Below are 56,720 nucleotides of genomic sequence, written 5' to 3'. Positions count from 1 at the left end.
CCGCAGCGGTACCATTGCAGCCCGCCCTGGAATCCAATGCGACCATATTCGGCACTATAGTAGGCAAGCTCCTGATCCGGCAGCCACTGGTTGGCGGCGATCTCGGAAGGCGAGGGCATTTCCTTCGCGACCGTCTGCGGCATGGTCTCGCCGAGATCCATCACGTAATAGGTCGGCAGCTTTGCGAGCTCGCCGGCGGACCAGGATTTCAGCGGATAGGGCTTGTTGTCTTTCCAGTCCGCGCTCTTGTGATGATAATAGGCGCGCAGGAAATCGTGCACGCCCTGTGGCGCGCGATGCATGTCGGCATTCGCTTCGCGCGTCGAATAGTACCATTGGTAATGCTTGCGCGGCCGCGGCAGCACGGCGAGCTCGCGATGCACGGGATCATCGGCTGGCGGCGCCGCCGGCTTGTCGGCTGTGTTGAACGGCAGGGACGGCGGTCCGCCGAACGGCGCGCTCATCATCACCACCGAGCGGAACACGTCGGGCCGCAGCAGCGCACACCAGGATGCAACCGGGCTGCCGAAATCATGTCCGATCACGTCGACGCGCCGATAGCCGAGCGCCGACACCAGCCCGAGTGCGTCACGCACGAGGTTGAAGAGCCGGAAGGGCGTGAGATCGCCGTCGTAGTCTGCCTGCCATCCGGTGGTGCGCCCATAGCCGCGCTGGTCCGGGGCGATCACGTGATAGCCGGCAGCGGCGAGCGCCGGCATGACCTTGCGCCAGGAGAAGGCGAGCTCCGGAAAGCCGTGCAGCAGCAGCACGCAGGGCCGCCCCCGCGTCTCGAAGCCGGCTTCGAGCACGTGCATGCGCAGGCTGTTGATACCATCGACGTAACGCGAGCGGATGCCGGAGGGCAGGGGGATGTCGGGGAGATCGGTCATGGCATTTCCTCGTCGTGTCGCGGACGCAGCGAGCTTTCTCGTGCCCCGGACGCAGCGCGGCATGCAATGACGCGCTGCGTCCGGGGCCCAGCTTTTCGACACTATACAGAAAATCGCCATGGGTCCCGGCTCTGCGCCGCACCGCTTGCGCGGTGCGGCGCGTCCGGGACACGAGGCTCACTTAGATCTTCACCGCCGCCTTCGGCCAATACCGGTCGCGCAAATGGCGCTTGACCAGCTTGCCGGTGGGCGTGCGTGGCAGCTCGGCCTCGAAATCGATCGAGCGCGGGCACTTGAGGGCGGAGAGGCGGCTTTTGCAGTAGGCGATCAGGTCGGCTTCGAGTTCCTTGCCGGCGCGGCCCATGTCGTGCGGCTGCACCACCGCCTTCACCTCCTCGCCCATCTCCTCGTTCGGCACGCCGAACACGGCGACGTCGGCAACCTCGGGGTGGCTGATCAGCACGTCCTCGGTCTCCTGCGGGTAGATGTTCACGCCGCCCGAGATGATCATGTAGGACTTGCGGTCGGTGAGATAGAGGAAGCCGTCCTTGTCGAGATAACCGACGTCGCCGAGCGTCGACCAGCCCTTGGCGTTATAGGCCTTTTTCGTCTTGTCGGGATCGTTGTGATAGGTGAAGGCCGGCGCGTCGGCGAAATAGACCGTGCCGATCTCGCCAACCGGTTGCTCCTCGTCGTTCTCGTCCAAAATCTTGATCTTGCCGACCACCGCGCGGCCCACGCTGCCGCGATGTTCGAGCCATTGCGCGGAGTTGCAGACGGTGACGCCGTTGCCTTCCGAGCCCGCATAATACTCGATCAGGATCGGCCCCCACCATTCGATCATTTTCGCTTTCACGTCGACCGGGCAGGGCGCGGCAGCATGGATCGCGCCCTTGAGGGTGGAGACATTGTACTTCGCGCGGGTCTCGTCCGGCAGCTTCAGCATGCGCACGAACATGGTCGGGACGAGCTGCGACTGCGTCACCTTGTACTTCTCGACCAGCTTCAAGAACTCCTCGGCGTCGAAATGCTCCATGATGATCGAGGTGCCGCCGAGCACGATCGCCATCATGTTGAAGCGCAAGGGAGCTGCGTGATAGAGCGGGGCGGGTGACAGATAGATGGTCCCGGCGTTCATGCCGCACATGTCGGCGCAGAGCACGCGCAGAAATGCGTTCGGCTCGTCGATGGGCTTGCCCTCGAAGGCCTTCTTGATGCCCTTGGGGCGGCCCGTGGTGCCCGACGAATACAGCATGTCATAGCCGGCGACCTCGTCCGCGATCGGCGTAACCGGCTGCGCCGCGGCTTCCTTGTCGTAGGAGCGGAAGCCGGGCAGCGGCTCGTCCATCATGTAGAAGATGGGCTCGCCCGTTGCGCCCTTGATCAACCCCTTGATCTGGTCGGCGCATGTCGGCGTGGTGATGACGATCTTGGCGCCGCAATCGCCGATGATGTAGTCGATCTCGTCCTGCTTCAGGTAGCGGCTGATCGCGGTGTAATAGAGCCCGCTGCGCTGCGCGGCCCAGCAGATCTCCATGAATGCAAGACGGTTCTCCATCAACAGCGCGATGTGATCGCCGGCCTTCAGTCCGAGCGAGCGGAACAGGTTTGCACCCTGGTTCGAGAGTTCGTCGAGCTCGCGATAAGTGATCGCCTTGCCGGTTCCGGCCATCTGGTAGGCGATCTTGTCGGGTGTGGTGCGGGCGTAGACGGAGGGGTGGGTCATTGACGCAGATCCCAAGGCAAACGAGATGTCGTCCCCGCGAAGGCGGGGACCCATAACTCAAGGGAGAGGTTGTAGCGTGAGATAGTGGTTACCACTCTTCGCCAAACCACGTCCTGTGGTTATGGTCCCGGATCTGCACTCGCTGACGCTCGCTGGTCCGGACGACACTTCTGATTGTGGCAGCAGCTTACAGTCTTTCAACGATCGTCACATTCGCCATGCCACCGCCTTCGCACATGGTCTGGAGGCCATAGCGCTTGCCACGCTGCTTCAGCGCATGCAGCAACGTCGTCATCAGCTTGGTGCCGGAGCCGCCGAGGGGATGGCCGAGCGCGATCGCGCCGCCGTTGACGTTGAGGCGGGCGGGATCGGCGCCGGTGGCCTTCAGCCACGCCGTCGGAACCGAGGCGAAGGCCTCGTTGACCTCGAACAGGTCGATGTCGCCGATTGCCATGCCGGCCTTTTCCAGCGCGCGCTTGGTGGCGTGCAGCGGCGCATCCAGCATGATCACGGGATCGCCGCCCGTCATGGTCATGTGATGCACGCGCGCGAGCGGCTTGACGCCGAGCGACTTGAGGCCGCGCTCGTTCACCACCATCACGCCGGAGGCGCCGTCGCAGATCTGGCTGGCGCTCGCAGCCGTCAGCTTGCCGTTCTCGGCGATCAGCTTGACGCTCTTGATGCCGTCGAGGCTGGCGTCGAACCGGATGCCTTCGTCGATGTGATGGGTGTCCTTCGAGCCGTCGGCGCGGGTGATCTCGAGCGGTACGATCTCGTCCTTGAAGTGGCCTGCTTGCGTCGCGGCAATCGCGCGCTGATGGCTGTTGTAGGAATACTCGTCGAGTTCGTCCTTGGAGAGGCCGTACTTCTCGGCCATCATCTCCGCGCCGGTGAACTGGCTGAACACGATGTTCGGATAGCGCTGCTCGATGCCCGGGCTCTTATAGTGGCCAAAGCCGTTCTTCGCCGCGAGCTGCGAGGACAGGCCCATCGGCACGCGGGTCATCGATTCCACGCCGGCCGCGATCACGACGTCCATCGCGCCGGACATCACGGCTTGCGCAGCGAAATGCAGCGCCTGCTGCGAGGAGCCGCACTGCCGGTCGATCGAGGTGCCCGGCACGCTCTCCGGCAGTTTCGAGGCCATGATCGCGTTGCGTGCGACGTTGTTGGACTGCTCGCCGACCTGCATCACGCAGCCCATGATGACGTCCTCGACCTGGGCCGGATCGACCTTGCTGCGGTCGACCAGCTCGTCCAGCACCTTTGCGGCGAGATCGGCCGGATGCCAGCCGGCGAGGCGGCCCCCCTTGCGCCCGCCAGCGGTTCGCGCGGCGGCGACGATGTAAGCCTCGGCCATATCGGTTTCTCCCTGAATTCTTCTGAACGGTTGGTTGTCGGGGGCGGATTAAAGGGGTCGATGATGATTTAGTCAATCGATCAATTAACTCTTGTGGGGAGGCGCTGCATGCGCTTATCTGCGGCCCTTCACACGGCGGGACAGGGATCTCCGTGACTACCAGCGTACCGAACAGGCTTCCGGGCGGCAAAAATTCCACGGCAGAGAAACTGCTGGTGGCCGCGAGCGAGCTGATGATCGAACGCTCGTCGATCGAGATTTCGCTCAGCGACATTGCGCAGAAGTCCGGCGCCAACGCCGCGCTGGTCAAATATCATTTCGGCAACAAGGACGGCCTCTTGCTCGCGCTGCTCGCACGTGATGCCGCGACCGAGCTATCCAACCTCGAATATCTCCTTGTGCAGCCGATCACGCCGACCGCGAAGCTGAGGCTGCATATCGGCGGGATCATCCGCGCCTATCACCGGTTCCCCTACATGAACCGGCTGATCCACTATCTCCTGCATGAGAGCACGGCGGAGTCCGCCGACGAGGTCTCAAAGTTCTTCGTCGCGCCGCTGCTCGATTTCCATCGCCGCCTGCTCGCCGAGGGCATCAGCCGCGGCGAGTTCCGTATCACCGATCCCGTGCTGTTCTACACCAGCCTGATCGGCGCCTGCGATCACCTGTTCTTCGGCCGGCACGCGATGTCTCGCGCGACCGGCGTCGGCCCGGTCACCGACGAAGTCTGCCGGCAATACATCAAGCACATGGAAACGCTGATCTGCGGCGGCATCCTCACGCAAGCCGAGGAAGCTGCCGCGGCCGGATAATCCGGCCCAAGACGTTCAAATCCAGAGACGTTCAAGTCCAGAGACGTTCAAGTCCAGAGAAGAAACGCCCAAGGAGAGGTACTAGCGATGCAGTTGAAAGACGTAGCCGTTCTCATCACCGGTGGTGGTTCGGGCCTTGGTGCCGCGACCGCCCGCGCCATGGCCGCCAAGGGCGCCAGGATCGGCGTGATCGACCAGAGCAAGGAGAACGCCGAGAAGGTCGCGGCGGAAGTAAAGGGCGTCGCGCTGCACGCCGACGTCACCGACGAGGACGGCATCAAGGCCGCGATCGCGAAGGCGGAAAGCGCGCATGGCATCGCGCGTGTGCTGATGAACTGCGCCGGCATCGGCGGCTCGCAGCGCATCGTCGGCAGGGACGGCGTCTATCCGCTGGCGAAGTTCGCGCGCATCATCAACGTCAACCTGATCGGCACCTTCAACTGCCTGCGCCTGTTCGCCGAGCGCCTAGTCACGGCAGAGCCGATCGGCGAGGAGCGTGGCGTCATCATCAACACCGCGTCCGCTGCGGCCTATGAAGGCCAGATCGGCCAGATCGCCTACTCGGCCTCGAAAGGCGGCGTCGTCGGTCTCACGCTGCCCGCAGCGCGCGATCTGGCGAGCCAGAAGATCCGCGTCAATACCATCGCGCCCGGCCTGTTCTTCACGCCGCTGCTGATGGGCCTGAGCGAAGAGGCACTGAAGAGCCTTGGCTCGCAGGTGCCGCATCCCTCGCGCCTCGGCGATGCAGCCGAGTACGGCGCGCTCGCCGTGCACATCGTCGAGAACGCCATGCTCAACGGCGAGACCATCCGCCTCGACGGCGCCATCCGCATGGCGCCGCGGTAAGTGATGCGTTTCTTCCTTCTCCCCTTGCGGGAGAAGGTGGCATAGGCGGCCTTTGGCCGCCGTTCTTAAAAGGACGCCGATGCTTCGCATCGGCTATGGCGCCGGATGAGGGGTCTCTATCCGTGGAGACAAACCCCTCACCCAAGCGAACTCTTGGCTCACAGCGATCCATGCCCTCTCCCACAAGGGGAGAGGGCGCAGCAATCGGCACCTCATGCCGCGGATGCAGGAAGTTCACTTCCTCGACGAGCGAAAGCCTGTCTATATCAAGCGCTGAACCAGAATGATCCGCAAAGGACGATAATTCCGGGAGACGCAAAATGAGTGGGAATGCGGCAGCGGTGATGACGAAGCCCGCTTTTCGCAAGATCGAATGGCTGCCGCGCGACATCGACGTCGAGCGGCGCGACGACGGCACGGTGGTGCTGAAGTCGCGCATTCCGCTGCAGCCTTACGAGACGCACATTCCCGCCTCGCTGGCGAAATGGGCGAGGGAAGCGCCCGAGCGCATCTGGCTCGCGCAGCGCGGCGGCCCGGATCGCGCATGGCGCAAGGTGTCCTACGGTGAAGCCAAGCGAACGGTGGATGCGCTGACGCAAGGGCTGCTCAATCTCGGTCTCGACGGCCGGCCCGTTGCGATCCTCTCCGGCAATTCGATCGAGCACGCGCTGATGACGCAGGCTGCGATGCAGGCGCGTTCGCCGGCCGCGCCGGTGTCGCCGGCTTACTCGTTGATGAGCCATGATCACGTCAAGCTGAAATATTTGTTCGACCTGATCAAGCCGGCCGTCGTGATGGTGCAGGACGGTCCGACTTTCGAGAAGGCGCTGAAAGCGCTCGACCTCAACGGCGTTACCGTCGTTCACGTCGTGCGACCCTGTGAAGGCATCAACAGCGTCAGTTTCGCTGAGTTTGCGACACCGCCGGTAACGGCTGACGTCGATGCCTCGATCGCGCAGATCACACCGCAGACGGTCGGCAAGCTCCTGTTTACGTCGGGTTCGACCGGCATGCCCAAGGCCGTCATCAACACGCAGGCGATGATGTGTGCCAACGCGGCGATGATGATGCAGGTGCGGCCGCGCGACCCGAATGGTCCGATCTCGACCATGCTCGACTGGATGCCCTGGAATCACACCATGGGCGGCAATGCCGCGTTTCATCCGATCCTGGTCGATGGCGGCACGCTCTATATCGACGACGGACGGCCGATGCCGGGCCAGTTCGAGGAGACGCTGCGCAATTTGCACGAGATCTCGCCGACCTACTACGCCAACGTGCCGGCAGGTTACGCCGCGCTCGCTGCCGCGATGGAGAAGGACGATGCGCTCTGCCGCTCCTTCTTCAAGAACCTCTCCATCATGGCCTATGGCGGGGCGCGCCTACCGGACGACCTCTACGACCGCATGCAGGCCCTCGCGGTGAAAACCACCGGCGAACGCATCGTGTTCTACACCGGCTGGGGCTCGACCGAGACCGCGCCGACCTCGACCGGCACCTATTGGGACACCGAGCGCGTCGGCCTGATCGGCCTGCCGTTCCCTGGCGTCGAATTGAAGATGGTGCCATGCGGCTCGAAGTACGAGCTGCGTCTGCGCGGCGTCAACGTCACGCCCGGTTATTTCGGTCAGGCTGAGCTGACCAGGAAGATGTTCGACGAGGAGGGTTTTTACTGCATCGGCGATGCCGGCATCTTCGTCGACGATGCCGATCCGGTACAGGGCATCATCTTCGCGGGGCGCGTCGTCGAGGATTTCAAGCTCACGACTGGCACCTTCGTGCATGTCGGCTCGCTCCGCACCGACGCGATCGCGGCCGCGACGCCGGTCTTGCATGACGCGCTGGTCGCCGGACAGGATCGCGCCTGCATTGGTTTGCTTGCTTGGCCGAACCTGCATGCATGCCGCCAGCTCGTCGGCAATTCGGAGCTGAGTTTTGAGGACGCAGTGAAGCACCCCGAGGTGATCGCCTGCTTCAGGCGTGGGCTGGAGACACACAACAGGGAATGCGAGGGCGCGAGCAGCCGCATCATTGCCCGCGCCATGCTGATGATCGAACCGCCATCGATCGATGGCAATGAGCTGACAGACAAAGGCTACATCAACCAGCGCGCTGGCCTCGAGCGCCGCGCCGCGCTGGTGGAGCGGCTTTATGCCGAGAACCCTGATGACGACGTGATCGTGCTGCGATGAAATCAACACTCTCACCACTCGTCATTCCGGGGCGCGACGAAGTCGCGAGCCCGGAATCCATAACCACCAGTCGGGGGTATGGATTCCGGGCCTGGCCCTTCGGGCCATCCCGGAATGACGGCACAAACTAATGACAAAATAAAAAAGGTAAGCCGCCATGAACTTCGATTTCTCTGATGACCAAAAGCAGCTCCGCGACCAGGCGCGCAAATTCCTCAGTGAAAAATGCTCGCCCAAGGCGGTGCGCGTCGTGCTCGATGGCAAGGTGCCCTATGACAAGGAGCTGTGGAAGGGCCTCGCCGAGATGGGCTTCCTCGGTGTCGCCATTCCCGAGGAGTTCGGCGGCGCGGGCGCCGGCCATCTCGAACTCTGCGTGATCGCCGAGGAGATGGGCCGGGCGAACGCGCCAGTGCCGTTCTCCTCCACGGTCTATCTCGCGGCCGAAACGTTGCTGATCGCCGGGAGCGACGCGCAGAAGACAAAATGGTTGCCAGCGATCGCCTCCGGTGAGGCCATCGGTACGCTGGCGCTTTTCGAGGGCACGGGTAATCCGTCGCCGAAGAACATCAAGCTTGCCGCTTCCAACGGTTTGCTCAACGGTGTGAAGAAGCCGGTGCCGGATGGCGCGATTGCCGATTTCGCGATCCTTGCTGCGCGCACCGGATCCAGCGGTCGCGATAACGATATCTCGCTGTTCCTCGTCGATCTCAAGGCTGGCGGCGTCGAGGCGAGGAGCCTCACCAATCTCGATCCGACGCGCGTGCAGGCCGAGCTCACTTTCAAGAACTGCAAGGCCGAGCCGCTGGGGGCCGCGGGTGAAGGCTGGAGCATCCTGACCCAGGTGCTCGATCGCGCCGCGGTGCTTACGGCCTTCGAGCAGGTCGGCGGCGCCGATCGCGCGCTGGAGATGGGGCGCGACTACGCGCTCGACCGCATCGCCTTCGGCCGTCCGATCGGCTCGTTCCAGGCGATCAAGCACATGTTGGCGGACATGTATGTCGCGGCAACGCTGGCGCGCTCCAACAGCTACTACGGCGCCTGGGCGCTTTCGACCAATGCATCCGAGCTGCCGGAGGCCGCTGCCGCCGCGCGCATCAGCGCGACGCAGGCGTTCCAGCATTGCGCCAAGAACAACATCCAGGTTCACGGCGGCATGGGTTTCACCTGGGAGTTCGACTGTCACATGTACTACCGCCGCGCCAACGCGCTCGCGCTGGGGCTCGGCAGCCTATCGTATTGGGAAGATCAGCTGATCGACCGCATGCGCAAGAAGAACGCGGCGTAACGTGCCGTTCGTGTCCCGGACGCGATGCGGCACGTAGTGCCGCTTCGCAGAGCCGGGACCCAGGTGGCCGCAATGGACCCCGGATCAGCAGCGCACCACTTCGTGCTGCGCTGCGTCCGGGGAACGAACCGAGAGACAAGAAGATGAACTTCGACGACACCCCGCAGGAAGCCGCGTTCCGCGCCACGGCGCGCGCATGGATCGCCGCGAATGCGCCGAAGCAGTATGAGGACGAGCTACGCAAATCCTCGCTCGGCCGCACGCAGCTCAGGAACGCTGACATCCTGGACGTCGCAAAAGCCTGGCAGAAGAAGAAAGCGGATGCGGGCTGGGCCTGTCTGCACTGGCCGAAGGACTACGGCGGCCGTGGCGCTTCCCCGATCGAACGCGTGATCTGGCAGCAGGAAGAGGGCGTATTCGGCAAGCTCTCGGCGATGTTCATCATCGGCCACGGCATGTGCGGGCCGACCATGATGGCGTTCGCGCGCGAGGAGCATAAGCGCAAATTTTTGCCGCCACTTGCCTCCGGCGAGAAGATCTGGTGCCAGCTCTTCTCCGAGCCGGCCGGCGGCTCGGACGTCGCAGGCCTGCGCACCCGCGCCGAGAAGGACGGCGACGACTGGGTGATCAACGGCCAGAAGATCTGGACCTCGGGCGCGCATTATTCCGACTACGGCATCCTGCTCACCCGTACCGATCCCAACGTGCCCAAGCACAAGGGGCTCACCATGTTCTTCCTGGACATGAAGAGTCCGGGTGTCGAGGTGCGGCCGATCAGGCAGGCCAACGGCAATTCCGACTTCAACGAAGTCTATTTCACCAATGTCCGCATTCCCGATCACCAGCGTCTCGGCGAGGTCAATGACGGCTGGAACGTCTCGCTGACCACGCTGATGAACGAGCGGATGTCGATCGGTGCCGGCGTTGCCACCGGTTTCCCGGAGCTGTTCGACTATTGCGCGAGCTTGATGCTCGACGAGGGTCCGGCGATCGAAGACCGTAGCGTGCGCTCAAAGCTTGCAAATTACGCGGTGAGGGCGAGCGGCCTGAAGTACACCAGCATGCGCGCGATCTCCGCGCTGTCGCGCGGCGAGCGTCCGGGGCCGGAAAACTCCATCGGCAAGCTGGTCGCAGGCTCCATGATCCAGGAGGTCGCGATGTACGCGCTCGACCTGCAGGGCGCGGCCGGCGTCGTCAGCGGCCCCGAGGATGCCGAAGTCGCAGGCCGCTTCCAGGCCATGCTGCTGCGCGCGCCTGGCACCCGCGTCGAGGGCGGCACGGACGAGATCATGCGCAACATCATCGCGGAGCGCGTGCTGGGCCTGCCCGGCGACATCCGCGTCGACAAGGACGTGCCATTCAACAAGATCCCGACGAAGGGGAGAACTTAGCCGTCATTCCGGGGCGATGCGAAGCATCGAGCCCGGAATCCAGAGGTTGTGGATCGAGATTCCGGGTTCGCGCTTCGCGCGCCCCGGAATGACAAGAAAAAGGGAAGCGCCATGAATTTCGACGACACGCCGCAGGAAGCCGAGTTTCGAGCTACGGCCCGTACCTGGGTCGCCGCCAACGCGCCGAAGGAGTTCGAGGAGGAGCTGTCAAAGTCCTCGCTCGGTCGCATCCGGCTTGCGAAACACGACATGGTCGAGGTCGGCAAGGCCTGGCAGAAGAAGAAATCGGAGGCGGGTTGGGCCTGCCTGCACTGGCCGAAGGAATATGGCGGTCGTGGCGCAACGCCGATCGAGCGTGTGATCTGGCAGCAGGAAGAGGGCGTCTACGGCAAGCTGACGCAGCCGTTCCAGATCGGCGAAGGCATGTGCGGCCCGACCGTGATGGCCTGGGGCAGCGAGGAGGCGAAGCGCCGTTACCTGCCGAAGCTCGCCTCGGGCGAGGAAATCTGGTGCCAGCTTTTCTCCGAGCCGTCGGCCGGCTCCGACGTTGCGGGCTTGCGCACCCGCGCCGAGAAGAAGGGCGACAACTGGGTCGTCAATGGCCAGAAGATCTGGACGTCGGGCGCGCATTATTCGGACTATGGGCTCCTGATTGCGCGGACCGATCCCAACGTGGCCAAGCACAAGGGCCTCACCATGTTCTTCCTCAGCATGAAGAGCCCGGGCGTGGAGGTGCGGCCGATCAGGCAGGCCAACGGCATGCAGGAGTTCAACGAGGTCTATTTCACCGACGTGGTAATCCCGGACAGCCAGCGCCTGGGCGCCGTCGGCGACGGCTGGAACGCGTCGCTGACCACGCTGATGAACGAGCGCATGTCGATCGGCTCGCGGCTTGCGACCGGCGTGCCGGAAATGTTCGAGTTCTGCTCGAACCTGATGCTGGAGGATGGCCTTGCGATCGACGATCCCGCCGTGCGGTCGAAACTTGCGAGCTGGGCGGTGAAATCGAGCGGGCTGAAATATACCAGCTACCGCGCGATCTCGGCGCTGTCGAAGGGCGAGCGTCCGGGCCCGGAAAACTCCATCGGCAAGCTGGTCTCGGGCATGATGCTCCAGGACATCGCGACCTATGCGATGGACCTGCAAGGCGCGGCTGGCGTTCTCACAGGCGCGGACGAGGAAACCGTCCACGGCCAGTTCCAGCAGATGCTGCTGTCATCGCCCTCGATGCGTATTGCGGGTGGCACCGACGAGATCTTGCGCAACATCATCGCCGAGCGCGTGCTGGGCCTGCCCGGTGACATTCGTGTCGACAAGGACGTGCCATATAACAAGATCCCGACCAAGGGGCGGTGAAATCTCTCGTGTCCCGGACGCGATGCAGCACGCAGTGCTGCTTCGCAGAGCCGGGACCCAGCACAATGGGCCCCGGCTCTGCAGCGCACCACTTCGCGCTGCGCTGCGTCCGGGGCACGAAAGCGAGTTGATCCATGGACGCAAGCGTGAACCAAAAAGACCGCATCGGCGTGCTCGAAGAGCTCCTCAACGAGCGCTATTCGGTGCGCGCCTTCCTGCCGAAGGAGGTCGATCGCGCGACTATCGCGCATGTTCTGACGACGGCCCAGCGCACCGCATCCTGGTGCAACAGCCAGCCCTGGCAGGTCGTCATCGCGAGCGGTGAGGCCAAGGAGCGGTTTCGCAAGGCGATCTATCAGGAGGCCTCAGGCGGCCTCGGCGATGACTACGATTTCACCCCGCCGCGCGAATATGTCGGCGCGTATCTCGAGCGCCGCCGCGAGAGCGGCTTTCAGCTCTACAACACGCTGGGCATCGCCCGCGGCGACAAGGCCGCCTACGCGAAACAGGCGCTGGAGAACTACAACTTCTTTGGTGCGCCGCATGTCGCGATCATCCACACCAACGAGCCGCTCGGCATTTATGGTGCGATCGATTGCGGCGCCTATGTCAGCAATTTCATGCTGGCCGCGCAGGCGCTCGGGCTCGGCACGATTCCGCAGGCCGCGCTGGCGCGTCATTCCGGCCTGATCCGCCGGCATTTCAATTTGGCCGACGACCGCCGCGTCGTGTGCGGCATCTCGTTCGGCTATGCCGACCATGATCACAAGGTCAACAGCTACCGTACCTCGCGGGCGGGCGTAGCTGATACCGTGACGTTCGTCGACGAGTGAGCTGCGGACGACGAAAGCCCCGATCGCCAAGATCGGGGCTTCGCTATTAGACCTTGTAGCTCAGTAGATCCCGTACGCGCAGACGTTCACGACGCGCACGCGCGGGCCGTGCCGGGTGGGCACCACGCGTTGCTGGTAGCAGCCGCTCGCGCCGGTGTTGACATAGATGCCGCCATAACCCCAGCCCCAGCCGGGACCCCAATGATGATGGAAGCCGTGGGCCGACGCGGCGCTGGGCGCAAGGGCAGCAACGCCGAGCGAACCGGCGGCGACGAGACCAAGGGCAAGCTTACGAAACATTCTCTTCTCTCCAGTGAGGCACGAAGCCGTTGTGTCCCTGCATCTCGGTCGGTGTGACTCCGAAACGCGTTCACATGCGCCGAGAAGAATCGTGTTTCAGGATTGTTTCGTGGAGAGCGGGAGGCGGGCCGGCCTCTGGGTTTTGCGCGTCGCGATGCGGCGCCGCGCGCCGTTCCGGCGGCGAGCAGCGGTCAACTGTATGAGGGTGGCGTCACCATCTCTCTTCCGTCATTGCGAGCGCAGCGAAGCAATCCAGAATCTTTCCGCGGCGACAGTCTGGATTGCTTAGCTGCGCTCGCAATGACGTGTGGGAGGGCAGTTGAGCTCAATCTCCACTCGTCGTCCCGGGCGCGCCAAGCGCGAGCCCGGGACCTCCGCGCGAGCGCGCTGCGCTCGTCGCGATAACCACAGGAAGGTGTTGTGGCGCGAGATCGCGGTTGCCGATTTTGCCGAAGTCAGAACCGCGGCGACCTCTTCTCCGCAAACGCCTTGATGCCTTCCTTGATCTCGTCGCTGCGCATGCTTTCGCGATGGCGGCGGTCGGCGGCGTCCTCGTCGAGCGCGCCACGGGCGAATTCGTTGATGGCGCGCTTCATGCCGCGCATCGCGATCGGCGCGTTGCCGGCGAGGATATTGGCGAGCTTGTCGACTTCCTCGTCGAGAAGCTCTGGCGCCACCATGGCGGTGAGATAGCCGATGCGCAGCATTTCCGGCGCGCTGATCCTTTGCGCGGTCAGGAACAGCATTTTGGCGTTATCGACGCCGAGCCGCGTCACATAACGCTTGATACCGCTGGTGTAGTAGTGAAGTCCCAACCGTGCAGCCGGCATGAACATCTCGGCAGTGTCGGCGCCGATGCGGAAATCGCAGGCGAGCGCAAGGTCGGTCGAGCCGCCATAGACGCCGCCGTTGAGGCGGCAGATCGTGGGCACGCCGAGATCCTCCAGCCGGTTGACCACGACCTCGAACGCCGAACCCGCGCTCTGCCGCTCCCTGGCGCTCACCGCACGCTCGGCTACCGAATTGAGATCGTAGCCGGCGGAGAAGGCGCGCCCGGTGCCGGTCAGCACCAGCACGCGGATGGCGGCATCGGCCTCGATCCGGTCGAACAGTTTTAAGAGCTCGCCGAGATCTTCGGCCTGCAACCGGTTGAGATGCCTCGGCCGGTTGAGGCGGATGGTGGCGCGCGCGCCGTCGATGTCGAGCAGGGGCGTGCTGGCGGTCTCGGCCGCATCCGACATTGCTGTCTCCACTTACTTGTTTTCGAGCGCGCGGCGTTTGGCTTCGGCATCGATGGTCTCGGCGAGATCGGGATGCCGTGCCATCAGCACGCGGAAATCGACGAGGTCGAGCACGAGCAGCCGCGAGACCGTGACGGTCGTGACGTTGGCGCCGCGCACATTGTTGCCGAGCAGCGCCATCTCGCCGAAGAACGCACCTTCGCCGAGCGCCACCTTCTTGCCGGGCAGGTCGACCTCAACCTCGCCGGAGGCGATGAAATACATGCAGTCGCCCTGCGCGCCCTTCCTGATGATCATGGTGCGGGCCGGCAGGTCCATGGTGCGCAGCATATGGGTGACATCGGCGATCGCGGAAGGTCCGAGAGCGGCAAAGAACGGCACCTTGCTGACGGTCTCCCAGGTCTTGAGGAAGTTGTCGCGGCGCGTCTCGGCGGCAAAGCCGGTCGCCAGAATACCGGTCCAGAGGCCGAACACGCCAAGGCCGGAGATCATCACCAGCGCGGCCACCATCCGCCCGAGCGGCGTCACCGGCACGACGTCGCCATAGCCGGTCGTCGTCAGCGTCACCACCGCCCACCATAATGCCGACGGCACGCTGCCGAAGGTCTGGGGCTGCACGTCGCGCTCCAGGAAATACTCGGCAACGGAGGCGAGAAACACCACCATCAGGAAGATCACGAGCACGCTGAGCAGCGGCCCCGATTCCAGCACCAGCACGCGGCGAAGCTGGCGCAGGCCGGGGATGCCCGGCACGACCTTGAGCACCCAGAGCACGCTGAGGAGCCAGGCCGTCTTGGGTTCGACGCCCAGCACCAGCGCGACCGGCACCGCCAGCGCCCCGATCGCATCGACCAGCCCGCTCGAGGACAGCAGGTAGACCCCAAGCCGCTGCTGTCTTGCCATGTGGCGCAGCCGGACCAGCCATTCGAACACGAAATAGGCCAGACACGCCCAGAGCAACGCATTCGCCCAGTGATGCGCGGCTTCATAGGCCGGGTCGACCGTCAACAGCATCGTGGTCACGACGCCGACCGTGACCGCGACATAGGCCGCCGTGGTCATGTTCCGGCCGGCCGTCGCGGCCACGAATTTCGCCAGAGCGGGGGTCAACGGCTTGGACATACGGGATTGAGGTCCGGTCTTGGCTGGTTTGCCTGTCCCGGTTGGGACTGCCGCGCCAAAGTGCCTTCGCAGGCGAAGGCCGTCAACGACAGGACGCTGACAGCGTTATCGGCGCCTGCCATGCAAGCCGCAATCCTGGGGACGAAATGGCCGAGACCGCTATTTGAAATGGGGCGGCTCGTCGTAGCCGCGGCGGCTCGAGAAGAACAGCAGCGCCATGAGCCCGACGCCGACGATCACCGAGAAGCCCGCGCCCAGCGCGAGCGCCACGTAGCCTTCGGTCGGAATCGGCTCACCGTCGACCGACAGGGCAGAGTAGGCGAAATAGCCGACGCCGGCGAGCATCGCGAGCAGGATGATGATGAGCAGTGAACGCATGGCCGATCTCCGGTTGCGCGGAGCATCAACGGTTGCAGATCAAGTCAGTTCCAGGTCCGCGGGCGCCGTCGCGCGCGCGGGTTCCCCGCGCCGCATGCGAGGCCAGGCTTCAGGCGCTCTGTGCGGTCTTCACCACCACCACGTTGGTGTCGTCATGCGCGAGAGCCTCGCGCGCTGTGGCGTCGCCAGGCTTCTCTGCATCGCCTGCGTGCCGCTTCAGATGCTCGCGCCGCATGCCGATCTCGTCGCGGACGAATTCATAGCCGAGCTTGAATGTATCGAGCCCGTCGGTACTGATGGTGCCGTCTCTCAGTCCCACCACGGCTCTACGCAGGATCGCTTCGAGCTCGTCCGCCAGGCACTCGAGCTCGTCGAGCGAATGGGCATGCTCGATGCGCTCGCCGACATCGAGGATGGCCGTGGAGAGCTCGCTGGCCTTCTCCGGTGCGATCCTGGTGACCTTGGCGTAGATCGCCGCGAAGATCGAGCCGATGACGCTGAGCGCGCCGGCGCCCAGATACATCATGTCGCTGTATTTATCCATGAACGACTTGGTGTCGTCGTTGATGTAGTCTGCCGCGCCCTGGTGCGCCATGACGAAGGCGTCCTTGTCGACGGAGGCCGGCTCGATCCGGGTCGCGAACCCGCTTTCGAGGCCGAGCTCGGACTTGTTCTCGTAGACGATGCGCGCGAGATCGCCCGCGGTGGACAGCGACATCTTCGACTGCGCGACCAGCAGCCATTCGAGCCCGATCGTGTCGAGATCGTCGTCGGGAATCTCCGGCGAGGCCGACAGCGTTCCCGCCGTCAGGGTTTCCTCGGAAATGCCGGGAATCTTGCGCGCCAGCGCCTTGGCCTCGTCGATGGCGTTCAGTGTGAATCCGCCGCGCCTGGCGACCTGCTCATAGGCCTTGTCGCGCACCGCCTTCGAGGCGTGGACGATGGCAATCACCGCGCTATAGCCGCTTGCGGGTGCGAGCAGCTTGTCCAGCGTTACGCCCTGCGGGGCCATCTGCACGCGTGCCGCAGCGTCCGGCGTGTCGGGGACGTCGAGGATGCTGCGGACGAAGGCGAGCGAAGAATCGTTCTCGGCGAGCACCGCGATCTTCTTCTTTTTCAGTTCCGCGAGCGACTTGACCTTCTTGTTGCCGGGGCCGAGCAGCAGCACGAGATCGTGCTCGAGGATGGCGAGCGCGCGCGCCCGCGGCGGCACCTTGCCGTCGGTGCGCAGGATGGCGAGATCGGCCTGCTTGCGGTCGAATTGGGCAATCGCCTTGGCGTTGTCAGGATTGCTGACGATCTTGATCCGGAACCGCGACGCATTGTTCTTGAGCACGGCGGCGAGCTTATTGGCGAAACGCGCCTCGTCGCTATTGGCATCGCCGACGGCAAAGATCAGGGTCTCCGAACTGCGAAGCATGGCCCGGCCGCCCCAAACGGTGGCAAGCGACAGGATCAAGGTCAGCACGACATAGAGCACGACCTGCTGCTGATTGGTCTTGATGACCTTCGGGCGCGACTGTGGGGTCTGCTCGGTCGATGACATCTGGCCTTCAGCACTCATGGCTGGCCTTATTCCGTTGCCAGGCGGCGGGCCGGCTTGCCGGCAAAGGCCGTCCGAAAATTCGTAAACGCCTGAAAAAGTACGATAATCTTCTACCTCGGGATGATAGCTCCCTGGCGGCAGAATGCAAATTTCGAGCCGCAGGTAACGTTACCGCGAGGGGCGTGGCGGCGGTCCGTCCCTATCGTCGTTCGGCCACACCTTGCGATATTCCGGTTCCTTCCGGGGTGCATTCCGCCGCGAGAGATGTCATAAAAGCGCGATCTCGGCGATTTGGCCGGACCCAAGAAGAAGTCGCACTGAACGCTCCATTTTTTCTTCCACGTTCAATGAGGGCGTCCAGCTTTGTCGTTTCCACCCATGTCATCGGCGGTTCCGGTCGAAGCGCTCATTGGCTGGATGCTGCTGCTCACCTTCAAGCACATCATCGCCGACTTCGTCCTGCAGACCGCCTGGATGGCGCACGGCAAGGACCAGAAGCATGGCTGGGCCCTGCCGCTCCTGGTGCACTGCCTCGTTCACCTTGCGGTTGCGCTGCCGCTGATCCTGTTGGTCGCTCCAAGATTCTGGTTCGTCGCCCTGATCGATTTTGCGATCCACATCACCGTTGATCGGGCCAAGGGGCTGGTCTCCGCGAATTTCGGAGTCAACCAGGAGCATCCCTGGTTCTGGACCCTGATCGGCGTGGACCAGGCACTGCACCACCTCACCGGGTTCGGCCTGTCGATCTTCATGGCGGCGAACTGACCCCGCCGGCTTCGGCTGCGTTCTGATTCGTAAATCGGGCGCATGACCCCGGGACATACCGGCCCGTGTGGTTAACCTTTCGTTAGAGAGTCGCGCGGCATCTTCCGCATACGAGGGAGAACCGCAATGTTTTCAAGCCGAGACGCCTACGAAAGCGATTTCTGCCCGGTCCGCGACGAGCTCCTTGGCGAGATGTATCGCGCCAGCGAGAGCGGCCTGCCGAGGCTGGTCGAGAGTGTTGCCCCCGAGGCTCGCGCCAGGCTGGCCTTGTTCTGCTACCGCCGCAGCCATCTGCATTCGCTGGCGGTCGCGATCGCGGCGAGCTGCACGGAGCGCGAACTGATCGAGAGCGGGGGGCGCGTCGGCTCCACGCTTTACACGCTGTCGCGTGAAAGCACGGCCAAGGCATCGCCGGCGCTGTCGGGCAGCCGCAAGCCGATCACGCTGTCGACCAAACCGCTCTCGGTGCTTGCGCCGCTCGAGGACGAGTTCGACGACGATCTCGCTGAAGCCGTTCCAGCCTAAAGCGCGATAGATCGCGCTTTAGTTCTTTAGTCTGCGCATGATCTCCGCGCAAACGCCTCCCGCGTTTGTCGCGAGGGAAAACCGTTTCACACTTTTCCGGGTCATGCTTTAAGCGCCGATCTCGATCACCGGCAGTCCGAACTTCCGCCGCGCCATCGCGCATTCGGCATCGCCAGGCATGCAAGTACGGCACACCTCCGGCCGCACGGCATAGATGCCGCAGCCAGTCGCATCCCCGATCTTCCCTTTCAGCGCCGAACAGCGATCGCCGTCGCAGCGCATGCCCGATTGCCTCTCGTTGACGAACGCTTGCGGGATAGCTGCGAGCTCCTCCTCGCTCTCGATCGAGAAGCGCGGCCAGTTCGCCGAATAGGCGCAGCAGGCGCCGCAAGCCTGGCAGAGCTGCGACGGGTCGGTCGCGGAATTCTGGTCCATGTCGCTCAATTGTCCTTTGGCGGACCCCAGACCAGGCTCTGCCGCCACTTGGCGCGCAACACGTCGCGCCGCTCCGGATATCTCTCGTCGAGATAGGTCGCATCCACCACACGGTCGGTGCGGAAGCTGCGGAAATCGTTGCGCAGCTCGCACCAGGCTGCAAGCAGCCGCACTGCTTCGAGATAGCCGACCGCAATCGGCCAGATCGTGCGCTGGCTGTCGCGGCCTTGCTCGTCGCGATAGCGCAACGTGATCTTCTTGCCCTCATGGATTTGCGTGCGCGTGCGCACCATGTCCATGCGGTCGGGTTCACGATTCCAGCTCGGTCGCGCGCGGCTTGCCGGCTCCAGCACGAAGGGACGCAGGCGCTCGGGCACTGTGTCGGCGATCTTCGCCATCAGATCCTCGGCGGCGCGCGCCAGCGCCGTGTCGGCGTGGCCGGCAACCCATTGCGCGCCCAGCACCGCGGCCTCGATCTCGTCGGGTGTCAGCATCAAGGGCGGCAGATCAAAACCCTTTTCCAGGATGTAGCCCATGCCTGCCTCGCCGCGGATCGGCACGCGCTGGCCGATCAGCGTTGCGATGTCCCGATAGACGGTGCGCTTGGAGGTCTCGAGCTCGGCCGCGATCGCGTCCGCCGTCAGCGGTTTGCGGCTGCGCCGTAGCACCTGGATGATCTGAAACAGCCGGTCGGCACGTCTCATGACACGTCTTCCGATTTGGCGCCGTTTAAAAACCGGCGCGCGGATGCTGACAGGATGTTGGCAGCAGGGGAGTTTTATACCGGGACAACACTTCGAATGAAGAGGATTTGTCCATGATGCTTCCCACCACCTTTAGCCAGGCGAGCCCGCTGTGGCGGGTGCAGGCCTTGCTGCAAACCTTCACTCTTGGCCGTCTCGGCGCGTTCGCTCTCATGTTCGTCGATCTCCGTCTCGCGATCGTCGCTCTCATCGCACGCTCGCTGCTCGGGGCTGCGGACGCCGTGGTTCGCCACGTCATGGGCCGCGCCTGGCAGGGGGCCCGTTTCGCGCAGGATATCACGGCTGCTGCCACCATGGTGGCAGCAGCCGGTCGGTAGGTTCCAACAACGGTTTCGGGGATCAGGAGCAATAGCATGATCACGCTTTACGGCTTTGGCATCGGCTTCGGCCTGCCGGAAATCAGCCCCTTCGTCACCAAGACTGAGGTGCAGTTGAAGATGGCAGGACTGCCCTACCGGAAGGAACGGGCGATGCCGCCCGCTTCGCCCAAGGGGCAGTTGCCGTTCATCGACGACGATGGCGAGGCAGTTGCCGATTCCACCTTCATCCGGGCGCATATCGAACGTCGCTATGGTTTCGACTTCGATGCCGGCCTGTCATTGCAGGAACGCGCCCAGGCCTGGGCCTTCGAGCGCATGATCGAACATCACGTCTATTGGGGACTGGTCGGCGCGCGCTGGGTGGACCCGGTCAATTTCGCCAAGGGCCCGGCGCATTTCTTCGATGGCGCGCCGGAGCACAACCGCGAGAAGCTACGGGAGGATGCGCAATTCCGCGTCGCCGAGAACTATCTGCTGTCAGGTCTTGGCCGCCACGCGCCCGATGACGACGTCGATCTCGCCGTGCGCTCGCTGTTTGCACTGTCCGTGCAGCTCGGCGACAAGGCCTATTTGATGGGCAACAAGCCCTCAGGCGTCGACGCCACCGCCTTCGGTGCGCTCGCGGGAATTTTGACGCCGTTCTTCGAATCCAAGCTGCGCGAGCGTGCGGAAGAGTTTCCGAACCTCACCGCCTATGTCGACCGCATGATGGATCAGTACTATCCGGAGTTCGCCTGGACGAAGCTGCGGCAGGCGGCGTGACAAAGAAAAGGAGCCGGCCCAAGGGGCCGGCTCTGATCGGGCTCGAATGATGGGCGCGCTCACTTCACCAGCTTGTACTTGCCGTTCGATACCGTGAGCAGGATGCGCGAGCGCTCGTCGAGGCCGTAGCGATCCTTTTCGGTGAAGTTGTAGACGCCCTGGCTTGCGGCCAATTCCTTCTCCGACAGCAGGGCCTGGCGGATCGCCTCGCGGAATTCCGGCGTGCCCGGCTTGGCGGTCTTCAGCGCCGTCGGAATGATGCGCTTCAGGAGCTCGAAGGCGTCGTAGGAGTGGCCGGCGAACTGGCTGCGGCTGTTCGGGCCATACTTGCCTTCATAGGCGGTGTTGAGCGCAAGACCCGGCTTCTTGGTCTGCGCCTCGTCCGGCTGGTCTTCCGGATCCATCACGGGCCCCGAGGCCATCAGCACGCCTTCCGCCGCCTTGCCGGCAATGCGGATGAAGTCCATGCTCGCCGCACCATGGGTCTGGTAGATCAGGCCCTGATAGCCGCGCTCACGCAGCTCCGTCTGCGGCAGTGCCGCCGCGGTGCCGGACGCGCCGACCAGGATCGCATCGGGATTGGCCGCGACGAGCTTGAGCACCTGTCCGGTCACCGACGTATCGGGACGCGCGAAGCGCTCCTCGTCCGCGATGGTGATGCCCATCGGCCCGGTCTGCGCCTTCAGGTCGTTGAACCAGAGGTCGCCATAGGAGTCAGAATAGCCGATGTAGCCGACCGTCTTCACGCCCTTGGTCTTCATGTGATCGTACAACACCTTGCCCACGATCGGGATCGGCTGTGGCATCGCGACCGACCACTTCGCCCGCTCCGGCGTGATCGGGAAGGGGGCGAGGCCGAAATGCGGAATGCCGGCTTCGTTGGCGACATTGGAAACCGCGATCGTCGGCGGCGTCAGCGCCGAGCCCATGATGATGTCGGCCTTGGATTCCGTGACGAAGCGCCGCGCGTTGGTGGTCGCAGTGGTCGGATCGCCGCCGTCATCGAGCACGATCACCTTCAGCGGCACGCCGGCGATTTCCTTCGGCACGAACTCCAGCGCGTTGCGCTCGGGAATGCCGAGCGCCGCGCCCGGGCCGGTCGTGGTGGTGGTGATGCCGATGGTGAGTTCGTTGGTCTGGGCCATCGCGGGCAGCGCCGGCAGAGCCAGTGTTGCCGCTGTTATCGCGGCGCTCAGGTAAAACCGTTTCATTCTTTCCTCCCTTAAGGTGTGTCTTTGAAAGCAGACTTTGTGATCGAATTCAGCCCCGTCTTTGGGCGGTGCGGCGATTTAGCTCCAGAATCTAGTTGCCCACGAATTTGGCCACCATCTCCGGCGGAAACGGCGCGGATTTCAGCTTGTCGGGATTGGCCGGGTCGCGGCCGACGAGGACGCGGGTCTCGAAGGCCTCGATTGCCAGGGCCTCGCCCTTGTAGACGTTGTGCTTCACCTCGAAGCTCGAGCGCTTGATGCTCTCGATCTTCGTCTCGATGGTGATCCAGTCGCCATGGGTCGAGGGGATGTAGAACTTCGCCCGCGTGTCGACCATGGGAATGCCGACCAGGCCGCATTTGTGGATCAGGTCCTGCTTCGAGAAGCCGGCCTTCTCGAACAGGACCGAGGTCGAATCGTCGAACATCGAGAAGTAGCGCGGGTAATAGACGATGTTGGCGGGGTCGCAGTCGCCCCACTGGATCTGAACGTCGCGCCGATGAACGAACATGCGTTATGTACCCACTAATGCTGCGCCCCACCTCTCCCGAGGGAGAGGTAAGGTTGAAATCGCGGCTACAAATTCAGTCATTCGGTTTACTTCGGCGCCATGCGCAGCGAGCCGTCGAGCCGCACCACCTCGCCGTTGAGATAGGCATTCTCGACCATATGCAGTGCAAGCGCGGCGAACTCGTCGGCATTGCCAAGGCGGCGCGGGAACGGGATCGCGGCGGCGAGCGAGTCCTGCGCCTCCTGCGGCAGGTTGGCAAGCAGCGGCGTGAGGAACAGGCCGGGGGCAATGGTCAGCACGCGGACGCCGAACTGCGCTAGCTCGCGCGCGATCGGCAGCGTCATGCCGACGATGCCGCCCTTGGACGCCGAATAGGCGGACTGGCCGATCTGGCCGTCATAGGCGGCGACGGAAGCGGTGTTGATGATGACACCGCGCTCGCCGCTGGCCTGCGGCTCGAGCTTGGACATCTCGGTGGCGGCAAGACGCAGCATGTTGAAGGTGCCGATCAGGTTGACCTTGATCACCTTGTCGAAATCGGCAAGCGCCATCGGACCGTCGCGGCCGACCACGCGTTTGGCAACGCCGATGCCGGCGCAGTTGACGAGCACGCGGGGTGGACCGTGGGCCTTGGTGGCCGCCGCGATCGCGGCTTCGGCCGAGGCGGCGTCGGAGACGTCGCAGGTCACGGCCACGCCCTTGATCTCTGCCGCAACGGTTTCGGCGAGCTTGGTATTGAGGTCGCACACCGCGACCTTGGCGCCCTGCGCCGCCAGCTTGCGTGCGGTCGCCGCACCCAGTCCCGATGCACCGCCGGTGACGATGGCTGCCTGATCCTTCAACAACATGGCGTTCTCCTTTGGCGGATTGTTTCTAGGCGACCGATATCACACGGTCCGATGGATTTGCAGCATAGAGCTCGTCAATCAGGAGGCTGCGATGCTCGATCACGGCGCGCTGGTTGATCGAGCCTTTGTCGGTAACCTCGCCCTTGTCGATCGAGAGCGGCGCGTCCAGAAGGATCGCACGGGTGATCCTGGTCGAGGAGCCGGTGGCCGAGCCGAGGAACTGGGTGAGGCGCTCGCGGAACGCCTCGCGGACGAGACGGTCACGCGTGGTGACGACGAGATCGTCCGCCGGCAGCGTCGGGTTGATCAGGCGGCAGCCGTCGAGGTCGAGCACCACGAGCGCGGAAATCTCGTCGCGGTTGATGCCGGCGATGACGACGTCGCGCACCAGCGGCGCGCAGGCCGCAACGAAGCGCGCGCGCAGGGGGCCGACGCTGACCCAGGTGCCGCTCGCGAGCTTGAAGTCCTCACTGACGCGGCCGTCGAAGTCGAAGCCGGCATTGAGGTCATCAGGATCGGCGGGCTTCAGCGCATCGCCGAGCTTGTAGAAACCTTCCTCGTCGAAGGATTTTGCCGTGACGTCGGGCTGGCGCCAGTAGCCGGGCATGACGTTCGGGCCCTTGGCACGCACTTCCAGCTTGCCGTTGTTCGGCACGAGCTTGGCGTCATTGCCGGAGACGGGCAGGCCGACATGGCCGGAGCGGCTGGTGCGTGGATTGACCGACATGAAGAACGGCGCAGTCTCGGTGGCGCCTAAGCCCGTGAGCATCGGCACGCGATAGCCCTTCTCCTTTACCGCGAGCTCGTCGAGGCTGTTCCAGACGAAGGGCGAGAGCGCCGCGCCGGAGAAGAACATCGCATGCAGGCGGTCGAAGAACTTTGCGCGCAAGCCCTGGTCGTCGCGCAAATAGGGCAGCAGCGATTCGTAGCCCTTCGGCACGTTGAAATAGACCGTCGGCGAAATCTCCTGGAGATTGCGCACGGTCTCCTCGATGCCTCCAGGCACCGGCTTGCCGGCATCGAGATACATCGAGCCGCCGTTATAGAGCGTCAGGCCTATATTGTGATTGCCGCCAAAGGTGTGGTTCCAGGGCAGCCAGTCGATGATGACCGGCGGCTCGTCCTTCAGGAACGCCAGTGTCTCGCGCAGCATCACCTGGTTGGCGCAGATCATGCGCTGCGTGTTGATGACGGCCTTGGGATTGCCGGTCGAGCCTGACGTCAGCAGGAATTTGGCGATCGTGTCGGGGCCGATTCTCCCGTGCAGCTCGTCGAGTGCAGGATGGATTGGCGTTGCCATGAGGTCGGCGAGCAGCGTGACGTTGCGTCCCGGCACGGTGCCGTAGGACGCGGCGATCTCGGTGCCGGGCGAGACGTTGGTGGCAAGCGCGTCCGCAAACCTGTCGGCGTCCTCGGCAAAGACGAGGCCGGGCGTCAGCAGCTTCATCAGATAAGAGAGCTTGCCGTAGTCCTTCGAGACCAGCGAATAGGCCGGCGAGACCGGGCAGAACGGCACGCCGGCATAGTACGCGCCGAAGGCGAGCAGCGCGTGGTCGATCGAATTGCCGGAGAGGATGACGACGGGCTTCTCTGCCGACAGGCCACGCTGGATCAGGCTAGATGCGATGTGCCGGCTCGCGGTGAGGAGCTCGGCATAGGTGATCTTGCGCCAGTCGCGGCCGCCTTCGCGCTCGGCCATGAAGACGCGATCCGGCGTCGTCTTCGCCCAATGATGCAGGCGGTCGGTGATGCGTACCGGATAGTCGCCGAGCGGCTGTTTCGGCCGCAAGTAAATCGTGCCGTCATCGCGCCGCTCGATGTTGACGACGGGATCGCCGAACGAGATCGGCCGCAGCGGGGAGGTGCTCGCCCCGCGCTCCGTGGTGGAAGAGGACGGCTTCGCGCTCATGACTTGGGCTTCACCTTGGCGGTCTTGTGCTCGAGGAACTCGCGGATCCGGCGCTTGGCTTCCTTGTCGCTCTGGGCAACCGTCGCCATCAGCGATTCCATCAACAGGCCGGCCTGCGGATTGGCCTCGGCGATCATCGGTAGCGCCTGGAGCACGGCGAAATTCGTCAGCGGCGCGTTCGAGGCGATGCGCGCGGCGAGCTCGAGCGACTTCGTCAGCGAGCCGCCTTCCTCGGTCAGATATTGCGCAAAGCCGTAGGAGGCGCCTTCGGTCGCGGGATAGACGCGGCCGGTCAGCATCATGTCCATCATTCGCGCGACGCCGATCAGGCGCGGCAGCCGCACCGAGCCGCCGCCTCCGACGAAGATGCCGCGCTGGCCCTCCGGCAGCGCAAAATAGGTCGAGGGCTCGGCGACGCGGATATGCGCGGCGCAGGCCAGCTCCAGCCCGCCGCCGATCACAGCACCCTTCAGCGCAGCAATCACGGGCACGCGACTGTACTGGATGCGGTCGAACACCCGGTGCCACATCTGGGAGTGAAGGAGGCCGCCAGTGGCGTCGTGGTCGGTCAGCTCGGAGAGATCGAGGCCGGAGGAGAAATGGTCGCCGATGCCATGGATGACGACCGCGCCGATGTCGTCCGGCAGCGTCGCAAAGCAGTCGCCGATCGCGTGAATGATACCGTCATTGAGCGCATTGCGCTTGGCCGGCCGGTTCAGGCCCACGGTCAAGACCTTGTCCGCCCTCTCGATCTTGAGCAGCGCATCAGGTCCCGCTGCTGCGGTATCGGCGTTTCCCTGGGTCATTTGCGTCCTTTTCAGAATAGTTATGTTGTATAACGAATTTCGGGGGAGTCAATACGGGGGTGGCGAGTTCCGGGCATCAGCTGGGTAGGCGGGGGCGGTCCACATCCGGTGTCGTCCCGGCGAAGGCCGGGACCCCCGCGCATGCGCTTGCGCTCGTCGAGATAACCCCAGGGAGAAGTTTGGCGAAGGCTCGTGGCCCGAATTTCCCCAACAACTCTATCCCGGAGTTATGGGGCCCGGGCTCGCGACTTTGTCGCGCTCCGGGACGACGAGCGGAGTGTGAGGCGCTGCTGATGCAATATCCTCGTCATTGCGAGCGCAGCGAAGCAATCCAGGGTCTTTCCGCGGAGGAATTCTGGATTGCTTCCTCGTTTCGCTCCGCGCAATGACGAGGGGGCAGAATTGCGATCCAGTTGCGGCGCTCGCGAAAAGACCTCACATCACCTGATGCACGTCGATCACCACGCGGTCCGCGTGCCGCGCGGCTGAGGCGACGAAGATGTGCTGCATCAGCCAGCGGTACTTCTCGTGCCCGGTCTCGAACCTCGGCACGGTGCGGAAGTAGATCAGCTCGGGGTCGACGGGCTCGCCGCGCTTGAGCTTCTGCAGCAGGTCCACCGGGCCGAAGCGGATGCCCTTGTTCTCGACATAGACAATGGCGCCGTCATCGGTTTCGAAGGCGTACTTGGCTTCCAGGTCGATCAGCTCGCTGGGGCGGATGATCTGGAAGTCGGCGCCGAACGGCAAGACCTTGCCGTTGACAGCACCCCGCACCTCGCCGCCGATGATCGGGATGATGCGGCGGACACCCGTGCCGGTTTCGCCGGCGGTGATGACGTCACCGATACGGGCGGTGATCGTGAAGACGTACTTTGTCTCGAGCTCAGGCGTGGTCATCGCCACCCCCTAATGCGCCATCATCCGCGTCGGCAGCCAGGTCGCAAGCAGCGGGAAGGCGATCAGGATCACGAGGCGCACCAGGTCGGTGGCCACGAACGGGATCACGCCCTTGAAGATGGTGGAGAAGGACACATCCTTCACCACGCTCTTGATGACGAAGACGTTCATGCCGACCGGCGGGTGGATCAGGCCGAGCTCGACCGTCATCACGATGATGACGCCGAACCAGATCGGATCGAAGCCGAGATGTGTGATCACGGGGAAGATGATCGGCACGGTCAGGATGATCATCGCCATGGCGTCCATCAGGCAGCCGAGCACGAGATACATCACCATGATCAGCGCCAGCACGCCATAAGAGCCGAGGCCGAGGCCAGTGAGGAATTCCGTGACCTTCTGCGGGGTCTGCGTCACCGTGAGGAAATAGCCGAAGATCAGCGCGCCGATCAGCACGGTAAACACGGCGGCCGCGGTGCGCGTCGCTTGCAGGAGCGAGGCCAAAATCTTCTCGCGGTCGAGCCGCCCGGTGAGCACGCCGATGATGAAGGCGCCGGTGGCGCCGACGCCGCCGGCTTCGGTCGGCGTGAAGCGCGGCAGGAAGGGCAGGCCGTAGAGGCCGCCGATGACGAAGATGAACAGCAAGACCGGCGCCCAGATGTCCTTCAGGCCCGCAAAGCGCTCGTTCCATGGCAGCTTCTTGCCCTTTGGCAAAAAATCCGGACGGAAGTATCCGATCAGGCCGATGGTGATCATGTACATGCTCATCGCGAGCAGGCCAGGGATGATGCCGGCGATGAAGAGCTTTCCGATGTCCTGTTCGGTGATGATGCCGTAGACCGCGAGCACGGTGGAGGGCGGCAGCATTGCACCTAGCGTGCCGCCGGCCGCGATCACGCCGGTGGCAAAGGATTGCGGATAGCCGAAGCGGCGCATCTCGGGGTAGGCGACGGCGGAGAAGGTCGCTGCTGTTGCGACGGAGGAGCCGCAGATCGCGGCAAAGCCGCCGCAGGCGCCGACGGTCGCGATGCCGAGGCCGCCGCGCAGATGGCCGACGAAGCCGTTGGCGGCGCGGAATAGCTCGCGGCTCATGCCGGAATTGCTGACGAAGGAGCCCATCAGCAAGAACATCGGGATGACGCCAAAAGTGTAGTCGGTGACCGTGCGCATCGACGTCTGGCCGACCAGTTTCAGCGCCGGCGTGGCGCCGACCAGATAGGAGAAGCCGGACACGCCGACGAGGCCCATGGCCATGCCGACCGGCACGCGCAGCAGCATCAGGAGAAACAAGGAAACGAAGCCGATTACGGCGACGGCATCGGTGCTCATGATTACTCCGTCGCCTTCAGCTTGGGATCGTGCATTTCTTCGGGGTGGAAGATCAGCCGGTAGGTGCGGATCGCGATCAGCAGCACCGCCGAGACGTCGCCGATCCAGGCGATCGCAAAGAACGGCCAGGTCGGCATGTGCATGTCGAAGGTCTGGACGTTGTCGTTGTAAGTGCCGCGTACCTTGTCGAACAGCGTCCAGGTCTGCACCGTGACGACGAACAGCAGCACCAGCGTTGCGAACACGTCGATCCAGCGCTGGTAGCGCGGGCTTGAATTGGCCCAGATCAGGTCGACCGTGATGTGCGTGCCGCGATAGGAGGTCGCGGCGATGCCCCAGAAGATCAGGATGCCGAGCAGCATGCGGCCGATGTCGAAGCTGTCGGGGATCGAATAGTTCAGCGTGTTGCGCAGCAGGACAGAAACGAAGATGTCGAGCGCGACGAGGCCGACGAAGCCGGCCGCGATCCATTCGATCGTGTCGATAAAGCGATCCATCCAGGCGCGCTTCATGGGGTGGTGATCCCTTTGCGTGATGTCATTTGCTTGTGTCCGGTCTCGCCGCGTACTTCACCTCGCCCTGCTTGCGGGGAGAGGTCGGAATGCGCGCGTAAGCGCGGATTCCGGGTGAGGGGGAGTCTCCGCGAGTCTGTCTGTCACCATATCTGCGGAAGCTGCCCCTCACCCCAACCCTCCCAGCGCGAGCGAAGCTCGTCGCGGCCCCGCAAGAACGGGGAGAGGGGGAAGAAGAGCTCTCCCGCGACGGCGTCGCGTCACTCCGCCAGCGCGTTGTATTTCTTCAGCGAGGCCTTCAGCTCGGCAAGCGCTGCGTCCGGATCAGTGCCGGTCTTCTTCACGCCCTCGCCCCAGGTCTTGACCAGCGGCACGGCGGCCTTCTTCCAGGACGCGGTCTGCTCCGGGTTCAGCTTGTAGACCTCGTGGCCTTCCTCCGCCTTGATCTTGTCGATGCCGGCGTCCTCGAACTTGCCCCAGTGCTCGCCGACCACGCCGGCCATCTCGGTCGTGCAGTTCTTGTCGATCGCCGCCTTCTGCCTGTCGGACATCGCATTGTATTTGTCCTTGTTCATCACGAAGACGAACGTCGTGACATAGAGCGGCGCCTCCATGTCGTACTTCGTCACCTTGTCGATGCCGAACAGCAACAGCGAGCCCCACGGGAAGGTGACGCCGTCGGCGACGCCGCGCTCGATGATGTCGCGCACTTCGGGCGCGGAGGACTGCACGTTGGTGCCGCCGAGCGAGGTGACGAAATTCGCCATGGTGGCGTGGGCCGGGCGGATCTTCAGCCCCTTCACGTCCTCCGGCACCACGATCTTCTTGGTGCGGGAGTGGAACGAGGAGGGCGAGTGGACGAAGGCGAGACAGTATTTGACGTCCTTCATCTCCTTCTCGGCATATTTGCGATACCAGGCATCGAGCCCCATCGAGCCGCCCTTGGCGTCCGAGACCAGGAACGGCAATTCGCCGGCGCCGACGATTGGGAAGCGGCCGGGCTGGTAGCCCGGATTGACATAGGTGACATCGGCGATGCCGTCGCGGGCCATGTCATAATGGTCGAACGCCTTGCCGAGTTGCTGCGCCGGGAACACCTTGCTCTTGATGGTGCCGCCGGAATCCTTCTCCACCGCGGCAGCCCAGTCTTCCAGCGATTTCTGAAGCGGATGCGAGGCCGGCACCCAGTGCGAGATCTTCAGATCGAAATTCTTGTCCTGCGCGAAGGCAGGCGTCACGCTTGCTGCCAGCAGCAACGCCAGACAGGCTTTCCTCATTGCTCGTCTCTCCCTGTTCTTGACCGCAGGCTTCTTCGGCCCGGTCTCGTTATTTAACATGTTATATAATTGGATCGCGGGTTCAAGCCGGAACTGGCAGCGCGGCTGCTTTCGTCTCGCGGAAAGCTGTCGCCCGGATATGTCGCGCTGCGGCGAATGGCACTCCCTTTTGCTCAAACGTTATATGTTATAATTATCGCGCGCGGACGACCGCGACAAGCAAGCTCGCGCCGCACCCTACAGGATCGGGAGGAGCAAGTATTGCGGACAAAAGTCGCAATCATCGGCGCTGGGCCGGCGGGACTACTGCTTGGCCAATTGCTGCACAGTTACGGCATCGACAATGTCATTCTCGAGCGGCAGAGCCCGGACTACGTGCTCGGGCGCATCCGCGCCGGCCTTCTCGAGGAGGGAACCGTTGCGCTGCTCGACGAAGTCGGCGCAGGAGCGCGCGCGCATGCCGAGGGCCTCTTGCATGAGGGCATCGAGCTTGCCTTTTCCGGCCGCCGTCACCGCATCGACATGAAGGCAGCGACCGGCAAGACGGTCATGATCTACGGCCAGACCGAGGTGACCCTCGATTTGATGAATGCGCGGAAGGCGGCGGGACTGACCTCGATCTACGAGTCCAAGGACGTGCAGCCGCATGATTTCGACGGCAGTCACCCGCGCGTAACCTACGTCAAGGACGGCGTCAGCCACGAGATTCTCTGCGACTTCATCGCCGGCTGCGATGGTTTCCACGGCGTCAGCCGCGCCAGTGTCAAGCCGTCGGCGATCGAGGAGTTCGAGCGGATCTATCCGTTCGGCTGGCTCGGCATTTTGTCCGATACGCCGCCGGTCAGTCATGAGCTGATCTATTCCAATCACGCTCGCGGTTTTGCGCTCTGCACCATGCGCTCGACGAAACGCAGCCGGCATTACGTTCAGTGCTCGCTCGACGATCACGTCGACCAGTGGCCGGATGATCGCTTCTGGGACGAGTTGAAGCGCCGGATCGATCAGGAGGCGGCCGACAGCCTCGTCACGGGACCCTCGATCGAGAAGAGCATCGCGCCCTTGCGCAGCTTCGTCGCCGAGCCGATGCGCTTTGGCCGGATGTTCCTGTGCGGCGATGCCGCCCACATCGTGCCGCCGACCGGCGCCAAGGGGTTGAACCTCGCGGCGTCAGATGCGCATTACCTCGCAACCGCGCTCCGCGAATATTACGACGAGAAGTCGAGCGCCGGGATCGATGCCTATTCCACCAAGGCGCTGGCGCGGGTCTGGAAGGCCGTGCGCTTCTCCTGGTGGATGACCTCGATGCTGCACAAGTTCCCCGACACCGGCACCATCGGCGCCCGCATCCAGCTTGCCGAGCTCGACTATGTCACGCAATCGCAGGCCGCGATGACGTCGTTGTCGGAGAATTATGTCGGGCTGCCGTTCTAACCACAGGTGTCATGCCCCGCGAAAGCGGGCATCCAGTACGCCCGCGGCCTCTCCGTATCCCATCGCTGTCTCTGGAATACTGGATCGCCCGCTTTCGCGGGTGATGACAATCTTCGTGACGTGACAGCCGAGTGCCCATTTCAAACGCCCGCGCAAATGTCGTTTAAAACTTTGTAGGTGATGCATCCGTCACGTCCATCGCGTTCAATGGCGGCAATCAACGATGCGAGATGCATATGAGCGCCACCGCCATTCCCGACGGCTTCGAGCCGCATTTCCGCAAAAGCCCACTCACCGATCCCTGGGAGCCGCTCTATTCAAAGCGCACCGACAAGGCCGTGATCGTTGGGTTGCGGCTGGCAAAGCCGCACACGAACGCGCGCGGGCTCATTCACGGCGGTCTCATTGCCGCCCTTGCCGATGCCGCGATGGGCTATAGCTGCGCGCAGGCGACGGGCTGGAGGACCTCCTTCGTGACGATCTCGCTCGCCGTCGACTATGTCGGCGCGGCCGAGATCGGCCAGTGGTGTGCGGTCGAGAGCGAGGTGATCAAGACCGGCAGCACCATCTGCTTCGCGCAGTCGTTGATCAAGGCCGACGACGTCGTGATCGCGCGGGCCAGCGGCACGTTCCGCGTGGTGCCGAAGAAGGAGTGAACGGTCTTGTGTCCCGGACGCGGTGCGGCGCGAAGTGCCGCTCCGCAGAGCCGGGACCCATGCGTCCGCGAAGAGATGGGCCGCATCAGTGCCTGCTCCGCCGCGTCCGGGGCACGAGAGCTACCCGAACCGCCAGTTCGTCGTCTCCACCACGAGATCGATGAATGCGCGCACCTTGGCCGAGAGCAGCCGCGAGGTCGGATAGACGATGTGGATCGGCAGCGCCGGCAGCTCATACTTCGCCAGCACGATTTTCAGGCGGCCGCGCCTCAAGCCCTCGGCGGCCTGATAGGCCAGCACGCGCGTCACGCCGCCGCCGGCTTCGGCATATTGCAGGGCCGCGTCGGCGCTGTTGCTGATGAAGCGGGGAGACGGTGTCACCTCGATCTCGCGCCCGTCGCGCAGGAAGCGTCGGTCGGTCGCCGGGCCGAACTGGATGGTCTGATGCTCGAGCAGCGCCTCCGGCGTCTTTGGTTCGCCGTACCGCTTCAGATAGCCGGGCGAGGCCACGACGATGCGCCTCATCTCGCCGACCTGGCGCGCGACCAGAGACGAGTCGGCGAGATGGCCGATCCGCACCGCGGCATCGACGGCGTCTTCCACGAGGTTGACGAGATGATCCGACAGCCTGAGTTCGCAGGCGACTTCGGGATAGCGCTTGAGATAGGCGGTCATGACCGGCCCGACATGGAGCCGGCCGAACCCGACCGGTGCCGACACCACGAGACGTCCGCTCGGCCGGTTGCGCTCCTCCCGCGCGGAGCTGTCGGCCTCCTCGACATCGGCGAGGATCCGCCGCGCGCGCTCCAGATAGCGCGTGCCGACGTCGGTCAGCGTGACCTGCCGCGTGGTCCGCTGCAACAGCCGGGCGCCGAGATGTTCCTCCAGCGCCGCGATCAGCCGCGTCACCGCCGAGGGCGACAGCCGCAGTTTTCGTGCCGCCGGCGCAAAGCCGCGCAGCTCCGCGACGGTGACGAAGACGTGCATGGCCTCGAGCCTGTCCATGGCCATTATTGCATATATCGCAACGATGAAGTGTCAAGCGGGCTGATTGTTCTAAATCGAAAGGAGGCCATATTCTCGCGTGTGAGAGACGCGAGAACGCGCCAGGTGTCTTGGAGGTGCTCCGATGCCGTCCGCCCATACCTATGCCAGCGACGTCGCCTTCACGCCGGCAGTCAAATCGATTCAGACGCGAAAAGGCTCGCGCGAGGCCTATTCCCACGCCGAGCAGCGCGGTTGGCGCACGGAGGTCGACGAAAATCTCGCGGCGTTTCTGGCCGATGCCAGCAGTTTCTATCTCGCCACGGCCTCAGCCGACGGCCAGCCCTATATCCAGCACCGCGGTGGTCCCAAGGGCTTTTTGAAGGTGCTGGACAAGCAGACGCTCGCCTTCGCCGACTACGCCGGCAACCGGCAGTACCTCACGCAAGGAAATCTCTCCGAAAATCCAAAAGCCTATATCTTCGTGATGGACTACGCCCATCGCCGCAGGGTGAAGATCTGGGGCGAAGCGCGCGTGGTGGAGGACGATCCTGCGCTGACGCAGTCGCTGATGCCAAAAGGCTACAAGGCCCGCCCCGAGCAGGTCATCGTGTTCAGGATCGAAGCCTGGGACACCAACTGCCCGCAGCACATCCCGCAGAAATTCGACGCGGCGGATGTCGCCGCAGCACTCGCGGCACGCGATGCAAGGATTGCGGAGCTGGAGGCGGAGGTGGCGGCGCTGAAGGGGCGGACGGTGGTTAGCTGAAGTGTCGCATTCAAACTAGCGCAGCGAAGACGCTGCCCCTCTCCCCTTGTGGGAGAGGGTGGCTCGCCGCGTAGCGGCGAGACGGGTGAGGGGTCTCTCTCCACGAGTAAATCTCTCGCATGAATTCGCGGATAGAACCCCTCATCCGGCGCTTCGCGCCACCTTCTCCCACAAGGGGAGAAGGGAAGTGGAGTTCGCGGCAAGACTACAGCGCACTCTCACCTTCGTGCTGGAAGCCGAGATAGCTCGCCGCGACGCGCTCGTTGGCCGCGATGTCGCTGGCCTTTCCGCTTAGCACGAACTCGCCGAGCTCCATCACGTAAGCCTTGTCAGCGATCTTCAGCGCGGCCTGTGCATTCTGCTCGACCAGCAACACCGAGACGCCGCTGGCGCGCAGCTCGATGACGATGCGGAAAATGTCGGCGACGATAATCGGAGCCAGGCCCAGGCTCGGCTCGTCCAGCATCAGCAGTTTCGGTTCTCCCATCAGCGCGCGGCCCATTGCGAGCATCTGCTGCTCGCCGCCGGACAACGTGCCGGCGAGCTGCTTGCGCCGCTCCTTCAGCCGCGGGAACAGCGCGTAGACGCGCTCGATCGAGCTCTTCGCCCTGCTCTTCTCGATGCGGAAGGCCCCGAGCTCCAGATTGTCCTCGACATTCATGGTCACGAACAATTCGCGGTGCTCCGGCACGAGCCCTAGCCCCATCGCGACGCGGTCCTCGATGTCGAGCCGGGCGAGATCCTGCCCGGCAAAGGCGACGCGGCCCTTCAGCGGCAGGATACCCATGATGGCGGAGAGCAGCGTGGTCTTGCCGGCGCCGTTGGCGCCGACGATGGTGACGATCTCGTTCGCTCCGACCTCGAGCGAGGCCGAGCGGACCGCCTCGACCTTGCCGTACGACACATGCGCGTCGGTGACTGACAACAGCGCGCTCATGCCGCCACTCCGAGATAGGCCTTGATCACTTCGGGATTGGTCTTGATCGTGGCGGGCGTGCCTTCCGCGATCTTGGTACCGAAATCGAGCACCACGATCCGGTCGGCCAGATTCATCACGAAGCCCATGTCGTGCTCGACCAGCAGCACGCTCATGCCGCCGTCGCGCAAGTCGCGCAGCAGCTTGGCGAGCTGCTGCTTCTCCATGTGGCGCAGGCCGGCGGCCGGTTCGTCCAGCAGCAGCAGCATCGGATCGACGCACAACGCGCGTGCGATCTCGACGATGCGCTGTTGTCCGAGCGAGAGCGAGCCCGCGAGCTGATGCATCTGCTCGCCCAAGCCGACGCGCTCGATCTGGCGCGCGGCTTCCGCCAGCAGCCGCGCCTCGTCAGCGCGGTCGAGCCGCAGCATCGAGGCAATGGGGCCGGAATGGCCGCGCAGATGCGCGCCGATCGCGACGTTTTCCAGCACGGTCATGTCGGGCACCAGCTTCACGTGCTGGAAGGTGCGGGAAATGCCGAGCTTGACGATCTCCTGAGGCGGGGCCTTGTCGACCTTCTTGCCGAGCACCGAGATCGAGCCCGAAGTGGCCGACAGCACACCGGTGATCAGGTTGAACGTCGTGCTCTTTCCGGCGCCGTTCGGGCCGATCAGCGCGACGATCTCGCGGGCCTGGACGTCGAAGGAGACATTGTTCACCGCGATCACGCCGCCGAACTGCTTTCGCGCCTTTTCGACCTGGAGCAGCACGCTTGCCTCGCCGGGCGCGCGGAAGCGTGCCGGCAGGGTCAGCGAGGTGTCGGGCTTCCTGCCGCCTGCCTTCTGCGGCAGGAACGACATCAGCCACGGCCAGACGCCGCCGGGCGCAAGCTGCAAGAGCGCCACCAGCATGATGCCGAACACGATGGTCTCGACCTGTCCTGAGCCCGGCAGGATGAGCGGCAGATAGCTCTGCAGCACCTCCTTCAGGATCACGACGATCGCTGCGCCGAGAACGCCGCCCCAGACATAGCCGGCGCCGCCGACCACTGCGATGAAGAGATACTCGATGCCCGCCTGCGCGCCGAACGGCGTCGGATTCACGGCGCGCTGGAGATGCGCATAGAGCCAGCCGGAGAGACCTGCGAGCACGGCGGCATGGATGAACACCAGCAGCTTGGCACGCGGCGTCTGCACGCCAAAGGCTTCGGCTGCGACATGCCCACGCCTGAGCGCGCGGATGGCGCGGCCGGTGCGGGAGTCCAGCAGGTTCATGGTGAGCAGCGCCGAGACGATCACCGCAACCCAGATCGCGTAATAGATCGAGCCGGGTGAGAGCATCTTGAACGTGCCGATCGATAGCGGGGGGATCGCGGAGATGCCGTCGTTACGCCCCAGAAATTCGAGCTTGCTGAAGAGGTAGAACAGTCCGAGCCCCCAGGCCAGCGTGCCGAGCGGAAGATAGTGGCCCGAAAGGCGGACCGTGATCAGCCCGAGCAGCACCGCGAACAGGCCGCTGACGAGCAGCGAAAGCGGCAAGGTCAGCCAGGGCGACAGGCCATACGCCGTCGACAGCACTGCAGTAGTGTAGGCGCCGAAGCCGACGAAGGCCGCCTGTCCGAACGAGGTGAGGCCGCCGACGCCGGTCAGCAGCACGAGGCCCATCGCGACCAGCGCGGCGAGGCCGATATTGTCCAGGAGCACGATCCAGAACGGCGGCATGCCGGGAATGAACGGGATCGCCGCCATGACAAGCGCGAAGACGAGAATGGGGAGCCGGCCGTTCATCGCGCTCAGTCCTTCTCTTCCTCGACCGCGGGGGCCGCGAGCGAGCGCAGCAGCAGCACCGGGATCAGGAGCATGAAGACGATGACCTCCTTGTAGTTGCTGGCGTAGAAGGACGAGAACGCCTCGACGATGCCGACAAAGAGCGCGGCGATCGCCGTCAAGGGATAGCTGACGAGGCCGCCGATGATCGCGGCGACGAAGCCCTTCAGGCCGATCAGGAAGCCGCTGTCGTAGTAGAGAGTTGTAATCGGGACGATCAGTATGCCCGACAGCGCACCGATCACGGACGCCAGCAGGAAGGCGATCTGCCCCGACAGCGAGGTGCGGATGCCGGCGAGCCGCGCCCCCAGCCGGTTGACGGCGGTCGCGCGCAGCGCCTTGCCGTAGCGCGTGAAGCCGAAGAACAGCCAGAGGCCGACGATGAAGGCGATGGTGATGCCGTAGACCGTGATGCTCTGGCCGGTGAAGCGCAACGCGCCGAGCGTGAAGGCCGTCGACAGCACCGCCGGTCCGCGCTGGCCTTCGGCGCCGAAGAACAGAAGGCCGAGGCCCTGCAGCGCAAGATGGACGCCGACGGAGGCGATCAGCAGCACGAGCACCGAGGTGTGCGCCAGTGGCTGGAAGACGATGCGATAGAGCGATACGCCGATCAGCGCGACGATGACGAGCGACAGCGCCATCGAGATCGCAACCGGCGGCTTCTGGCCGGCGAAGTAAAGGATCGCCGCCAGCACGATTCCCGGCAGCACGATGTTGGTGAGGAAGGTGCGGAGGATCAACCGCCCGTGCAGCGCTTTGCGCGCCGCGAAAAGGTCGAACACAAAGGCGACGATGCCCATCGCGAGCGCAAGCTTGGCCGTGCCCGGCATCTGGCCGGAGGCGAGCGAGGCATAGGTCAGCGCGCCATACGTGACGAATTCGCCTTGTGGAATCAGGATGACGCGGGTGACGGCGAACACCAGCACCAGCGCCAGTCCGAGCAGCGCGTAGATCGCGCCGTTGGTGATGCCGTCCTGGAGAAGGAACAGCAGGATGGTGGTATTCAAGACCGGACGCTCCCCCTTAAGATCCGGACCGATCCCCGTTTCGCGGTGGATCGTCCCTCACAGCCATTGAAAATCGCTGACGATATTTGATATGGTCAATAACAATTATCGAATATAACTTCAAGGGCCGGGGAACACCGGGCTTAAATCTAACGGGATTGCGAGCAACAGGCGATGACCGTTTCCAAGGCGGCGGAAGCAACGGCAAAGGGCGCGGAGGCAGCCAGGGCGCGCAGGGACGCCAGCGATGAAGCCGGCGAGGCGCTTCAGCTTGGCGAGCTCTCCGAACAGCTCGGCTACGTGCTCAAGCGCGCCCAGCTCAAGGTATTCGAGAACTTCCTGCGCTGCATGGCTTCGCTCCAGCTCACGCCGGCGCAGTTTTCCGTGCTGTTGCTGGTCGAAAAGAATCCCGGCCGCAATCAAACCGAGATCGCCTCCACGCTCGGCATCCTGCGCCCGAATTTCGTGGCCATGCTGGATAATCTCGAGAGTCGCGACCTTTGCGCGCGGATCCGTTCCACCAACGATCGTCGCTCGCACATCCTGGTCCTGACCGACAAGGGCAAGGCCGTGCTTGGCCGCGCCAAAAAGCTCGTCGCCACCAAGCATGAGGCGCGGTTGAACGAGCTGTTGGGTGGGGCCAACCGCGAGTCCCTGATCGCGATGCTCTCCAAGATCGCCAACGAGTTTTGAGCGATCTCGTCACCCCGGAGCTCGGTTCTCGCCCCGCAACACCCTGCGCTCCCTCCCCCCTTGCGGGGGAGGGCAGGGGAGGGGGGTAGCCCAGCAAAAGGTGCGCGAGATTCTCGCGATGCCCCCAACAAGGACTCGCGGTCGCCCTTCGCCAGATCCGAGAGAGCGCGCCGTGCGGCACCCTCCTCCCTAGCCCTCCCCCGCAAGGGGGGAGGGAACGCACCTGTCGCGCGGCAAGAGACTCGATGCTCGCGGGCTTGGCGGTTTGCGTTTGATGCCAAGGCGATCGCTTGCTCGGCCCCGCTGCCGGAAGCGATTACGCCGCAGCGATCCGGTCGGGCAAGGCGGGCGCTTCCGGGGACAGGAAGCGGCGCTCGATTTCGGCTGCGGGCAGTGGGCGGCTGAACAGATAGCCCTGCATTTCCGTGCATCCTTCCGCCGCGATCCGGTCGAGCTGCTCGTGCGTTTCGACGCCTTCCGCCGTCGCCGTCATTCCCAACCCGCTTGCGAGCGCAGCAATCGCCCGCACGATGTTGAGTGATCCGGCATCGGTGGCGACGTCGCGCACGAAGGAGCGGTCGATCTTGATCTTGTCGAACGGAAAACATTGCAGATAGGTCAGCGACGAATAGCCGGTGCCGAAATCGTCCATCGCGATCCGGATCCCGAGCTCGCGCAGCCGGTGCAGCGTGGCGAGCGTCCCCTCCTTGTCCTGCAAGAGGACGCTCTCGGTGATCTCGATTTCGAGCCGGCTGGCGTCCAGCCCCGCGGCCGCGAGCGCGCCCACGATCACCTCGGCAAGACCGGCGTAACGGAATTGTACGGCCGATATGTTGACGGCGACGTGGAGGTACTTTGGCCACCGGCTGGCGGTCATGCAGGCCTGCCGGATCACCCACTCGCCGATCGGCACGATCAGGCCGATCTCCTCGGCAAGCGGAATGAAGCTGCCCGGAGGGATCAGTCCGCGCTGCGGATGCTGCCAGCGGATCAACGCCTCGAAGCCGCTGATCGCGCCGCTGTGGCTCTTCACCAGCGGCTGATAGTGAAGCTCGAATTCGCCGCCAGCGAGCGCTTTGCGCAGATCGAGCTCCAATGCGCGGCGGCTTTGCACCTGCTCGTCCATCGCCGGCTCGAAAAAGCGGTACATGCCCCGACCGTCGCTCTTGGCCCGGTAGAGCGCAAGGTCGGCGTTGCGCAGCAATTGCTCGGGTGTTGCTCCATCGGTCGGCGCAATGGCGATTCCGATGCTTGCCCCCGCGATCGTCTGCTGAGCGTCGATCTCGAACGGCGCGCTCATCTGCCCGATAATGCGCTGTGCAAGCGTGCTTGCTTCGCTTGCCTCGCTGATCGGGCTTTGCAGGACGACGAATTCGTCGCCGCCCATCCGGGCGATCGTGTCGCCGGGACGAACGAGGCGGCGCAGACGCTCGCTCACGCCCTTGAGCAGGGCATCGCCGGCATGATGCCCCAGCGTGTCGTTCACCGACTTGAACTTGTCGAGGTCGATGTGATGCACGGCAAAGGTCTGGTTCGATGCGAACGCCTGCTCGAGCCGCTGGTTGAGCAGGGCGCGATTGGCAAGATCCGTCAGCGCGTCGTGATGCGCCATATGCGCGATTCTGAGCTCGGTCCGCCGCTGCTCGGTGATGTCTTCGTGGGTCGCCACCCAGCCGAGGTCCGGCATCGGGCGATGGCGGATCTTGAAGGTACGCCCGTTTCGCATCTCGACGATGCTGTCGACGGGCTCGGCCGAAACCACGACGCCGGTGCGCCATTTCATGTACTCGGCCCGCGACATCGCGGGCACGCTGCCGGCCTCAAAGCGCATGTCGACGATGTCCGACAGGGGCGTGCCGGGACGGACACGCTCAGGCGGCAGCCCGTACATGTCGATGAAGTCCTTGTTGCACACGATCAGCCGGTGATTGGCATCGAAGAAGCACAGCCCGTGCGACATGTTGTTGATCGCGATGTCGAACTGCATGTTGCGCTGTTGCAGCCGTGCGCTGAGCTCCTCGCGCTCGGTGATGTCCTCGTGGGTGGCCATGCCGCCGCCGTCCGGCAGAGGGTGAACGGTATAGGCGATGATCCGCCCGTCCGCGAAGTCCTGCACGGCCCGTTCGCTGACGATCGTGCGCTCCGTGCGGGCACGAACATAGTCATCGGCCTCGCCGCGGACCTTCAATCCGAGCTTGAGCCGGTGCTGGATCAGATTGCTGACCGGTGTGCCCGGCCGCACTTCGTCCGGCGCAAGCCCGTACATGTCCATGTAGCGCTGGTTGCAGTAGATGACTTCGCGGCTCCGGTTGAACAGGATGATGCCAAGCCAAAGATTGTTGACGGCCTGCTCGAGCAACCCGCCCAAGGCGAGCGAGCCGAGCGGCTCCGGCGGGCCGTTGTCGGCGACCTGCCTGTCGCGATCCTCCATGTATGTTCGCCCCCTTCAAGCGCGGAAAGCATTAGAGCAGAGGCCGGTGAACGGTCTCCACGATCTGCCTCCCGCGCAGGCAGGTTCCTGAAGTTGCAGCGAATTTCACGTTAAGGGATGCAATGAGATTGCAGCGGGCAGGCAACCGCCTCCTGATGTGCAATGCGGTATAATTGATGCTTGATACATCATTTTAGATGTCATATGCTTGCTTTATCAATCACGGCGCTTGCCATGGGAGGTGCTGTCAGTGATTACCGCCGCGCAGCTTCGGGCCGCTCGCGCCCTGCTCGGGATCGACCAGCGCGAGCTGGCGCAGCGCTGCTCGCTGTCGCTGCCGACGATCCAGCGCATGGAGGCCTCCGAGGGCGTCATTCGCGGCAATGTCGATTCCCTGATGAAGCTGGTCGAGGCGCTCGCGGCCGCGGGCATCGAGCTGATCGGCGAGGGCGCGCCCTCGACCGGAAGTGGCCGCGGCGTACGGCTGAAATCCCAGCCCAGCGCGGGCGAGGACAACAAATGACGACGCGCGCACAACTCGCAATCCGGGAGCTCTAATGATCTCGGTGGCGCTATGGTCGGTGGCACTGCTGCTGGCGCTGGCGCCGGTCGGGATCGTGCTGTCGTCGTACCCGCGCGGTTCGGCCGTGCTCTATGGCGCCTGCCTGGTCGTCACCGCGGCACTCTGCGTCACCGCGCTCCTTCACCTGCTCGATTCGGCCCATCCCGTGTTGAGTGCCACTCTGCCGATCGGCCTGCCCTGGCTGGGGGCTCACTTCCGTCTCGATGCGCTGTCGGCCTTCTTCCTGGTCGTGATCAATCTTGGTGGCGCGGCCGCCAGCCTGTTCGCGCTCGGCTACGGCGCGCATGAAGAATCTCCCGGTCGCGTGCTGCCGTTCTATCCCGCCTATCTCGCCGGCATGAATACGGTCGTGCTCGCCAACGACGCCTTCAGCTTTCTGGTGGCGTGGGAGTTCATGTCGCTGACCTCCTGGGCTCTGGTGGTGTCGCACCACCGCGAGGCGGAGAATATCCGTGCCGGCTATGTCTATCTCCTGATGGCAAGCTTCGGCACGCTGGTCCTGCTGCTCGCCTTCGGTCTGCTTGCGAGCGGTGCCGGTTACGATTTCGACGCGATCCGCGCTTCGCATCCCTCGGCCGCGCTCGCCGGCATGGTGGTGATCCTCGTCCTGCTCGGCGCCGGCTCGAAGGCGGGCGTCGTGCCGCTGCACGCCTGGCTGCCACTTGCTCATCCCGCCGCTCCCAGCCACGTCTCGGCCCTCATGAGCGGCGTGATGACCAAGGTCGCCGTCTATGGTTTCGTCCGCATCGTGTTTGACCTGTTGCCGGAGCCTGAGTGGTGGTGGAGCATGGTGGTGCTGCTGGTCGGCGGCCCCACCGCGACGCTGGGCGTGCTCTATGCGCTGATGCAGCGCGACATCAAGCGCGTGCTGGCCTATTCGACCATCGAGAACATCGGCATCATCTTCACCGGCCTCGGGCTCGCGCTCGCTTTCAAGGCGCAGGGGCTCGACTGGGTGGCGGCGCTCGCCTTCACCGCGGCGATGCTGCACGTCTTCAATCACGCGCTGTTCAAGAGCCTTCTGTTCTTCGGCGCCGGCGCGGTGCTGGAGGCAACCGGCGCGCGCGACATGGAGAAGCTCGGCGGGCTGATCCATCGCATGCCACGCACGGCCTTCGCGATGCTGGTCGGCTGCGTCGCGATCTCGGCGCTGCCGCCCTTCAACGGTTTTGTCTCGGAATGGCTGACCTTCCAGGCAATCCTGCTGTCGCCGCAACTGCCATCCTGGGGTTTGAAGCTCGCCATCCCCGCGGTCGGCGGCCTCCTGGCGCTGGCGGCGGCTTTCGCCGCGGCCTGCTTCGTCAAACTCTATGGCATCAGCTTCCTCGGCCGGCCGCGCACGGATGTCGCCGCAAGCGCGCATGAGACCGATCGCTTCTCGCTGGCTGCGATGTTCGCGCTTGCGGCACTCTGCCTCGTCGCCGGCATCCTGCCCGGCCTGTTCATCGACGCGCTGGCGCCGGTGAGCAAGGCCATGGTCGGCAACGTCATGCCGCATCAGACCGGGCTGGAATGGCTCACGATCGTGCCGATCGCGGAAAGCCGCAGCTCTTATAACGGCCTTCTCGTCTTCCTGTTCGTTGCGCTCTGCGGCACCGCCGCGGCGTCGGCCATTCACCGCCTCGCCTCCGATCGCCTGCGCCGCGCGCCCGCCTGGGATTGCGGGTATCCCGACCCCGACCCCACGATCCAATACTCCGCCTCGAGCTTCTCGCAGCCGATCCGCCGCGTGTTCGGCAGCGTGATCTTTGCGGCACGCGAGATCGGCGAGATGCCACCGCCATCATCGCCGCTGCCTGCACGGCTCAAGGTCGAACTGCACGATCTGATCTGGGACGCGCTCTACGCGCCGATCGCGACGATCATCGGCTTCGCCACCGAACGCATCAACACCCTGCAATTCCTCACCATCCGCCGCTATCTGACGCTGGTCTTCGGAGCGCTCATCGTTCTGCTCCTGGTGGTGGCGCTATGACCGCGCTGCGCGACATCCTCTCGCAGGGCGCGCAGATGCTGCTGGTGCTGCTGCTCGCCCCGCTGCTGACCGGCTTTGTCCGCAAGGTGAAGGCGCGGCTGCTCCGCCGGCGCGGACCGCCGCTGGTTCAGCCCTATCGCGACCTCGTCCGCCTGATGCGCAAGGACGTCGTGCTCGCGGACAACGCTTCATGGCTGTTCCGCGTCATTCCCTATCTGATGTTTGCCGGCACCTGGGTAGCGGCTTCGCTGGTGCCGACCTTCGGCAACGGTCTGTTGTTCTCCGGTACCGCCGACCTCATCGCCATCATTGCGCTGCTCGGCAGCGCGCGTTTCTTCCAGGCGCTTGCCGGCATGGATGTCGGCACCGCCTTCGGCGGCATCGGCTCCAGCCGCGAGGTGATGATCGCGACCCTGGCCGAGCCTGCCATCCTGATAACGGTGTTCGCGGTCGCCATGATCGCGGGCTCGACCCAGCTTTCCAACGTTGCCGAGTTCATGGGCTCGGACGCGGTCGGTCTGCGCGTGTCGCTCGGCATGGCGTTCGTCGCGCTGACCATTGTGGCGCTGGCGGAGAATGCCCGCATCCCCGTCGACAATCCCGCGACCCATCTCGAGCTCACGATGGTTCATGAGGCCATGGTGCTGGAATATTCGGGGCGGCATCTTGCGCTGATCGACCTGTCGTCGCAGCTCAAGCTGCTGCTCTACGTCTCGCTGATCGCCTGCGTGTTCCTGCCCTGGGGCACCGCGACTGCGGATGCGAGCGTCGCGACACTGGCGTTCGGCGCGCTGCTCTATTTCGGCAAGCTTGCAGTTCTTGGCTTCCTGCTCGCGCTGTTCGAGACGTCGATCGCCAAGATGCGCGTATTCCGTATTCCGGAGTTTTTGGGGGCGGCGCTGATGCTGGCGCTGCTCGCGACGCTGCTGCGCTTCGTGTCGGGGAGCCTGTAGGACATGAGCAGCCTGCAATTCGATATCGCCCACCTGCTCGCCGGATCGCTCGTGCTGGCGAGCTTCATGCTGCTTTACCAGGACCGGCTCTATGCGCTGCTCAACGTCTATGCGCTGCACGCCGGCGTGCTGGCGTTGTCGGTGGCCTGGCAGGCCTATGTGCAGGCGGCGCCGCATCTCTATGTCACCGCGCTGATCGCTCTCGTTTTCAAGGCCATCATCATTCCGGTAGCGCTGCACCGGATCATCCGGCGGCTCGGCATTCACCGCGAGATCGAGAACGTGATCGGCATCGGGCTCACCATGATGGCCGGCATCGGCCTCGTCGCGCTGTCGATGGTGGTGATGCTGCGGGTGACGCCGGGCGCGGATGCGCTCGCGCGCGAGGATCTGGCCTTCGCGCTGTCGGTGGTGCTGCTCGGGCTCCTGATCATGGTGACGCGGCGCAATGCCGTGAGCCAGGTGGTCGGTTTCATGTCGCTGGAGAATGGCCTCGTGCTGGCGGCGACTGGTGCCAAGGGCATGCCGCTGGTGGTCGAGATCAGCGTCGCCTTTTCGGTGCTGATCGCCTTCATCGTGATCGGCATCTTCCTGTTTCGCATCCGCGAGCGTTTCGACAGTGTCGATGTGCAGGCGCTCGACCGCTTCAGGGGAGAGCGGCGATGACGATCGACGCGCTCGGTGCCATCCTGTTGATCCCGGCCATCTCGGCCGCGCTGCTCGCGATACTGCCCGGCTACTTCCTGACGGCAAAGCTCAACGTCGTTGCGGCGCTCGCGACCTTCCTCACCTCGCTCTCGCTGTTCGTGATCGAACCGACGTCAGGGCAATATCTGCTGCTCGACGACCTCAACAAGGTCTTCATCGTGCTGACGACCTTCGTCGGCTTCACCACATCCGTGTTCAGCGCGAGCTACATCCATCACGAAATCGAGACCGGACGGTTGACGCCGGCCTTCCTGCGCTTCTATCACGCGATGTACCAGATCCTGATGTTCGCGATGAACCTCGCGCTCATCGCCAACAATATCGGCCTGATGTGGGTTGCGGTCGAGGTCGCGACGCTGACGACCGTGCTGATGGTCGGTATCTACCGTACCCATGAGGCGCTCGAAGCCGCGTGGAAGTATTTCATCCTCGGCAGCGTCGGCATCGCGCTGGCGCTGTTCGGCACCATCCTGGTCTACATGGCGGCGCGTCCTGCGGTGGGCGAAGGGCTCGACGGCATGGTGTGGACCGTGCTGGTCCAGCACGCCGCCGCATTCGATCCGGCGCTGCTCAACGTCGCCTTCGTCTTCCTGCTGCTTGGCTACGGCACGAAGGTCGGCCTCGCGCCGCTGCACGCCTGGCTGCCCGACGCGCACGCCGAAGGCCCAACGCCGATCTCCGCGGTGCTCTCGGGCCTTCTGCTGAATGTCGCGCTCTATGCGCTTCTGCGCTTCAAGATGATGCTCGCGGTCAATTCGGCGGCGATCGCGCCGGGGCCGCTGATGGTGACGATGGGCCTGATCTCGGTGATCTTCGCGGCGCTGATGCTGTACCGCCGCCGCGACATCAAGCGCATGTTCGCTTATTCCTCGATCGAGCACATGGGCATCATCGTGTTTGCCTTCGGCATGGGCGGGCCGCTCGCGAACTTCGCGGGCCTTCTGCACATGACCATGCACTCGCTGACCAAGTCCGCGATCTTCTTCGCGGTCGGTCACATCGCGCAGGTCAAGGGTACGCAGAAGATCGCCGACATTGGTGGGCTCACGGTGACCAACCCGGTGCTCGGCTGGGGCCTGATGCTCGGCGTCATCGCCATCGTCGGCCTGCCGCCGCTCGGCATCTTCATGAGCGAGTTCCTGGTCGTCAGCTCGACCTTTTCCCGCGCGCCATGGCTGACCGCGATCCTGGTGCTCGGTATCATCATCGCGCTCGGCGGGCTCTTGCTGCGGATCGGCGTCGTGATGTTCGGCGAGCCCAAAGGCAAGACCGCGCCGGCGGAGGCCTCCTACGTGCCGATGTTCACGCATCTGGCGCTGGTCGCGATGGCGGGGATCTATCTGCCGCCGGTCCTGGTGACCGGCTTTACTAACGTCGCAAAGCTGCTGGGATAGGCGATGGGTATCCTCGACAGCATCCCCCATGTTCACGCGGTGCCGTCGCACCGCCCCTGGCCGCGTGTCGTCGTGGCAGAAGCGGGCTGGCGGGCCGCAGTCGACGAACTGGCCGCCGGCCGTCTGACCCTGCTTGGCCTCTGGGGTGAGCCGGCCGTTGTCCACATGGCGCTGCTCGATGAAGCCGTCGCCGAGATCGCGGTCGTCACCTACGAATGTGCGGCGGGTAGCTTTCCAAGCGTCGCCCGCCATCATCCGCCCGCGCTGCGGCTGGAGCGTACCATCCACGACCTGTTCGGGCTGACGTCAACCAGCGCGGACGATGTGCGGCCGTGGCTCGACCATTACGTCTGGGACAAATCGTTCCCGCTCGGCAGCCGCGACGCGCCGCGCGAGGCGGTCCTGTATCGGTTCCTACCGGCCGAAGGCGAAGCACTGCATCAGGTTGCGGTGGGACCCGTCCATGCCGGCATCATCGAGCCCGGCCATTTCCGCTTCACCGCCAATGGCGAGCATGTGGTGCGGCTGGAGCAATGGCTTGGCTATACCCATAAGGGCGTCGAATCCCTGCTGCAGGGCGCGAACCTTGAGGCTGCGGCAAAGCTCGCCAATCGTACCTCTGGCGACAGCGCCGTCGCCTACGCTTTTGCCTTTGCGCGCGCTGCCGAGGCAGCGCTCGACATCGAGGCGCCGCCGCACGCGACGCACTTGCGGGCGCTGATGGCGGAACTGGAGCGGCTTGCCAATCATTTCGGCGACATCGGCGCGATCTGCAACGACGCCTCTTTCGCGTTGATGCATGCGCAGACCGGCATTTTGCGCGAGCGCTGCCTGCGCGCCGCCGATGCTGCATTCGGCCATCGGTTAATGATGGACGTCATCGTGCCCGGCGGCGTGGTGCGCGACATCGCACCGGACGGCATTGCGGCACTGCGCACGCTGCTTGCCGAAATCGACAAGGTGTTTCCACGCCTGATCGAACTCTACGACAACACGGCGTCGCTTCAGGACCGCACCGTCACCACGGGCATCGTGAAAACGGAATATGCGCGCCAGTTCGGCGCCGGCGGCTATGTCGGCCGTGCCTCGGGGCGCAATTTCGATGCGCGGCGCATGCTTGCCTACGCCCCCTACGATCGGCTGTCGTTCGAGGTGCCGGTGCTCGAGGCGGGCGACGTCAATGCGCGGGTCTGGATCCGCATCCGCGAGGTCGAGCAGAGCGTTGCGCTGATCGCGCAGATTCTGGACCTGATGGCACCGGGCGAGATCATGAGCGCGCTGCCGGCCGGGCACGGCGAATGCGAAGGCCTGGCTGTGACCGAAGCGTTTCGCGGTGACGTGCTGGTCTGGCTCAGGCTGGACCGGGAGTTGCGCGTGCAGCGCTGCCACCTGCGCGATGCCTCCTGGTTCCAGTGGCCGCTGCTGGAGACCGCGATCGAGGGCAACATCATCGCCGACTTCCCGCTCTGCAACAAATCGTTCAACTGTTCCTATTCGGGCGCGGATCTCTGAGCCATGCGCAAGACCCTGCTCGAAAGTCTCACCCACGGCTCTCTGACCGAGCCCGCCCCGGCGCCGGACGAGACCGCGCTGGCTGAACTTGCCAGCAAGGTCGACCGCGCGGCGCAGGCAAGACTCGGCCGGTCGCTCGCGATCCGCCAGGTCGACGCCGGTTCGTGCAATGGCTGCGAGCTGGAGATCCACGCGCTCTCCAACGCCTTCTACGACATCGAACGTTTCGGTCTGCGCTTCGTCGCCTCGCCGCGCCATGCCGACGTCCTGCTGGTCACGGGACCGGTGACGAAGAACATGAGGCAGGCGCTGGAGCGGACCTATAACGCCACGCCCGATCCGAAATGGGTGGTCGCGGTGGGCGGCTGCGCCGCTGATGGCGGCATCTTCAAAGGCAGCTACGCCTGCGTCGGCGGCGTGTCCGAGGTCGTTCCGGTGGATCTGCACATCAAGGGCTGCCCGCCGTCGCCGCTCGACCTGCTGAAAGGCCTGCTCGCGCTCCTGGAGCACGTCGGCGGCAAGGAGTGAGCTGCGCTGACGAGTTTGCGGCGCGCGCCCGCCTTACTCTCGGTGTCATCGCCCGACTTGATCGGGCGATCCCAGTATTCCAGAGAGAGTGCGAGGATACGGACAGGCCGCGGCGTACTGGATTCCCCGCCTTCGCGGGGAATGACAGCGGTGTTGAGGTTGGCCCGGCGATGACGCCGGACAGGGCGCCTCTCAATCCACCAAAATCACCCTGATGTCGTTCACGTTGGTCAGCGTCGGCCCGGGCAGCAGCAAGTCTCCTGTTGCGGCAAAGAACGCCGTCGCGTCGTTGTTGTCGAGATAGGCCTGCGGCTCGAGCGCCAGCGTCTTCATCTTCGCGAAGGTTGCAGCATCGATCAGTGCGCCGGCGGGGTCGGTGGGCTTGCCGGCGCCGCCGTCGGCGCCGTCAGTGTCGCCGGCGAGCGCGGCGATGTCGGGTGTGTCCTTCAACAGGCCGGCGAGCGCCAGCGCGTATTCCTGGTTCGGGCCGCCGCGGCCATTGCCGCGCACGGTCACCGTGAGCTCGCCGCCGGAGAGGATGGCGGTGCGTTTGCCAGCGGCGCGCGCCTTCAAGGCCAGCCTCGCATGCTCGGCGGCAACCTCGCGCGCCTCGCCTTCGAGATCGGCGCCGAGATCGATCACCTCATAGCCCGCGTCCTTCGCGAGCTTGACGGCGGCGTCGAGGGACTGCTTGGGCCGCGCGATCAGTTCGAAATGGGCGCGCGCAAACGCGGCATCGCCGGGCTTGCAGCTTTCGTTGTCGGGATCGTCGAGCGCGCGGCGAACGGCATCGTCGATGTCGAGCTTGTATTTCGCGACGATCGCGCGCGCGTCAGCCAGCGTGGTCGGATCCGGCACGGTGGGGCCGGAGGCGATCGCGGAGGGATCGTCATGCGGCACGTCGGAGATCGCGAGCGTGACGATCTCGGCGGCATTTTTGCCGGCGCGCGCCAGCCGCCCGCCCTTGATGCGCGACAGATGCTTGCGGACGACATTCATCTCGCCGATCGGCGCGCCCGAGCGGAGCAGCGCCTTGTTGACCGCCTGCTTCTGGGCAAAGCTGATGCCGTCCACCGGCGCGATCCAGTTCGCCGAGCCGCCACCGGTGAGCAGCACCAGCAGCAGATCATCAGGGCCGGCCTCGCCAGCGAGCGCGAGCGTGTCAGCGGCGCCCTTCAGGCCGGCTTCGTCCGGCACGGGATGGCCGGCCTCGACCACGCGGATGCGTCGCGTCGGTACGCCGTAGCCGTGGCGGGTGGTGGCGATGCCGACCAGCCGCTCCGGATCGAGCTTGAGCCCATCGAGATAGTGCCGCTCTGCGGCCGCGGCCATGGCGCCCGCGCCCTTTCCGGCGGCGAGGCAGATCACGCGGCCCTTCGGCGCGGGGCGCAGATGCGGTGCGAGAATCGTGCTCGGATGGGCGGCGGCAACGGCGGCGTCATATAGGGCGCGGAGCAGGGGACGTCGGTCGGTCATGGCGATGCTTTCGTCAAGGAGAGGCGGCACCGGCGACCTCGCCGGAGTAGGCCTGCCCCTTGCCTAGCGCATCGCCGCGCAAAGCGTAAGCGGGCTTGCCCATCATTCGATTATGCGATCGCGTGATGGGCAACGAAAACCCCCCGCGAGACTCTCGCGGGGGGCGTTTTTCGCGGGCCAATCTGCCGGCGGCTAGCCGCCGACGTCGGCGCTGATCACGTCGCCGAACAGCTCCCACTTCTCGCCCTTGAACTTCTCGAGCTGGAGCTGGCTGATCGGCGCGAAGTCGGTCGCTGACGTATTGATCTGGATCCCGGGCAGCAGCACCTCGGTCCGGAAGTCCTTCAGGCTCGCCGCCTGCTTCATGATGTTCTCGCGCGTGAGATTGTCGCCGCACTGCTTCAACACCTGCACCAGGGTCTGCGCCACGCCGTAGCCGACGATGGTGCCGTGGTCGAGCTTGTCGCCGTCCGGGAAGTACTTCGTCATGAAGGCGAGAAACTCCTTCATGCCGGGATCCTTGTTCCATTGCGGGTCGGAAACGTCCTTCAGATAGTCCGCGGAGATGATGTCCTGCGAGTTCTCGAAGCCCGCGGGCTTGAGCACGCTGCCGACCGAGGCCGAGACGTTGTTCAGGAAATGAAGCGGCTTCCAGCCGATCTCGGCGTTCTTCTTGATCGCTTGCGCGGCGAATTTCGGCGTCGTGATGTTCATGAAGACGTCGGCGCCGATCGATTTCAGCTTCACGATATGGTTGTCGATGGTCGGCTCGGACGTTTCATAGCTCTCCTCTGCGACAATCATGCTCGCTGCCTTCGCGCCGAGACCGTCCTTGAGGCCCTTGAGATAGTCCTTGCCGTAGTCGTCGTTCTGGAACAGCACCGCGATCTTGGCGTCCGGCTTGTTCTTCAAGAGCCACTTTGCGTAGATCTGCGTCTCGCTCTGGTAGTTGGGCTGCCAGCCCATGGTCCAGGGGAAGTCTTTCGGATCATTCCACTTGGTGGCGCCGGTCGCGACGAAGAGCTGCGGCACCTTCTTGGAGTTCATGTATTTCTGGATCGCCGAGTTTGGCGGCGTGCCGAGCGAGTTGAAGATGAACAACACCTCGTCGCTCTCGACGAGCTTGCGTGCTTGCTCCACCGTCTTCGGCGGCGAATAGGCGTCGTCATAGGAGATGAAGTTGATCTTGCGGCCGTTGATGCCGCCCTCATCGTTGATCTTCTTGAAATAGGCGGCCTCGGTGCGGCCGATGATGCCGTAGGCGGACGCAGGGCCGCTATAGGGCATGATGTTGCCGATCTTGATCTCGGTGTCGGTCGCGCCGGTATCGTATTTCTTCTGGGCGGATGCAGTGGAGGTCGAGGCCGCGAACAGCGCAAGCGCGACTGACGCGGCAGCAAGTTTGCCAGTGACAGCGGGCATTCCAGTCTCCCTGATTTTCTTGGTGTGTGTGCGTCCTTTTCTTGTCGTTGGTCTTTTTTTGCGACGTGGCAGCAATTGAATACGATTTGCGTTGCAGCATCAAGAAAAAGCCCCCGCGACGGCGTCGTGAGGGCTGCTCCTTTAGTAGTCATCCGCTTGGCGGAGGCGTGCGAAACATTGGATGATGTGCGCACGTGACCGGTTGCAGTTGCGAGATAGCGGCACGCGCCGAGCATGTTGTTGATGGAAGTTGTGCAAACCGTCTCTTGCGATTTTCGGTTGCGCGCACTCCGCGTACCCTAGTGGCCGAGTTCGCTGGAGATGACGTCGCCGAACAGCTCCCACGACCTGCCCTTGAAGCGCATCATCTGGAGCTGTGCGATCGGCGCGAAATTGTCCGGCGCGGTGTTGATCTTGATGCCGGGAAGCAGCGTGTCCGGAGCGAAATCCTTCAAGCTCGCCGCCTGCCTCATGACGTTCTCGCGCGTGAGATCGTCGCCGCACATCTGGAGAACCTTCGCCATCGTCTGCGCCGCGCCGTAGCCGAACGCGACGGCGGCGTCGAGCCTGTTCGCCTTCGGATCAAATTGCGCGAGGAAATCGTAGAACCTCTTCATCCCGTCGTCGGCGTTCCACTGCGGGTCGGTGCCGTCCTTGACGTAGGTCGCCGAGAGGATGCCCTGCGACACCTCGAAGCCCGCCGGCTCGATCACGCCGCCGACCGATGCCGAGACGTTGGAGATGATTTGCATCGGATGCCAGTTGATCTCGGCCGCCTTCTTGATCGCCTGGGCGGCGAATTTCGGCGTGGTAATGCTGATGAAGACGTCGGCGCCCGAGGCCTTTAGCTTCACGACGCGCTCGTCGATCGCTGGCTCGGAGGTGTCGTAGCCGTCCTCGAGCACGATCATCGAGGCCTTCGGCCCGAGGCCGTCCTTCAGGCCCCTCAGATAGTCCTTGCCGAAATCGTCGTTCTGGTAGAGCACGGCGATCCTGGCTTCGGGCTTCTCCTTGATGATGTATTTGGCGTAGATGCGCGCTTCGCTGGCGTAGCTCGGTTGCCAGCCCATGGTCCATGGGTAGTTTTTCGGATCGTTCCATTTGGAGGCGCCGCTCGCCACGAACAATTGCGGCACCTTCTTCTCGTTCATGTACTTGCGGATGGCGGCGTTGGTCGAGGTGCCGAGCGATCCGAAGATTAGGAACACCTCGTCGCTTTCGACGAGCTTGCGGGCCTGTTCAAGCGTCTTCGGCGGCGAGTAGGCATCGTCGTAGGAGATGAACTTGATCTTGCGACCGTTGATACCGCCTTCCGCATTGATCTTGTTGAAATAGGCCTCTTCGGTCTTGCCGATCACGCCATAGGCGGAGGCCGGACCGCTGTAGGGCATGATGTTGCCGATCCTGATCTCGGTGTCGGTGGCGCCGGTGTCATATTTCTTTTGTGCCAGAGCTGTGCCGTTCGTTGCGGTGCACAAGATGAATGCGGCCGACAGGGCCGCGAACTGAAGACGGACGACAGCCATTGCTCTCCCACCCGGTTGGATCGGCTCTGCATTGAACAAGATTGGCGCCGGCCGTCAACAAAAAGCCCCCGTGATCGCTCGCGGGCGCTCACCTGGTAAGCTGTTGCGTCAGCGCTTCATTGGGAGGGGACGTCGCCGCTGATGATCTCGCCGAAGAGTTCCCATTTCTCGCCCTTGAAGCGTTGCATCTGGAGCTGGCTGATGGGGGCAAAATCGGTCGCGCTGGTATTGATCTTCACGCCGGGCAGCAAGGTGTCAGGAGCGAAGTCCTTCAGGCTCGCCGCCTGCTTCATGACGTTTGCGCGGGTTAGATCATCGCCGCACATTTCCAGCACCTTTGCGAGCGTCTGCGCAACGCCATAGCCATAGACGACGAAGCTGTCGTTCTTGTCCGTGCCAGGCATGTACTTGTCGACGAACTCCGACCACTTCTTCATGCCGGGGTCACTGTCCCACTGCGGGTCGCCGGCGTCCTTGCCGTAAGTGGCAGACAGGATGCCTTGCGAGTTTTCGAGGCCCGCGGGCTTCATCACGCCGCCGACCGAGCTCGAAACGTTGGTGACGATCTGAAGGGGCTTCCAGGAAAGCTCGGCCACCTTCTTGATGGCCTGGGCGGCGAATTTCGGCGTTGCGTAGATCACGAACACGTCCGGATTGGCGGCCTTGATCTTGACGATATGGCCGTCGATCGACGGCTCGGACACCTCATAGCTCTCTTCCATGATGATGTTCGAGGCCTTGCCGCCGAACCCGTCCTTGGTGCCCTTGAGATAGTCCTTGCCGAAATCGTCGTTCTGATAGAGCACCGCCACCTTGGCGTCGGGTTTCTCCCTCAAGAGCCACTTCGCGTAGATTTGCGCTTCGCTCTGGTAGGAGGGCTGCCAGCCCATGGTCCATGGGAAGTTCTTTGGATCGTTCCACTTGGTGGCGCCGGTCGCGACGAACAGCTGCGGGATCTTCTTGGCGTTGAGATATTTCTGGATCGCTGTGTTGGAGGGCGTGCCGAGCGGGTTGAACACGGCCAGCACCTCATCGCTCTCGACGAGCTTGCGGACCTGCTCGACCGCCTTCGGCGGCGAGTAAGCGTCGTCATAGGTGACGAAGTTGACCTTGCGGCCATTGATGCCGCCCTTGTCGTTGATCATCTTGAAATAGGCTTCTTCGGTCTTGCCGATGACGCCGTAGGCGGAGGCCGGACCACTATACGGCATGATGTTGCCGATCTTGATCTCGGTGTCGGTCGCGCCGGTATCGTACTTCTTTTGGGCGAGTGCTGCGCCGGAGGTGATCGTTGCGACCGCCGTTCCGACAGCGACGATTCCCAGTATTCTTGCGAACAGCAATTCAGTCTCCTTTAGACGTTTCAGTTCTTCTTGAGTTTGCCAATCAACTGTTGGCTGACGATCGCAACCTGCCTTGCGCCATGCGGCACCAGGAAGATGACGAGGAACAGGAGCACGCCGAACACTGCGCCGGAGAGGCCTTTTGAGATGCTTTCCGCCATGTTCGGCACGAAGATGATGAAAGCGGCGCCGACGAACGAGCCGGGCAGCCAGCCGACGCCACCGACGACCATGCCGAGGAACAGCGAGATCGCGAGCGTGATGGTGTAGCTGTCGGGTGCGACGAACTGCACCGCGATGGCGCTGAGGCCGCCGGCGACACCGGTGATGCCGGCGGACACGCCGAAGGCCAGCGTCTTGTAGAGAGCGACGTTGACGCCCATTGAGGATGCCGCGATCTCGTTGTCGCGGATCGCCATGAAGGCGCGGCCCGAGCGGGAGCGCAAGAGATTCACCGAGAAGATGTAGATCGCGAGCGTGACGACGAGCGTGAAGTAATAGAGCCACATGTCCTGGCCCATCGGCAGGCCGAACGGGGCGTCCGGCTTGGTGACGACGAGCCCCTGTACGCCGCCGGTCCAGTGCTCGAGGAAGTTCAGCTTCAGAAGCTGCGGCATAGCGGTGGCGAGCGCAAACGTCGCGAGCGCGAGATAGACGCCGGAGAGCCGCAGCGCCGGCTGGCCGAACAGGAAGCCGAAGCCGAAGCAGATCACGCCGGCGACCGGCAGCGTGAGCGCATAGTTGACGTTGAACTGCTCCATCAGCACCGCAGTGACATAGGCACCGACGGCGTAGAACGCGCTCTGGCCGAGTGAGAACTGGCCGCTCCCGCCGGTGAGAATGTTCAGCGCCAGCACTGCGAGCCCGTAGATCAGGAGCATCGTCAGCTGGAAGATGATGAAGTTCTTGGCGAACAGCGGAACGATCAGGAGTACTGCGAGCACCACCAGCGAGGTGGTCGTGCTCAGCGTCATGGCCCGCTTCGGAACTGCCTCGACCGCCTCGTGGCCTTCGGCAACGACTTCTTCTGCTGCGCTCATGATCAAACTCGCTTGACGATGTGCCGGCCGAACAGGCCAGCGGGTTTGACGACCAGGACGGAAATGATCAGCGCGAGCGCGATCGGGAGCTTCAGCTCATTGCCGACGCCGGGGATGTAGGTGCCGGCGAGGTTCTCGAAGATGCCGACCAGGAAGCCGCCGACCACCGCGCCGAACGGGCTCGACAGGCCGCCGAGCACGGCCGCGGCAAAGCCGTAGATCAGGACGCCGCCCATCATGTTGGGCTCGAGAAATACCACCGGGGCGATCAGCATGCCGGCGATCGCGCCGATCGCCGATGCCATGCCCCAGCCGAGCGCGATCATCCAGCTCGTGTTGATGCCGACGAGCCGCGCCGATTCAGGCAGCGAGGCAGCTGCCCGCATCGCGAGGCCGATTCGAGTGTACTGGAAGAAGAAGAACAGGCCAACCAGCAGCAGCAAGGTGACGCCGATCATGCCGGCCTGGTGGGTCGAGATGAGCTGGCTGCCGAGGAACGGCGAGGAGCCGAACGGGGTCGGATATTGCTTGATGGTGAAGTCCCAGATCAGGCCGGCCGAGGAGTTGATGATGGCAAACAGCGCGATGAAGCCGGCGACGTTGGTCAGGATCGGCGCCTTGGCGAGCGGCTTGAACAGGATGCGCTCGATCGCGATGCCGCCGACGAAAGCGAACGCCAGCGTGATCACGAAGGCGGCCCAATAGGGCACACCCCATTGCATCAGCTGCCAGGAGATGAAGGTCGCGAACATCGCCATCTCGCCCTGCGCGAAGTTGAGATGGTCGATCGCCTGGTAGATCATGACCACTGCGAGCGCCATGCAGGCATAGATCGCGCCGGTCGCAATCCCGGCCAGGACCTGGTTGGTGAAAAGCTCCATCGTCCCGGCTCCCTCAGTAACCCAGATAGGATTTGCGGATGTCCTCGTTGTTCGCGATGTCCTTGGCGTTACCCGACATCACGATGCGGCCGGTCTCGATCACATAGGCCTGGTCGGCGAGCTCGAGCGCGAGCTGGGCGTTCTGCTCGACCACCAGGATCGTGACCTTGTCTTCGCGGTTGATCTTGCCGAGGATNNNGAANAGGTCGCGNACGACCAGCGGNGCNAGNCCGAAGGACGGCTCGTCCAGCAGCATCAGNCGCGGCCGCAGCATCAGNGCNCGGGCAACCGCGAGCATCTGCTGCTCGCCNCCCGAGAGCGTGCCGGCCTGCTGGGTGTGCCGCTGCTTNAGNACCGGNAAATGCGCATACATGCGCTCGATGTCGGNGACNATGCCNGCATTGTCCTTGCGGGTGATGGCTCCGAGTTGAAGATTTTCCTCCACCGTCATGTTGGTGAAGGTGCCGCGGCCCTGCGGCACATGCGCGATGCCGAAGCGCACGATGTTCTCGGTCGA

General features: G+C 64.0%; 53 protein-coding genes (1 of these 53 running past the window's edge). 22 read left to right on the top strand and 31 right to left on the bottom strand.

Going from position 1 to position 56,720, the window contains the following annotated elements; genetic code table 11:
- From YUU_RS0104805 to YUU_RS0104795, 3 genes are all read right to left on the bottom strand, one after another.
- Positions 1–890: the 5' portion of an alpha/beta fold hydrolase gene (locus YUU_RS0104805; RefSeq protein ID WP_027521351.1), read on the bottom strand. Its footprint begins 271 nt before the window's first position; 890 of the gene's 1,161 nt are visible here — the first part of the coding sequence; it begins with the start codon at positions 888–890; its stop codon lies off the left edge, out of view.
- Between the two features lie 181 nt (positions 891–1,071).
- Positions 1,072–2,616 (bottom strand): acyl-CoA synthetase, encoded by a 1,545-nt coding sequence (locus tag YUU_RS0104800; protein WP_027521350.1) that lies wholly within the window; start codon positions 2,614–2,616, stop codon positions 1,072–1,074.
- A 187-nt stretch (positions 2,617–2,803) separates the two neighbouring features.
- On the bottom strand, positions 2,804–3,976 hold the full coding sequence (locus YUU_RS0104795) for an acetyl-CoA C-acetyltransferase (RefSeq protein ID WP_027521349.1): 1,173 nt from the start codon (positions 3,974–3,976) through the stop codon (positions 2,804–2,806).
- Between the two features lie 152 nt (positions 3,977–4,128).
- Here YUU_RS0104795 and YUU_RS0104790 point away from each other — a divergent pair, with 152 nt between their 5' ends.
- The 7 genes from YUU_RS0104790 (at position 4,129) to YUU_RS0104760 (ending at position 12,691) form a co-directional block, all read left to right on the top strand.
- On the top strand, positions 4,129–4,788 hold the full coding sequence (locus YUU_RS0104790) for a TetR family transcriptional regulator (protein WP_027521348.1): 660 nt from the start codon (positions 4,129–4,131) through the stop codon (positions 4,786–4,788).
- A gap of 87 nt (positions 4,789–4,875) precedes the next feature.
- Positions 4,876–5,634 carry an SDR family NAD(P)-dependent oxidoreductase gene (locus YUU_RS0104785; protein ID WP_027521347.1) on the top strand — a complete coding sequence of 253 codons (759 nt, stop codon included), beginning with the start codon at positions 4,876–4,878 and terminating at the stop codon, positions 5,632–5,634.
- A 320-nt stretch (positions 5,635–5,954) separates the two neighbouring features.
- Positions 5,955–7,826 (top strand): AMP-binding protein, encoded by a 1,872-nt coding sequence (locus YUU_RS0104780; protein WP_027521346.1) that lies wholly within the window; start codon positions 5,955–5,957, stop codon positions 7,824–7,826.
- A gap of 157 nt (positions 7,827–7,983) precedes the next feature.
- Positions 7,984–9,111 (top strand): acyl-CoA dehydrogenase family protein, encoded by a 1,128-nt coding sequence (locus tag YUU_RS0104775; RefSeq protein ID WP_027521345.1) that lies wholly within the window; start codon positions 7,984–7,986, stop codon positions 9,109–9,111.
- A 143-nt stretch (positions 9,112–9,254) separates the two neighbouring features.
- The gene (locus tag YUU_RS0104770) at positions 9,255–10,502 is read left to right on the top strand and encodes an acyl-CoA dehydrogenase (protein ID WP_027521344.1); all 1,248 of its coding nucleotides are present in this window, start codon (positions 9,255–9,257) and stop codon (positions 10,500–10,502) included.
- A 111-nt stretch (positions 10,503–10,613) separates the two neighbouring features.
- Positions 10,614–11,858, top strand: coding sequence for an acyl-CoA dehydrogenase (locus YUU_RS0104765; RefSeq protein WP_027521343.1), 1,245 nt, complete (start codon positions 10,614–10,616; stop codon positions 11,856–11,858).
- A 134-nt stretch (positions 11,859–11,992) separates the two neighbouring features.
- Positions 11,993–12,691 (top strand): nitroreductase, encoded by a 699-nt coding sequence (locus YUU_RS0104760; RefSeq protein ID WP_027521342.1) that lies wholly within the window; start codon positions 11,993–11,995, stop codon positions 12,689–12,691.
- A 60-nt stretch (positions 12,692–12,751) separates the two neighbouring features.
- Here the strand turns inward: YUU_RS0104760 and YUU_RS0104755 are convergent, their stop codons facing one another.
- The 5 genes from YUU_RS0104755 to YUU_RS0104735 all read right to left on the bottom strand — a co-directional run bounded on the left by YUU_RS0104755 (position 12,752) and on the right by YUU_RS0104735 (position 17,296).
- Positions 12,752–12,991: a hypothetical protein gene (locus YUU_RS0104755; protein WP_027521341.1), complete on the bottom strand. Its 240-nt coding sequence runs from the start codon at positions 12,989–12,991 to the stop codon at positions 12,752–12,754.
- A 455-nt stretch (positions 12,992–13,446) separates the two neighbouring features.
- Entirely contained in the window at positions 13,447–14,232 is a 786-nt protein-coding gene (locus YUU_RS0104750; RefSeq protein ID WP_027521340.1) for an enoyl-CoA hydratase/isomerase family protein, read from the bottom strand.
- Between the two features lie 12 nt (positions 14,233–14,244).
- A complete protein-coding gene (locus tag YUU_RS0104745) occupies positions 14,245–15,354 on the bottom strand; it encodes a cyclic nucleotide-gated ion channel (protein WP_027521339.1) in 1,110 nt (369 codons plus the stop codon).
- A 159-nt stretch (positions 15,355–15,513) separates the two neighbouring features.
- Positions 15,514–15,732 carry a hypothetical protein gene (locus YUU_RS0104740; protein ID WP_027521338.1) on the bottom strand — a complete coding sequence of 73 codons (219 nt, stop codon included), beginning with the start codon at positions 15,730–15,732 and terminating at the stop codon, positions 15,514–15,516.
- Positions 15,733–15,841: 109 nt separating this feature from the next.
- Positions 15,842–17,296, bottom strand: a complete 1,455-nt coding sequence (locus YUU_RS0104735) for a TAXI family TRAP transporter solute-binding subunit (protein ID WP_027521337.1) — start codon at positions 17,294–17,296, stop codon at positions 15,842–15,844.
- 399 nt (positions 17,297–17,695) lie between these two features.
- Here YUU_RS0104735 and YUU_RS0104730 point away from each other — a divergent pair, with 399 nt between their 5' ends.
- Complete coding sequence (locus tag YUU_RS0104730; RefSeq protein ID WP_051389621.1) at positions 17,696–18,043, top strand: DUF3307 domain-containing protein; 348 nt, start codon at positions 17,696–17,698, stop codon at positions 18,041–18,043.
- 126 nt (positions 18,044–18,169) lie between these two features.
- The gene (locus YUU_RS0104725) at positions 18,170–18,568 is read left to right on the top strand and encodes a hypothetical protein (protein WP_027521335.1); all 399 of its coding nucleotides are present in this window, start codon (positions 18,170–18,172) and stop codon (positions 18,566–18,568) included.
- 108 nt (positions 18,569–18,676) lie between these two features.
- On the opposite strand, the gene YUU_RS0104720 is transcribed toward YUU_RS0104725, so the two are convergent.
- Entirely contained in the window at positions 18,677–19,003 is a 327-nt protein-coding gene (locus YUU_RS0104720) for a YkgJ family cysteine cluster protein (RefSeq protein ID WP_027521334.1), read from the bottom strand.
- Between the two features lie 5 nt (positions 19,004–19,008).
- A complete protein-coding gene (locus YUU_RS0104715) occupies positions 19,009–19,707 on the bottom strand; it encodes a YafY family protein (RefSeq protein WP_027521333.1) in 699 nt (232 codons plus the stop codon).
- 113 nt (positions 19,708–19,820) lie between these two features.
- On the opposite strand from YUU_RS0104715, the gene YUU_RS0104710 reads away from it, so the two are divergent.
- Both YUU_RS0104710 and YUU_RS0104705 read left to right on the top strand, forming a co-directional pair.
- Positions 19,821–20,084: a hypothetical protein gene (locus YUU_RS0104710; RefSeq protein ID WP_027521332.1), complete on the top strand. Its 264-nt coding sequence runs from the start codon at positions 19,821–19,823 to the stop codon at positions 20,082–20,084.
- Positions 20,085–20,120: 36 nt separating this feature from the next.
- The gene (locus YUU_RS0104705; protein WP_027521331.1) at positions 20,121–20,849 is read left to right on the top strand and encodes a glutathione S-transferase family protein; all 729 of its coding nucleotides are present in this window, start codon (positions 20,121–20,123) and stop codon (positions 20,847–20,849) included.
- Between the two features lie 59 nt (positions 20,850–20,908).
- Here YUU_RS0104705 and YUU_RS0104700 read toward each other — a convergent pair whose 3' ends face one another.
- The 9 genes from YUU_RS0104700 to YUU_RS0104660 form a co-directional block, all read right to left on the bottom strand.
- Complete coding sequence (locus YUU_RS0104700) at positions 20,909–22,060, bottom strand: ABC transporter substrate-binding protein (protein WP_027521330.1); 1,152 nt, start codon at positions 22,058–22,060, stop codon at positions 20,909–20,911.
- A gap of 91 nt (positions 22,061–22,151) precedes the next feature.
- Positions 22,152–22,571, bottom strand: a complete 420-nt coding sequence (locus YUU_RS0104695) for a thioesterase family protein (RefSeq protein ID WP_027521329.1) — start codon at positions 22,569–22,571, stop codon at positions 22,152–22,154.
- A gap of 86 nt (positions 22,572–22,657) precedes the next feature.
- Complete coding sequence (locus YUU_RS0104690) at positions 22,658–23,419, bottom strand: SDR family NAD(P)-dependent oxidoreductase (protein WP_027521328.1); 762 nt, start codon at positions 23,417–23,419, stop codon at positions 22,658–22,660.
- Positions 23,420–23,444: 25 nt separating this feature from the next.
- Positions 23,445–25,328, bottom strand: coding sequence for a feruloyl-CoA synthase (locus YUU_RS0104685; RefSeq protein ID WP_027521327.1), 1,884 nt, complete (start codon positions 25,326–25,328; stop codon positions 23,445–23,447).
- Entirely contained in the window at positions 25,325–26,134 is an 810-nt protein-coding gene (locus tag YUU_RS0104680) for a crotonase/enoyl-CoA hydratase family protein (protein WP_027521326.1), read from the bottom strand. Before YUU_RS0104680 ends, YUU_RS0104685 begins: the two co-directional genes overlap by 4 nt.
- A gap of 435 nt (positions 26,135–26,569) precedes the next feature.
- Positions 26,570–27,031 (bottom strand): DUF3237 domain-containing protein, encoded by a 462-nt coding sequence (locus tag YUU_RS0104675; protein WP_027521325.1) that lies wholly within the window; start codon positions 27,029–27,031, stop codon positions 26,570–26,572.
- Between the two features lie 9 nt (positions 27,032–27,040).
- Positions 27,041–28,360, bottom strand: a complete 1,320-nt coding sequence (locus YUU_RS0104670) for a TRAP transporter large permease (RefSeq protein WP_027521324.1) — start codon at positions 28,358–28,360, stop codon at positions 27,041–27,043.
- Positions 28,361–28,362: 2 nt separating this feature from the next.
- The gene (locus tag YUU_RS0104665; protein ID WP_027521323.1) at positions 28,363–28,872 is read right to left on the bottom strand and encodes a TRAP transporter small permease; all 510 of its coding nucleotides are present in this window, start codon (positions 28,870–28,872) and stop codon (positions 28,363–28,365) included.
- 260 nt (positions 28,873–29,132) lie between these two features.
- Entirely contained in the window at positions 29,133–30,149 is a 1,017-nt protein-coding gene (locus YUU_RS0104660; protein WP_027521322.1) for a TRAP transporter substrate-binding protein, read from the bottom strand.
- 261 nt (positions 30,150–30,410) lie between these two features.
- Between YUU_RS0104660 and pobA the strand changes: the two genes are divergently transcribed.
- Together pobA and YUU_RS0104650 are read left to right on the top strand one after the other, a co-directional pair.
- Positions 30,411–31,580, top strand: a complete 1,170-nt coding sequence (pobA, locus tag YUU_RS0104655; RefSeq protein WP_027521321.1) for a 4-hydroxybenzoate 3-monooxygenase — start codon at positions 30,411–30,413, stop codon at positions 31,578–31,580.
- A 236-nt stretch (positions 31,581–31,816) separates the two neighbouring features.
- Entirely contained in the window at positions 31,817–32,236 is a 420-nt protein-coding gene (locus tag YUU_RS0104650) for a PaaI family thioesterase (protein WP_027521320.1), read from the top strand.
- A 120-nt stretch (positions 32,237–32,356) separates the two neighbouring features.
- Here the strand turns inward: YUU_RS0104650 and YUU_RS0104645 are convergent, their stop codons facing one another.
- The gene (locus tag YUU_RS0104645; RefSeq protein ID WP_027521319.1) at positions 32,357–33,241 is read right to left on the bottom strand and encodes a LysR family transcriptional regulator; all 885 of its coding nucleotides are present in this window, start codon (positions 33,239–33,241) and stop codon (positions 32,357–32,359) included.
- A gap of 124 nt (positions 33,242–33,365) precedes the next feature.
- On the opposite strand from YUU_RS0104645, the gene YUU_RS0104640 reads away from it, so the two are divergent.
- Positions 33,366–33,989 (top strand): pyridoxamine 5'-phosphate oxidase family protein, encoded by a 624-nt coding sequence (locus YUU_RS0104640; protein ID WP_027521318.1) that lies wholly within the window; start codon positions 33,366–33,368, stop codon positions 33,987–33,989.
- Positions 33,990–34,194: 205 nt separating this feature from the next.
- On the opposite strand, the gene YUU_RS0104635 is transcribed toward YUU_RS0104640, so the two are convergent.
- From YUU_RS0104635 to YUU_RS0104625, 3 genes are read right to left on the bottom strand one after another with little or no spacing between them, the layout of a single operon-like run.
- The gene (locus YUU_RS0104635) at positions 34,195–34,926 is read right to left on the bottom strand and encodes an ABC transporter ATP-binding protein (protein WP_027521317.1); all 732 of its coding nucleotides are present in this window, start codon (positions 34,924–34,926) and stop codon (positions 34,195–34,197) included.
- Positions 34,923–36,692, bottom strand: coding sequence for an ATP-binding cassette domain-containing protein (locus tag YUU_RS50040; RefSeq protein WP_051389615.1), 1,770 nt, complete (start codon positions 36,690–36,692; stop codon positions 34,923–34,925). Before YUU_RS50040 ends, YUU_RS0104635 begins: the two co-directional genes overlap by 4 nt.
- 5 nt (positions 36,693–36,697) lie before the next feature.
- A complete protein-coding gene (locus YUU_RS0104625; RefSeq protein ID WP_027521316.1) occupies positions 36,698–37,738 on the bottom strand; it encodes a branched-chain amino acid ABC transporter permease in 1,041 nt (346 codons plus the stop codon).
- A 174-nt stretch (positions 37,739–37,912) separates the two neighbouring features.
- Here YUU_RS0104625 and YUU_RS0104620 point away from each other — a divergent pair, with 174 nt between their 5' ends.
- The gene (locus YUU_RS0104620; protein WP_027521315.1) at positions 37,913–38,431 is read left to right on the top strand and encodes a MarR family winged helix-turn-helix transcriptional regulator; all 519 of its coding nucleotides are present in this window, start codon (positions 37,913–37,915) and stop codon (positions 38,429–38,431) included.
- A 316-nt stretch (positions 38,432–38,747) separates the two neighbouring features.
- On the opposite strand, the gene YUU_RS0104615 is transcribed toward YUU_RS0104620, so the two are convergent.
- On the bottom strand, positions 38,748–40,862 hold the full coding sequence (locus tag YUU_RS0104615) for a bifunctional diguanylate cyclase/phosphodiesterase (RefSeq protein WP_027521314.1): 2,115 nt from the start codon (positions 40,860–40,862) through the stop codon (positions 38,748–38,750).
- Between the two features lie 250 nt (positions 40,863–41,112).
- Between YUU_RS0104615 and YUU_RS0104610 the strand changes: the two genes are divergently transcribed.
- The 7 genes from YUU_RS0104610 to YUU_RS0104580 are packed head-to-tail and all read left to right on the top strand — an operon-like array spanning position 41,113 to position 48,515.
- The gene (locus YUU_RS0104610) at positions 41,113–41,385 is read left to right on the top strand and encodes a helix-turn-helix domain-containing protein (protein WP_027521313.1); all 273 of its coding nucleotides are present in this window, start codon (positions 41,113–41,115) and stop codon (positions 41,383–41,385) included.
- 34 nt (positions 41,386–41,419) lie between these two features.
- Positions 41,420–43,420: a hydrogenase 4 subunit B gene (hyfB, locus tag YUU_RS0104605; protein WP_027521312.1), complete on the top strand. Its 2,001-nt coding sequence runs from the start codon at positions 41,420–41,422 to the stop codon at positions 43,418–43,420.
- The gene (locus tag YUU_RS0104600) at positions 43,417–44,373 is read left to right on the top strand and encodes a respiratory chain complex I subunit 1 family protein (protein ID WP_027521311.1); all 957 of its coding nucleotides are present in this window, start codon (positions 43,417–43,419) and stop codon (positions 44,371–44,373) included. The genes hyfB and YUU_RS0104600 overlap by 4 nt, the downstream gene beginning before the upstream one ends.
- A gap of 3 nt (positions 44,374–44,376) precedes the next feature.
- Positions 44,377–45,039 (top strand): hydrogenase-4 component E, encoded by a 663-nt coding sequence (locus YUU_RS0104595; protein ID WP_027521310.1) that lies wholly within the window; start codon positions 44,377–44,379, stop codon positions 45,037–45,039.
- Entirely contained in the window at positions 45,036–46,475 is a 1,440-nt protein-coding gene (locus YUU_RS0104590) for a hydrogenase 4 subunit F (protein ID WP_027521309.1), read from the top strand. Before YUU_RS0104595 ends, YUU_RS0104590 begins: the two co-directional genes overlap by 4 nt.
- Before the next feature lie 3 nt (positions 46,476–46,478).
- Entirely contained in the window at positions 46,479–47,987 is a 1,509-nt protein-coding gene (locus YUU_RS0104585) for an NADH-quinone oxidoreductase subunit C (RefSeq protein WP_027521308.1), read from the top strand.
- A gap of 3 nt (positions 47,988–47,990) precedes the next feature.
- Positions 47,991–48,515, top strand: a complete 525-nt coding sequence (locus tag YUU_RS0104580) for an NADH-quinone oxidoreductase subunit B family protein (RefSeq protein ID WP_027521307.1) — start codon at positions 47,991–47,993, stop codon at positions 48,513–48,515.
- A gap of 192 nt (positions 48,516–48,707) precedes the next feature.
- Here the strand turns inward: YUU_RS0104580 and YUU_RS0104575 are convergent, their stop codons facing one another.
- From YUU_RS0104575 to YUU_RS0104540, 7 genes are all read right to left on the bottom strand, one after another.
- Positions 48,708–49,991 carry a glycerate kinase gene (locus tag YUU_RS0104575; protein ID WP_027521306.1) on the bottom strand — a complete coding sequence of 428 codons (1,284 nt, stop codon included), beginning with the start codon at positions 49,989–49,991 and terminating at the stop codon, positions 48,708–48,710.
- A 192-nt stretch (positions 49,992–50,183) separates the two neighbouring features.
- Positions 50,184–51,413, bottom strand: a complete 1,230-nt coding sequence (locus YUU_RS0104565) for an ABC transporter substrate-binding protein (protein WP_027521305.1) — start codon at positions 51,411–51,413, stop codon at positions 50,184–50,186.
- A 299-nt stretch (positions 51,414–51,712) separates the two neighbouring features.
- Positions 51,713–52,939, bottom strand: coding sequence for an ABC transporter substrate-binding protein (locus tag YUU_RS0104560; protein WP_027521304.1), 1,227 nt, complete (start codon positions 52,937–52,939; stop codon positions 51,713–51,715).
- Positions 52,940–53,055: 116 nt separating this feature from the next.
- On the bottom strand, positions 53,056–54,282 hold the full coding sequence (locus YUU_RS0104555; RefSeq protein ID WP_027521303.1) for an ABC transporter substrate-binding protein: 1,227 nt from the start codon (positions 54,280–54,282) through the stop codon (positions 53,056–53,058).
- Positions 54,283–54,302: 20 nt separating this feature from the next.
- Positions 54,303–55,322, bottom strand: coding sequence for a branched-chain amino acid ABC transporter permease (locus YUU_RS0104550; RefSeq protein WP_027521302.1), 1,020 nt, complete (start codon positions 55,320–55,322; stop codon positions 54,303–54,305).
- A 2-nt stretch (positions 55,323–55,324) separates the two neighbouring features.
- Positions 55,325–56,203, bottom strand: a complete 879-nt coding sequence (locus YUU_RS0104545; protein WP_027521301.1) for a branched-chain amino acid ABC transporter permease — start codon at positions 56,201–56,203, stop codon at positions 55,325–55,327.
- Positions 56,204–56,216: 13 nt separating this feature from the next.
- Positions 56,217–56,720, bottom strand: a 504-nt coding sequence (locus YUU_RS0104540; protein WP_027521300.1) for an ABC transporter ATP-binding protein, incomplete at its 5' end; no start/stop codon positions are given.

It is taken from the genome of Bradyrhizobium sp. Ec3.3 (assembly GCF_000472925.1).
Taxonomy (GTDB): domain Bacteria; phylum Pseudomonadota; class Alphaproteobacteria; order Rhizobiales; family Xanthobacteraceae; genus Bradyrhizobium.
This window is presented reverse-complemented; position numbering and strand designations above follow the sequence as displayed.

Bases quoted from the DNA above. Each gene is read 5' to 3' on its own strand.
- YUU_RS0104800 (WP_027521350.1), bottom strand. From the start codon at position 2,616: ATGACCCACCCCTCCGTCTACGCCCGCACCACACCCGACAAGATCGCC.
- YUU_RS0104795 (WP_027521349.1), bottom strand. From the start codon at position 3,976: ATGGCCGAGGCTTACATCGTCGCCGCCGCGCGAACCGCTGGCGGGCGC.
- YUU_RS0104785 (WP_027521347.1), top strand. From the start codon at position 4,876: ATGCAGTTGAAAGACGTAGCCGTTCTCATCACCGGTGGTGGTTCGGGC.
- YUU_RS0104780 (WP_027521346.1), top strand. From the start codon at position 5,955: ATGAGTGGGAATGCGGCAGCGGTGATGACGAAGCCCGCTTTTCGCAAG.
- YUU_RS0104775 (WP_027521345.1), top strand. From the start codon at position 7,984: ATGAACTTCGATTTCTCTGATGACCAAAAGCAGCTCCGCGACCAGGCG.
- YUU_RS0104770 (WP_027521344.1), top strand. From the start codon at position 9,255: ATGAACTTCGACGACACCCCGCAGGAAGCCGCGTTCCGCGCCACGGCG.
- YUU_RS0104765 (WP_027521343.1), top strand. From the start codon at position 10,614: ATGAATTTCGACGACACGCCGCAGGAAGCCGAGTTTCGAGCTACGGCC.
- YUU_RS0104760 (WP_027521342.1), top strand. From the start codon at position 11,993: ATGGACGCAAGCGTGAACCAAAAAGACCGCATCGGCGTGCTCGAAGAG.
- YUU_RS0104755 (WP_027521341.1), bottom strand. From the start codon at position 12,991: ATGTTTCGTAAGCTTGCCCTTGGTCTCGTCGCCGCCGGTTCGCTCGGC.
- YUU_RS0104750 (WP_027521340.1), bottom strand. From the start codon at position 14,232: ATGTCGGATGCGGCCGAGACCGCCAGCACGCCCCTGCTCGACATCGAC.
- YUU_RS0104745 (WP_027521339.1), bottom strand. From the start codon at position 15,354: ATGTCCAAGCCGTTGACCCCCGCTCTGGCGAAATTCGTGGCCGCGACG.
- YUU_RS0104740 (WP_027521338.1), bottom strand. From the start codon at position 15,732: ATGCGTTCACTGCTCATCATCATCCTGCTCGCGATGCTCGCCGGCGTC.
- YUU_RS0104735 (WP_027521337.1), bottom strand. From the start codon at position 17,296: ATGAGTGCTGAAGGCCAGATGTCATCGACCGAGCAGACCCCACAGTCG.
- YUU_RS0104730 (WP_051389621.1), top strand. From the start codon at position 17,696: ATGCTGCTGCTCACCTTCAAGCACATCATCGCCGACTTCGTCCTGCAG.
- YUU_RS0104725 (WP_027521335.1), top strand. From the start codon at position 18,170: ATGTTTTCAAGCCGAGACGCCTACGAAAGCGATTTCTGCCCGGTCCGC.
- YUU_RS0104720 (WP_027521334.1), bottom strand. From the start codon at position 19,003: ATGGACCAGAATTCCGCGACCGACCCGTCGCAGCTCTGCCAGGCTTGC.
- YUU_RS0104715 (WP_027521333.1), bottom strand. From the start codon at position 19,707: ATGAGACGTGCCGACCGGCTGTTTCAGATCATCCAGGTGCTACGGCGC.
- YUU_RS0104710 (WP_027521332.1), top strand. From the start codon at position 19,821: ATGATGCTTCCCACCACCTTTAGCCAGGCGAGCCCGCTGTGGCGGGTG.
- YUU_RS0104705 (WP_027521331.1), top strand. From the start codon at position 20,121: ATGATCACGCTTTACGGCTTTGGCATCGGCTTCGGCCTGCCGGAAATC.
- YUU_RS0104700 (WP_027521330.1), bottom strand. From the start codon at position 22,060: ATGAAACGGTTTTACCTGAGCGCCGCGATAACAGCGGCAACACTGGCT.
- YUU_RS0104695 (WP_027521329.1), bottom strand. From the start codon at position 22,571: ATGTTCGTTCATCGGCGCGACGTTCAGATCCAGTGGGGCGACTGCGAC.
- YUU_RS0104690 (WP_027521328.1), bottom strand. From the start codon at position 23,419: ATGTTGTTGAAGGATCAGGCAGCCATCGTCACCGGCGGTGCATCGGGA.
- YUU_RS0104685 (WP_027521327.1), bottom strand. From the start codon at position 25,328: ATGAGCGCGAAGCCGTCCTCTTCCACCACGGAGCGCGGGGCGAGCACC.
- YUU_RS0104680 (WP_027521326.1), bottom strand. From the start codon at position 26,134: ATGACCCAGGGAAACGCCGATACCGCAGCAGCGGGACCTGATGCGCTG.
- YUU_RS0104675 (WP_027521325.1), bottom strand. From the start codon at position 27,031: ATGACCACGCCTGAGCTCGAGACAAAGTACGTCTTCACGATCACCGCC.
- YUU_RS0104670 (WP_027521324.1), bottom strand. From the start codon at position 28,360: ATGAGCACCGATGCCGTCGCCGTAATCGGCTTCGTTTCCTTGTTTCTC.
- YUU_RS0104665 (WP_027521323.1), bottom strand. From the start codon at position 28,872: ATGAAGCGCGCCTGGATGGATCGCTTTATCGACACGATCGAATGGATC.
- YUU_RS0104660 (WP_027521322.1), bottom strand. From the start codon at position 30,149: ATGAGGAAAGCCTGTCTGGCGTTGCTGCTGGCAGCAAGCGTGACGCCT.
- YUU_RS0104650 (WP_027521320.1), top strand. From the start codon at position 31,817: ATGAGCGCCACCGCCATTCCCGACGGCTTCGAGCCGCATTTCCGCAAA.
- YUU_RS0104645 (WP_027521319.1), bottom strand. From the start codon at position 33,241: ATGGACAGGCTCGAGGCCATGCACGTCTTCGTCACCGTCGCGGAGCTG.
- YUU_RS0104640 (WP_027521318.1), top strand. From the start codon at position 33,366: ATGCCGTCCGCCCATACCTATGCCAGCGACGTCGCCTTCACGCCGGCA.
- YUU_RS0104635 (WP_027521317.1), bottom strand. From the start codon at position 34,926: ATGAGCGCGCTGTTGTCAGTCACCGACGCGCATGTGTCGTACGGCAAG.
- YUU_RS50040 (WP_051389615.1), bottom strand. From the start codon at position 36,692: ATGAACGGCCGGCTCCCCATTCTCGTCTTCGCGCTTGTCATGGCGGCG.
- YUU_RS0104620 (WP_027521315.1), top strand. From the start codon at position 37,913: ATGACCGTTTCCAAGGCGGCGGAAGCAACGGCAAAGGGCGCGGAGGCA.
- YUU_RS0104615 (WP_027521314.1), bottom strand. From the start codon at position 40,862: ATGGAGGATCGCGACAGGCAGGTCGCCGACAACGGCCCGCCGGAGCCG.
- hyfB (WP_027521312.1), top strand. From the start codon at position 41,420: ATGATCTCGGTGGCGCTATGGTCGGTGGCACTGCTGCTGGCGCTGGCG.
- YUU_RS0104600 (WP_027521311.1), top strand. From the start codon at position 43,417: ATGACCGCGCTGCGCGACATCCTCTCGCAGGGCGCGCAGATGCTGCTG.
- YUU_RS0104595 (WP_027521310.1), top strand. From the start codon at position 44,377: ATGAGCAGCCTGCAATTCGATATCGCCCACCTGCTCGCCGGATCGCTC.
- YUU_RS0104590 (WP_027521309.1), top strand. From the start codon at position 45,036: ATGACGATCGACGCGCTCGGTGCCATCCTGTTGATCCCGGCCATCTCG.
- YUU_RS0104585 (WP_027521308.1), top strand. From the start codon at position 46,479: ATGGGTATCCTCGACAGCATCCCCCATGTTCACGCGGTGCCGTCGCAC.
- YUU_RS0104580 (WP_027521307.1), top strand. From the start codon at position 47,991: ATGCGCAAGACCCTGCTCGAAAGTCTCACCCACGGCTCTCTGACCGAG.
- YUU_RS0104575 (WP_027521306.1), bottom strand. From the start codon at position 49,991: ATGACCGACCGACGTCCCCTGCTCCGCGCCCTATATGACGCCGCCGTT.
- YUU_RS0104565 (WP_027521305.1), bottom strand. From the start codon at position 51,413: ATGCCCGCTGTCACTGGCAAACTTGCTGCCGCGTCAGTCGCGCTTGCG.
- YUU_RS0104560 (WP_027521304.1), bottom strand. From the start codon at position 52,939: ATGGCTGTCGTCCGTCTTCAGTTCGCGGCCCTGTCGGCCGCATTCATC.
- YUU_RS0104550 (WP_027521302.1), bottom strand. From the start codon at position 55,322: ATGAGCGCAGCAGAAGAAGTCGTTGCCGAAGGCCACGAGGCGGTCGAG.
- YUU_RS0104545 (WP_027521301.1), bottom strand. From the start codon at position 56,203: ATGGAGCTTTTCACCAACCAGGTCCTGGCCGGGATTGCGACCGGCGCG.